The organism is Streptomyces spinosisporus, assembly GCF_022698145.1.
Lineage (GTDB): Bacteria > Actinomycetota > Actinomycetes > Streptomycetales > Streptomycetaceae > Streptomyces > Streptomyces spinosisporus.
In genome coordinates this window covers 55,448-111,572 of sequence record NZ_JALDAX010000015.1, presented here as the reverse complement: position 1 = coordinate 111,572, position 56,125 = coordinate 55,448, and the positions used below count along the sequence as shown (strand labels likewise).

50 protein-coding genes and 7 tRNA genes (2 of these 57 cut by a window edge) are annotated in these 56,125 nt (G+C 71.5%); 16 read left to right on the top strand and 41 right to left on the bottom strand.

Annotated elements, in window-relative coordinates; all coding sequences use genetic code 11:
* Both MQN93_RS32190 and MQN93_RS32185 read left to right on the top strand, forming a co-directional pair.
* On the top strand, positions 1-211 hold the final stretch of the coding sequence (locus MQN93_RS32190; RefSeq protein WP_016434245.1) for a peptidylprolyl isomerase. Its footprint begins 644 nt before the window's first position; 211 of the gene's 855 nt are visible here — the last part of the coding sequence; its start codon lies beyond the left edge, outside the window; the stop codon is at positions 209-211.
* Between the two features lie 135 nt (positions 212-346).
* Positions 347-1,576, top strand: coding sequence for a DUF349 domain-containing protein (locus tag MQN93_RS32185; RefSeq protein WP_016434246.1), 1,230 nt, complete (start codon positions 347-349; stop codon positions 1,574-1,576).
* Positions 1,577-1,642: 66 nt separating this feature from the next.
* Here the strand turns inward: MQN93_RS32185 and MQN93_RS32180 are convergent, their stop codons facing one another.
* From MQN93_RS32180 to pgsA, 15 genes are all read right to left on the bottom strand, one after another.
* Positions 1,643-4,201 (bottom strand): RelA/SpoT family protein, encoded by a 2,559-nt coding sequence (locus tag MQN93_RS32180; RefSeq protein ID WP_016434247.1) that lies wholly within the window; start codon positions 4,199-4,201, stop codon positions 1,643-1,645.
* Between the two features lie 856 nt (positions 4,202-5,057).
* Entirely contained in the window at positions 5,058-5,597 is a 540-nt protein-coding gene (locus MQN93_RS32175; protein WP_242712334.1) for an adenine phosphoribosyltransferase, read from the bottom strand.
* Positions 5,594-6,739: a protein translocase subunit SecF gene (gene secF / locus MQN93_RS32170; protein WP_016434249.1), complete on the bottom strand. Its 1,146-nt coding sequence runs from the start codon at positions 6,737-6,739 to the stop codon at positions 5,594-5,596. Before secF ends, MQN93_RS32175 begins: the two co-directional genes overlap by 4 nt.
* Position 6,740: 1 nt before the next feature.
* Positions 6,741-8,510 (bottom strand): protein translocase subunit SecD, encoded by a 1,770-nt coding sequence (gene secD / locus MQN93_RS32165; RefSeq protein WP_242712333.1) that lies wholly within the window; start codon positions 8,508-8,510, stop codon positions 6,741-6,743.
* Positions 8,511-8,642: 132 nt separating this feature from the next.
* Positions 8,643-9,164: a preprotein translocase subunit YajC gene (gene yajC, locus MQN93_RS32160; protein ID WP_016434251.1), complete on the bottom strand. Its 522-nt coding sequence runs from the start codon at positions 9,162-9,164 to the stop codon at positions 8,643-8,645.
* Between the two features lie 175 nt (positions 9,165-9,339).
* Positions 9,340-10,410, bottom strand: a complete 1,071-nt coding sequence (gene ruvB, locus MQN93_RS32155) for a Holliday junction branch migration DNA helicase RuvB (protein ID WP_242712332.1) — start codon at positions 10,408-10,410, stop codon at positions 9,340-9,342.
* Between the two features lie 30 nt (positions 10,411-10,440).
* Positions 10,441-11,046, bottom strand: a complete 606-nt coding sequence (gene ruvA / locus MQN93_RS32150) for a Holliday junction branch migration protein RuvA (RefSeq protein WP_242712331.1) — start codon at positions 11,044-11,046, stop codon at positions 10,441-10,443.
* Positions 11,043-11,591: a crossover junction endodeoxyribonuclease RuvC gene (ruvC, locus tag MQN93_RS32145; protein ID WP_016434254.1), complete on the bottom strand. Its 549-nt coding sequence runs from the start codon at positions 11,589-11,591 to the stop codon at positions 11,043-11,045. Before ruvC ends, ruvA begins: the two co-directional genes overlap by 4 nt.
* Before the next feature lie 121 nt (positions 11,592-11,712).
* On the bottom strand, positions 11,713-12,465 hold the full coding sequence (locus MQN93_RS32140) for a YebC/PmpR family DNA-binding transcriptional regulator (protein ID WP_016434255.1): 753 nt from the start codon (positions 12,463-12,465) through the stop codon (positions 11,713-11,715).
* Between the two features lie 49 nt (positions 12,466-12,514).
* The gene (gene pdxT / locus MQN93_RS32135; protein WP_242712330.1) at positions 12,515-13,126 is read right to left on the bottom strand and encodes a pyridoxal 5'-phosphate synthase glutaminase subunit PdxT; all 612 of its coding nucleotides are present in this window, start codon (positions 13,124-13,126) and stop codon (positions 12,515-12,517) included.
* Positions 13,127-13,134: 8 nt separating this feature from the next.
* The gene (gene pdxS, locus MQN93_RS32130; RefSeq protein WP_016434257.1) at positions 13,135-14,046 is read right to left on the bottom strand and encodes a pyridoxal 5'-phosphate synthase lyase subunit PdxS; all 912 of its coding nucleotides are present in this window, start codon (positions 14,044-14,046) and stop codon (positions 13,135-13,137) included.
* Between the two features lie 117 nt (positions 14,047-14,163).
* The gene (locus tag MQN93_RS32125) at positions 14,164-14,709 is read right to left on the bottom strand and encodes a LemA family protein (RefSeq protein ID WP_016434258.1); all 546 of its coding nucleotides are present in this window, start codon (positions 14,707-14,709) and stop codon (positions 14,164-14,166) included.
* A 91-nt stretch (positions 14,710-14,800) separates the two neighbouring features.
* Positions 14,801-15,976 carry a glycosyltransferase family 4 protein gene (locus tag MQN93_RS32120; RefSeq protein ID WP_242712329.1) on the bottom strand — a complete coding sequence of 392 codons (1,176 nt, stop codon included), beginning with the start codon at positions 15,974-15,976 and terminating at the stop codon, positions 14,801-14,803.
* Positions 15,973-16,899: a phosphatidylinositol mannoside acyltransferase gene (locus tag MQN93_RS32115; protein ID WP_016434260.1), complete on the bottom strand. Its 927-nt coding sequence runs from the start codon at positions 16,897-16,899 to the stop codon at positions 15,973-15,975. Before MQN93_RS32115 ends, MQN93_RS32120 begins: the two co-directional genes overlap by 4 nt.
* Complete coding sequence (gene pgsA / locus MQN93_RS32110) at positions 16,896-17,576, bottom strand: phosphatidylinositol phosphate synthase (protein ID WP_242712328.1); 681 nt, start codon at positions 17,574-17,576, stop codon at positions 16,896-16,898. The genes MQN93_RS32115 and pgsA overlap by 4 nt, the downstream gene beginning before the upstream one ends.
* 275 nt (positions 17,577-17,851) lie before the next feature.
* Between pgsA and MQN93_RS32105 the strand changes: the two genes are divergently transcribed.
* Together MQN93_RS32105 and MQN93_RS32100 are read left to right on the top strand one after the other, a co-directional pair.
* Positions 17,852-20,050, top strand: coding sequence for an elongation factor G-like protein EF-G2 (locus MQN93_RS32105; RefSeq protein ID WP_242712327.1), 2,199 nt, complete (start codon positions 17,852-17,854; stop codon positions 20,048-20,050).
* Positions 20,051-20,293: 243 nt separating this feature from the next.
* A complete protein-coding gene (locus tag MQN93_RS32100) occupies positions 20,294-21,955 on the top strand; it encodes an AbeC-like domain-containing protein (RefSeq protein ID WP_242712326.1) in 1,662 nt (553 codons plus the stop codon).
* 49 nt (positions 21,956-22,004) lie between these two features.
* Here MQN93_RS32100 and MQN93_RS32095 read toward each other — a convergent pair whose 3' ends face one another.
* Positions 22,005-22,565, bottom strand: coding sequence for an HIT family protein (locus tag MQN93_RS32095; protein ID WP_016434264.1), 561 nt, complete (start codon positions 22,563-22,565; stop codon positions 22,005-22,007).
* A 67-nt stretch (positions 22,566-22,632) separates the two neighbouring features.
* Here MQN93_RS32095 and MQN93_RS32090 point away from each other — a divergent pair, with 67 nt between their 5' ends.
* Positions 22,633-23,271, top strand: a complete 639-nt coding sequence (locus MQN93_RS32090; protein ID WP_242712325.1) for a potassium channel family protein — start codon at positions 22,633-22,635, stop codon at positions 23,269-23,271.
* Between the two features lie 46 nt (positions 23,272-23,317).
* On the opposite strand, the gene thrS is transcribed toward MQN93_RS32090, so the two are convergent.
* The 3 genes from thrS to MQN93_RS32075 all read right to left on the bottom strand — a co-directional run bounded on the left by thrS (position 23,318) and on the right by MQN93_RS32075 (position 27,227).
* On the bottom strand, positions 23,318-25,294 hold the full coding sequence (gene thrS / locus MQN93_RS32085) for a threonine--tRNA ligase (RefSeq protein ID WP_242712324.1): 1,977 nt from the start codon (positions 25,292-25,294) through the stop codon (positions 23,318-23,320).
* 137 nt (positions 25,295-25,431) lie between these two features.
* Entirely contained in the window at positions 25,432-26,664 is a 1,233-nt protein-coding gene (locus tag MQN93_RS32080; RefSeq protein ID WP_242712323.1) for a hypothetical protein, read from the bottom strand.
* A complete protein-coding gene (locus tag MQN93_RS32075) occupies positions 26,661-27,227 on the bottom strand; it encodes a DUF4365 domain-containing protein (protein ID WP_016434268.1) in 567 nt (188 codons plus the stop codon). Before MQN93_RS32075 ends, MQN93_RS32080 begins: the two co-directional genes overlap by 4 nt.
* A gap of 169 nt (positions 27,228-27,396) precedes the next feature.
* Between MQN93_RS32075 and MQN93_RS32070 the strand changes: the two genes are divergently transcribed.
* On the top strand, positions 27,397-28,122 hold the full coding sequence (locus tag MQN93_RS32070) for a 3'-5' exonuclease (protein WP_242712322.1): 726 nt from the start codon (positions 27,397-27,399) through the stop codon (positions 28,120-28,122).
* Positions 28,123-28,175: 53 nt separating this feature from the next.
* Here the strand turns inward: MQN93_RS32070 and MQN93_RS32065 are convergent.
* Together MQN93_RS32065 and MQN93_RS32060 are read right to left on the bottom strand one after the other, a co-directional pair.
* Positions 28,176-28,247, bottom strand: a tRNA-Val gene (locus MQN93_RS32065).
* Positions 28,248-28,286: 39 nt separating this feature from the next.
* The gene (locus MQN93_RS32060; protein ID WP_242712321.1) at positions 28,287-28,733 is read right to left on the bottom strand and encodes an SRPBCC family protein; all 447 of its coding nucleotides are present in this window, start codon (positions 28,731-28,733) and stop codon (positions 28,287-28,289) included.
* A 66-nt stretch (positions 28,734-28,799) separates the two neighbouring features.
* Between MQN93_RS32060 and MQN93_RS32055 the strand changes: the two genes are divergently transcribed.
* Complete coding sequence (locus MQN93_RS32055; protein ID WP_242712320.1) at positions 28,800-31,217, top strand: SCO7613 C-terminal domain-containing membrane protein; 2,418 nt, start codon at positions 28,800-28,802, stop codon at positions 31,215-31,217.
* Between the two features lie 43 nt (positions 31,218-31,260).
* Here the strand turns inward: MQN93_RS32055 and MQN93_RS32050 are convergent, their stop codons facing one another.
* The 7 genes from MQN93_RS32050 to MQN93_RS32020 all read right to left on the bottom strand — a co-directional run bounded on the left by MQN93_RS32050 (position 31,261) and on the right by MQN93_RS32020 (position 38,931).
* Positions 31,261-33,999, bottom strand: a complete 2,739-nt coding sequence (locus tag MQN93_RS32050; protein ID WP_242712319.1) for an exo-rhamnogalacturonan lyase family protein — start codon at positions 33,997-33,999, stop codon at positions 31,261-31,263.
* A 136-nt stretch (positions 34,000-34,135) separates the two neighbouring features.
* Positions 34,136-34,726 carry a hypothetical protein gene (locus MQN93_RS32045; RefSeq protein WP_242712318.1) on the bottom strand — a complete coding sequence of 197 codons (591 nt, stop codon included), beginning with the start codon at positions 34,724-34,726 and terminating at the stop codon, positions 34,136-34,138.
* A 10-nt stretch (positions 34,727-34,736) separates the two neighbouring features.
* On the bottom strand, positions 34,737-35,627 hold the full coding sequence (locus MQN93_RS32040) for a carbohydrate ABC transporter permease (RefSeq protein WP_242712317.1): 891 nt from the start codon (positions 35,625-35,627) through the stop codon (positions 34,737-34,739).
* Entirely contained in the window at positions 35,624-36,589 is a 966-nt protein-coding gene (locus MQN93_RS32035) for a carbohydrate ABC transporter permease (protein ID WP_242712316.1), read from the bottom strand. Before MQN93_RS32035 ends, MQN93_RS32040 begins: the two co-directional genes overlap by 4 nt.
* A 31-nt stretch (positions 36,590-36,620) precedes the next feature.
* The gene (locus MQN93_RS32030) at positions 36,621-37,910 is read right to left on the bottom strand and encodes an ABC transporter substrate-binding protein (protein WP_242712315.1); all 1,290 of its coding nucleotides are present in this window, start codon (positions 37,908-37,910) and stop codon (positions 36,621-36,623) included.
* Between the two features lie 354 nt (positions 37,911-38,264).
* Positions 38,265-38,336: transfer RNA gene (locus tag MQN93_RS32025), tRNA-Val, on the bottom strand.
* A 91-nt stretch (positions 38,337-38,427) separates the two neighbouring features.
* Entirely contained in the window at positions 38,428-38,931 is a 504-nt protein-coding gene (locus MQN93_RS32020; protein WP_016434277.1) for a TIGR02611 family protein, read from the bottom strand.
* 201 nt (positions 38,932-39,132) lie between these two features.
* On the opposite strand from MQN93_RS32020, the gene MQN93_RS32015 reads away from it, so the two are divergent.
* A complete protein-coding gene (locus MQN93_RS32015) occupies positions 39,133-39,546 on the top strand; it encodes an SsgA family sporulation/cell division regulator (RefSeq protein WP_004002642.1) in 414 nt (137 codons plus the stop codon).
* 604 nt (positions 39,547-40,150) lie between these two features.
* Entirely contained in the window at positions 40,151-40,711 is a 561-nt protein-coding gene (locus MQN93_RS32010; protein WP_242712314.1) for a CGNR zinc finger domain-containing protein, read from the top strand.
* Between the two features lie 69 nt (positions 40,712-40,780).
* On the opposite strand, the gene MQN93_RS32005 is transcribed toward MQN93_RS32010, so the two are convergent.
* Positions 40,781-40,933 (bottom strand): hypothetical protein, encoded by a 153-nt coding sequence (locus tag MQN93_RS32005; protein ID WP_164932292.1) that lies wholly within the window; start codon positions 40,931-40,933, stop codon positions 40,781-40,783.
* A gap of 167 nt (positions 40,934-41,100) precedes the next feature.
* Entirely contained in the window at positions 41,101-41,544 is a 444-nt protein-coding gene (locus MQN93_RS32000; protein ID WP_242712415.1) for a hypothetical protein, read from the bottom strand.
* Positions 41,545-41,705: 161 nt separating this feature from the next.
* On the opposite strand from MQN93_RS32000, the gene MQN93_RS31995 reads away from it, so the two are divergent.
* Positions 41,706-42,227: a DsbA family protein gene (locus tag MQN93_RS31995; RefSeq protein WP_242712313.1), complete on the top strand. Its 522-nt coding sequence runs from the start codon at positions 41,706-41,708 to the stop codon at positions 42,225-42,227.
* A 22-nt stretch (positions 42,228-42,249) separates the two neighbouring features.
* On the opposite strand, the gene MQN93_RS31990 is transcribed toward MQN93_RS31995, so the two are convergent.
* The 3 genes from MQN93_RS31990 to MQN93_RS31980 are packed head-to-tail and all read right to left on the bottom strand — an operon-like array spanning position 42,250 to position 45,000.
* Entirely contained in the window at positions 42,250-43,074 is an 825-nt protein-coding gene (locus MQN93_RS31990; RefSeq protein ID WP_242712312.1) for a GNAT family N-acetyltransferase, read from the bottom strand.
* A 52-nt stretch (positions 43,075-43,126) separates the two neighbouring features.
* A complete protein-coding gene (locus MQN93_RS31985; RefSeq protein WP_242712311.1) occupies positions 43,127-43,948 on the bottom strand; it encodes an aminotransferase class IV in 822 nt (273 codons plus the stop codon).
* An 11-nt stretch (positions 43,949-43,959) separates the two neighbouring features.
* The gene (locus MQN93_RS31980) at positions 43,960-45,000 is read right to left on the bottom strand and encodes a chorismate-binding protein (protein WP_242712310.1); all 1,041 of its coding nucleotides are present in this window, start codon (positions 44,998-45,000) and stop codon (positions 43,960-43,962) included.
* Between the two features lie 178 nt (positions 45,001-45,178).
* Here MQN93_RS31980 and MQN93_RS31975 point away from each other — a divergent pair.
* The 5 genes from MQN93_RS31975 to MQN93_RS31955 all read left to right on the top strand — a co-directional run bounded on the left by MQN93_RS31975 (position 45,179) and on the right by MQN93_RS31955 (position 45,638).
* Positions 45,179-45,251: transfer RNA gene (locus tag MQN93_RS31975), tRNA-Gly, on the top strand.
* Between the two features lie 39 nt (positions 45,252-45,290).
* Positions 45,291-45,364 (top strand) — tRNA-Cys (locus MQN93_RS31970).
* A gap of 1 nt (position 45,365) precedes the next feature.
* Positions 45,366-45,437 (top strand) — tRNA-Val (locus MQN93_RS31965).
* 23 nt (positions 45,438-45,460) lie between these two features.
* Positions 45,461-45,532 (top strand) — tRNA-Val (locus tag MQN93_RS31960).
* 34 nt (positions 45,533-45,566) lie between these two features.
* A tRNA-Val gene (locus MQN93_RS31955) sits at positions 45,567-45,638 on the top strand.
* Positions 45,639-45,698: 60 nt separating this feature from the next.
* On the opposite strand, the gene MQN93_RS31950 is transcribed toward MQN93_RS31955, so the two are convergent.
* The 4 genes from MQN93_RS31950 to MQN93_RS31935 form a co-directional block, all read right to left on the bottom strand.
* Entirely contained in the window at positions 45,699-45,995 is a 297-nt protein-coding gene (locus tag MQN93_RS31950) for a TFIIB-type zinc ribbon-containing protein (protein ID WP_016434285.1), read from the bottom strand.
* A gap of 80 nt (positions 45,996-46,075) precedes the next feature.
* Positions 46,076-47,020, bottom strand: a complete 945-nt coding sequence (locus MQN93_RS31945; protein ID WP_242712309.1) for a phosphotransferase family protein — start codon at positions 47,018-47,020, stop codon at positions 46,076-46,078.
* Positions 47,021-47,229: 209 nt separating this feature from the next.
* Positions 47,230-47,424, bottom strand: a complete 195-nt coding sequence (locus MQN93_RS31940) for a hypothetical protein (protein WP_016434287.1) — start codon at positions 47,422-47,424, stop codon at positions 47,230-47,232.
* Between the two features lie 198 nt (positions 47,425-47,622).
* On the bottom strand, positions 47,623-47,898 hold the full coding sequence (locus tag MQN93_RS31935) for a DUF8836 family protein (protein ID WP_016434288.1): 276 nt from the start codon (positions 47,896-47,898) through the stop codon (positions 47,623-47,625).
* Positions 47,899-48,094: 196 nt separating this feature from the next.
* Between MQN93_RS31935 and MQN93_RS31930 the strand changes: the two genes are divergently transcribed.
* A complete protein-coding gene (locus MQN93_RS31930; RefSeq protein WP_242712414.1) occupies positions 48,095-49,468 on the top strand; it encodes a serine/threonine-protein kinase in 1,374 nt (457 codons plus the stop codon).
* A 10-nt stretch (positions 49,469-49,478) separates the two neighbouring features.
* Here the strand turns inward: MQN93_RS31930 and MQN93_RS31925 are convergent, their stop codons facing one another.
* From MQN93_RS31925 to cobT, 4 genes are all read right to left on the bottom strand, one after another.
* On the bottom strand, positions 49,479-49,871 hold the full coding sequence (locus MQN93_RS31925) for an NUDIX domain-containing protein (RefSeq protein WP_016434290.1): 393 nt from the start codon (positions 49,869-49,871) through the stop codon (positions 49,479-49,481).
* A 3-nt stretch (positions 49,872-49,874) separates the two neighbouring features.
* Positions 49,875-50,693, bottom strand: coding sequence for a TrmH family RNA methyltransferase (locus MQN93_RS31920; RefSeq protein WP_016434291.1), 819 nt, complete (start codon positions 50,691-50,693; stop codon positions 49,875-49,877).
* Between the two features lie 98 nt (positions 50,694-50,791).
* Positions 50,792-52,024: a uroporphyrinogen-III C-methyltransferase gene (gene cobA, locus MQN93_RS31915; RefSeq protein ID WP_016434292.1), complete on the bottom strand. Its 1,233-nt coding sequence runs from the start codon at positions 52,022-52,024 to the stop codon at positions 50,792-50,794.
* A gap of 140 nt (positions 52,025-52,164) precedes the next feature.
* On the bottom strand, positions 52,165-56,125 hold the 3' portion of the coding sequence (cobT, locus tag MQN93_RS31910) for a nicotinate-nucleotide--dimethylbenzimidazole phosphoribosyltransferase (protein WP_242712308.1). The gene runs 206 nt beyond the window's last position; only the last 3,961 of its 4,167 coding nucleotides appear in the window; its start codon lies off the right edge, out of view; the stop codon is at positions 52,165-52,167.

Sequence of the window (56,125 nt, the reverse complement as noted above, 5' to 3'; positions counted from 1 at the left end):
CCGCGACACCGGCGGCAGCCAGTTCTTCCTCGTGTACCAGGACAGCCCGCTGCCGCCCGACTACACCCCGTTCGGCACGATCTCCAAGGACGGCATGAAGGTCCTGCAGAAGATCGCGAAGGCAGGAGCGCAGGCCGCGGACCCGACGACCGGCAATACGGCGCCCAACGCGACCGTCGTGATCAACAAGGCGACGGTCACGAAGTCCTGAACGTCAAGTGCGAAATTTCGGTCGCGCGGGATGCGGACAGGCAACCCGCCGGTCGCCTATGTTGGCCGTGACGAAACTGTGGACGATGCCCGGGGGAGCTGAAGCCCCTCACAGGCATCATGTGGAGGAGGCGCTGTGAGCAGCGACCCGTGGGGACGCGTCGACGAGACGGGGACCGTGTACGTGCGTACGGCCGACGGCGAGCAGGTCGTCGGTTCCTGGCAGGCCGGCTCCCCCGAGGAGGCGCTGGCCTACTTCGAGCGCAAGTACGAGGGCCTGGTTGTCGAGATCGGCCTCCTCGAGAAGCGAGTGAAGACCACCGACCTGTCCGCGAAGGACGCACAGACGGCGATCGATCACATCCGCGAGCAGGTCGACGCGCATCATGCGGTCGGCGACCTGGCCGCCCTGCGCACCCGCCTGGACAAGCTGGTCGAGACGGTCGAGGCGCGCCGCGAGGAGCGCAAGCAGCAGCGCGCCAAGCAGTCCGACGAGGCCAGGCACGCCAAGGAGGACCTGGTCAACGAGGCGGAGCAGCTGGCGCAGTCCGACCAGTGGCGGGCGGCCGGCGAGCGGCTGCGCGCACTGGTGGACACCTGGAAGAGCCTGCCGCGCCTGGACCGCAAGTCGGACGACGAGCTGTGGCACCGCTTCTCGCACGCCCGCTCGGCGTTCTCCAAGCGGCGCAAGGCGCACTTCGCGGCGCTGGACGCGCAGCGCGAGGAGGCCCGCAAGATCAAGGAGCGGCTGGTCTCGGAGGCCGAGGCCCTGTCCGGTTCGACGGAGTGGGGTCCCACCGCCGCGCGCTACCGCGAGCTGATGGCGGAGTGGAAGGCCGCGGGCCGCGCCCAGCGCGAGCACGAGGACGATCTGTGGAACCGCTTCCGCGGCGCCCAGGACATCTTCTTCGCGGCCCGCAGCTCGGTCTTCGCGGAGCGTGACGCGGAGCAGTCGGAGAACCTGAAGCTCAAGGAGGAGCTGGCCGGGGAGGCCGAGAAGATCCTCCCGGTGACGGACCTGAAGGCGGCGCGGGCCGCCTTCCGCTCGGTCAACGAGCGCTGGGAGGCCATCGGTCATGTGCCGCGGGACGCCCGTCCCAAGGTCGAGGGCCGGATGCACGCCGTGGAGCGGGCCATCCAGGAGGCCGAGGAGGCCGAGTGGCGCCGGACGAACCCGGAGGCACGCGCGCGTGCCGAGGGTCTGACCGGGCAGCTGCAGGCGGCCGTGGACAAGCTCAAGGGCCAGATCGAGCAGGCGCGCGCCCAGGGCAACAACGCCAAGGCCGACAAGCTGGAGCGTGAGCTGGAGGGCCGCCAGGCCCTGCTGGACCAGGCGCTGAAGGGTCTGCAGGAGTTCGGCGGCTGACACCCGAGTCGTGCAGAAGGGGCCCGTACCGCGAGGTACGGGCCCCTTCTCGTGCGTACGGCTCTGCTACGACCTGCTGCGCGCCGACGTCACGCGGTAGACGTCGTAGACGCCCTCCACGCCCCGGACCGCCTTCAGGACGTGTCCGAGGTGCTTCGGGTCGCCCATCTCGAAGGTGAAGCGGGAGGTGGCGACGCGGTCGCGGGAGGTCTGGACGGCCGCGGAGAGGATGTTGACGTGCTGGTCGGACAGGACGCGGGTGACGTCCGACAGCAGCCGGGAGCGGTCGAGGGCCTCGACCTGGATGGCGACCAGGAAGACCGAGGACTGGGTGGGCGCCCACTCGACGTCGAGGATGCGCTCGGGCTCACGGGAGAGCGACTCCACGTTCACACAGTCGCTGCGGTGAACCGATACGCCGCTGCCGCGCGTGACGAAGCCGATGATGGGGTCGCCCGGGACCGGCGTACAGCAGCGGGCCAGTTTGACCCACACGTCCTCGACGCCCTTGACGATGACGCCCGGGTCGGCGCTGGAGCGGCGCTTGCGGCTGCGGCTGCGGGTCGGCGGGACCGACTCGTCGATCTCCTCGGTGGCCGCCTCCTCGCCGCCGAGCGCCTGCACCAGCTTCTGCACGATGTTCTGCGCCGACACATGGCCCTCGCCGATCGCCGCGTACAGCGCGGAGATGTCGGCGTAGCGCATCTCGTGGGCGAGCGTGACGAGCGAGTCGCCGGTCAGGATGCGCTGGATCGGCAGGTTCTGCTTGCGCATGGCGCGGACGATGGCGTCCTTGCCCTGCTCGATCGCCTCGTCGCGGCGCTCCTTGGAGAACCAGGCTCTGATCTTGTTGCGGGCCCGCGGTGACTTGACGAAGCCGAGCCAGTCGCGGGAGGGGCCCGCGCCGGCCGCCTTGGAGGTGAAGACCTCGACCAGGTCGCCGTTGTCCAGGGTGGATTCGAGCGGTACGAGACGGCCGTTGACCCGTGCTCCTATGGTCCGGTGGCCGACCTCGGTGTGGACCGCGTAGGCGAAGTCGACCGGGGTGGCACCGGCCGGGAGCGCGATGACGTCGCCCTTGGGTGTGAAGACGAAGACCTCGTTGCGCGAGAGGTCGAAGCGCAGGGACTCCAGGAACTCGCCCGGGTCCTCGGTCTCCTTCTGCCAGTCGAGCAGCTGGCGCAGCCACGCCATGTCGTTGAGGTGGTCGTCCTTGCCCTTGCCGGCCTTCGGCACGTCGGTGCGCACCTTGGAGGCGCCGGCGACGGCCTCCTGCTTGTACTTCCAGTGCGCGGCGATGCCGTACTCGGCGCGGCGGTGCATGTCGAAGGTGCGGATCTGCAGCTCGACCGGCTTGCCGTTGGGGCCGATCACCGTGGTGTGCAGCGACTGGTACATGTTGAACTTGGGCATCGCGATGTAGTCCTTGAACCGGCCGGGGACCGGGTTCCATCGCGCGTGCACGGTGCCGAGGGCGGCGTAGCAGTCGCGGACGGTGTCGACGAGGACGCGGATGCCCACCAGGTCGTAGATCTCGGCGAAGTCCCGACCGCGGACGATCATCTTCTGGTAGACGCTGTAGTAGTGCTTGGGCCGGCCGGTGACGGTCGCCTTGATCCGGGCCGCGCGCAGGTCCTGCTGCACCTCGTCGGTCACTATGGCGAGGTACTCGTCGCGCTTGGGCGCCCGCTCGGCGACGAGCCGCACGATCTCGTCGTACATCTTGGGGTAGAGGATCGCGAAGGCGAGGTCCTCCAGCTCCCACTTGATGGTGTTCATGCCCAGGCGGTGGGCGAGCGGCGCGTAGATCTCCAGGGTCTCGCGCGCCTTCTTCTCCTGCTTCTCGCGCTTGAGGTAGCGCATGGTGCGCATGTTGTGCAGGCGGTCGGCAAGCTTGATGACCAGGACGCGGGGGTCCTTGGCCATGGCGACGACCATCTTGCGCACGGTCTCTGCCTGCGCGGCCTCGCCGAACTTGACCTTGTCCAGCTTGGTGACGCCGTCGACGAGCAGGGCGACCGCGTCGCCGAAGTCGCGGCGGAGCTGGTCGAGGCCGTACTCGGTGTCCTCGACGGTGTCGTGCAGCAGGCCCGCCATCAGGGTGGCCGGATCCATGCCCAGCTCGGCGAGGATGGTGGTGACGGCGAGCGGGTGCGTGATGTACGGGTCGCCGCTCTTGCGCTTCTGGCCTCGGTGCCAGCGCTCGGCGACCTGGTAGGCCTTCTCTATCTGGCGCAGGGTCGCCGTCTCGATCTTCGGGTCGTTGCTGCGCACTATCCGCAGCAGGGGCTCGAGGACCGGGTTGTACGGGTTGGAGCGCTGGACGCCGAGACGGGCGAGGCGGGCGCGGACGCGGTTGGAGGAGCCGGAGCGGGCCGGCTGGCCGGTGTTCGGGCGGACCGCGGGCTGCGCGGTGGCGCCGGTGGGCGCGGATGCGGGGCCCTCGGGCGGGGCGGGCTTCGGGCGCGACTGCTCGGCCGACTTGTCGACAGGGGCGGACTGGGTGTGCTCGACCGTCCCGCGGGTGTCGTTCTTCGCGTGCGGCGCGCTCGGCGCGGGCTTGGCCGCGGCCGCCGAGTCCGACTCGGGCTTGGCGGCGGTCAGGTGCTGGGCCTCGTCTGGCAAGAGGACTCCTCGTGCGCGATCCGGGTCCCCCGGTCAGGCTCCGGAGACCCCATGGTAGCGATCCTGGCCCCCAGGATCGCCTTCAGGCCGATGTGAGGCCCGTCCACCGGAGAAACACGAGAGGCTTTCGCGGGATTCCGGGAGGGGGATTTTTGGGGGATTCGGGGGGATGCGGGGGTGTCCGGTGGGTGACGGGGGATGCGGCACGGGGGTGCCGGGGGCGTGCCGGGTGCGGGCGGAGGGGACCGGCCGGGTGCCGACGGTGCGGCGTACCGCCCTCGCGGAGGGGCGTGCCGGGTGCGGGCGAGGGGAGAAGGCTGGGTGCGGGCGGTGAAGCGTGCCGGTGCCTGCGAAGGGGGAACGCCGGTGCCGGTGGGGAGGCGTGCCGCCCTCGCGGAGGGGCGTGCCGGGTGCGGGTGGAGGAGACCGGCCGGGTGCGGGCGGAGGAACCTCGCCGGGGACTGGCCAGGGAAGCGCGCCGGTGCGCGCGGTGAAGCGTGTCGCCCTCGCGGATGGCCGCGCCGGGTGCGAGGGGAGGAGACCGGCCGGGTACCGGCGGAGGAACCTCGCCGGGGACCGGCCAGGGAAGCACGCCGGTGCGAGCAGTGAAGCGTGTCGCCTACGGGCGGAGGAACCGGCCGGGTGCGGGCGGAGGAACCTCGCCGGGGACCGGCCAGGGAAGCGCGCCGGGTGCGGGCGGTGAAGCTTGCCGCCCTCGCGGACGGGCGTGCCGGGTGCGGGCGATGGCGGCTGTCGGCGCGTCCGGCTTGTCGGTGGGCCGGAGGGTGGGTCTCGTAGCACGTGCGAACGGCCGCTCCCGTGGGTCGGGGCGGCCGTTCGCGGAGAGGTGTGGGGGTCAGACCACGAGGAGGGACTCCAGGGGGGCGTCGGCGAGGGTGGGCTGTAGGCGGGTGCGGCCGGACAGGAAGCCCAGTTCCATCAGGACCGCGAGGCCCGCGACCTCGGCGCCCGCGCGGCGGATCAGCTGGATGGAGGCCTCGGCGGTGCCGCCGGTGGCGAGGACGTCGTCGACGATCAGGACGCGGTCGTCGGCGGAGAGGTCCTCGGCGTGCACCTCGATCTCCGCCGAGCCGTACTCCAGCTCGTACGCCTGACCGAGCGTGGCCCCGGGGAGCTTGCCCGCCTTGCGCACGGGGATGAAGCCGAGGCCCGCCCGCACGGCGACCGGGGCGCCGAGGATGAACCCGCGCGCCTCGAGGCCCACGACCTTGGTGGCGCCCGTGCGCTCGGCGACCGCGGCGAGCGCGTCCGTGAGCGCCGTGAAGGCCGCCGGGTCCGCCAGGAGCGGGGTGATGTCCTTGAACATCACCCCCGGCTCCGGGTAGTCGGCCACATCACGGATACGGCTGAGCAGCAGCTCCTCGATGCCGGTCATCGGCGCTTCCCCGAGGGACGCCCACGGCCGCGGTTGCGCGACGAGGGCTGGTTGCGCGCAGTGGTGCGGGACGCGGGCTGATTGCGCGGACCCACCACCGCGGGAGCGGCGTCCTCGGGCTCGTCGTACGACTCGTCCACGGTCTCGGGCTGCACCTGCGTGCCCTGGGCCGCGGCCTGCGCCCGCTTGGCGAGCACGCGCTTCTTCAGCGCCTTCATCTGCGGCTCGCGCTCCTTGAGGTCGGCGACGAGCGGCGTGGCGATGAAGATCGAGGAGTACGCACCGGCCGCGAGGCCGACGAACAGCGACAGCGAGATGTCGTTGAGCATGCCCGCGCCGAGGAAGCCGCCACCGATGAACAGCAGGCCCGCGACCGGCAGCAGCGCCACCACGGTGGTGTTGATGGACCGCACCAGGGTGCTGTTGATCGACCGGTTGGCGATGTCGCTGTAGGTCCACCTGGTCTGCTTGGTGATGTCCTTCGTCTGCTCCTTGAGGCTGTCGAAGACGACGACCGTGTCGTAGAGCGAGTAACCGAGGATCGTCAGCAGACCGATCACCGTGCCCGGCGTGACCTCGAAGCCCACGAGGGCGTAGATGCCGGTGGTGATGGTGATGTCGTGGATCAGCGCGACGAGCGCGGCGAGCGCCATGCGCCACTCGAAGGCGATCGCCAGGTAGATCACCACGAGCACCATGAAGATGCCCAGGCCCTGCCAGGCCTTGTCGGCGATCTGGTCACCCCAGCTCGGGCCGACAAGGTCGGCGTTGATGCTCTCGGAGTCGACCTTCATCTCCTGGGCGAGCTTGTCCTTGATCGCGTCCGACTTGTCGGTGTCGATACCGGCGATCTGGATGCGCAGGCTGCCGTCGCCGAGCTTCTGGACGATCGCGTCGTGACCGGACGCGTCCTCCGCGTACTCCTCGGCGGAGGTGACCGAGGTGGAGACGTGCTTCGGCGTCGTGAAGACGGCACCGCCCTGGAACTCGATGCCCATGTTCAGGCCCCGCACCGCCAGCCCGAGGATGGCCGTGATGGTGATCAGGATCGAGATGCCGTACCAGATCTTGCGGTTGCCGACGAAGTCGTAGCCGACCTCGCCGCGGTGCAGTCGGGCGCCGATGCTGCCGATTTTCGACATCTCACGCCTCCTTCGGGTCGACGGGGGCGTGCGGACGGCGGGTGCGGCGCAACGGTGGCTTGGCGCCCAGGGCCTTCGGATCGAGGCCGGACCACTTGTGACCGCTCGCGAAGAACTTACGGCGGGCGAGGATGGTCATGAGCGGCTTGGTGAACAGGAAGACCACCACGACGTCGAGCACGGTGGTCAGACCGAGCGTGAACGCGAAGCCCTGGACCTTGCCGACGGTGACGATGAACAGCACCGCGGCGGCGAGGAACGACACGAAGTCGGAGACCAGGATGGTGCGCCGGGCGCGCGGCCAGGCCCGCTCGACGGCCGGGCGCAGCGAGCGGCCCTCACGGATCTCGTCCCGGATGCGTTCGAAGAACACGATGAACGAGTCCGCCGTGATACCGATCGCCACGATGGCACCGCAGACGGCCGGCAGGTTCAGCGCGAAGCCGATGGTCGGGCCGAGCAGCGACATGATCACGTACGTAAGGATCGCCGAGACCATCAGCGAGGGGATGGCGATGACCGACAGGCCCCGGTAGAAGACCAGCAGGTACAGGACGACCAGCGCGAGGCCGATCGCGCCCGCGATCAGACCGGCGTGCAGCTGCTCGCCGCCGAGCGCGGCGGTCACCGTGGTGACGCTGTCCTCCTTGAAGGACAGCGGCAGGGCGCCGTAGGACAGCATGTTGGCGAGGCCCTGGGCCTCTTCCTGGGTGAAGCTGCCGGAGATCTCCGCGTTGCCGCCGGTCAGCGCCTGCTTGACGTACGGGTCGGAGACGACCTCGCCGTCGAGGACGATCGCGAACTGGTTCTGCGGGGACTGGTTCTGCGCCAGCTTGCCGGTGATGTCGGCGAACTTCTTGGCACCCTTGCCGGTGAAGTCCATGGTGACGGTCCAGCCGGCCGCGGTCTGCGTGTTGAAGACCGCCTGGGCCTTCTTCACGTCGGTGCCGTCGACCTCGGCGGGGCCGAGGATGTACTTCTGCCACTGCTTCTGCGAGTTCTGGCCGCAGGCGACGGTGGAGTCGGTGGGCTTGGCGCCCTTGCCGGCCGTGGCGCGGACGGACTTCTTGGTGCAGTCCAGGGCGGCGTACTGCGCCTGGAGCTTGCTGGTGCTGTCGTCGGAGCTGCTGCTCGCGGACGGCGAGGCGCTGGAGGAGGCCTTCGAGCTCGCGGAGGCGCTCGGCGTCGCGTCGGCCTTCAGGGCGTCGGTGACGGCGCGGCCCTGCGAGGTGGCGGTGGCCGACGGAGTGGCGGAGGAGGACGAGGTCGACTTGTCGGTCGCCTTGTCCGTGGCCTTGTCGGTGGCCTTGTCCGAGGCGCTGCTGGAGGCGCTCGGCGACGGGGTGGCCGTGGCGGCGCCGCCGGAGACCTCGGTGGCGAGCACCGGGCGGAAGTACAGCTTGGCGGTGGTGCCCACCTGCTGCCGCGCTTCCTTGGAGTTCGTGCCCTTGGGGATGTTGACGATGATGTTCTTGTTGCCCTGGGTCTGAACCTCGGCCTCCGAGACGCCAAGACCATTGACACGGCGGTTCATGATGTCGACCGCGGTGTCCATGTTGGTCTTGTTGATCGCGGACTCCTGGCCCGGCTCGGCGACCGCCCGCAGCGTGATGCTCGTACCGCCGGCCAGGTCGATGCCGAGACGGGGGGTGTTGTGCCCGGAGGCGAACATTCCCCCGGTGAGCGCCACGATGGCGATCAGAATGAAGCCCAACGGGCGCCACGGCTTGCTCTGGGCGCTCCCGCTCCGGCCCCTCTTAGGTGCTGCCACCTTCTCGTACTCCCTCTCGGGCCGCTGCGCACCGGGTCAGGGGCGGGGCGGCCATGACATGGTGTCGGGATCCGCTGCGAGCTGGGCGTGTTCCGGGGCGCGCGGTGCTGGACCGCGCGCCCCGGAGCACTCCTACTTCGCTTCGGAGTCGCCGTCGGTCTTCTTCGGCTCTGCGTCCGACTTTGCCTCGGCGGCCGTCTTGGCCTCGGCGGCCGCGGTGTCGTCGGCCGGCTCCTCGGGCGCGTCCTTCTTGCCGAGGTCGACGGACTTGTCGTCGGAGGCGGCGGCAGCTTCGTCGGCGGAGTCGTCGGTCTCGGTGAGGGAGGAGGCGTCGTCCGGGACCACGTCGGTGTCGGACTTCAGGTCGTGCTCGATGCCGTGCACGATGCGGTTGTACTCGTCGTCCGTGAGCACGGAACCGATGGCGTTCTTCGCGAAGAGGAGCTCGACGCCCGGGCCGGCGTCGAGGAGGACCGTGTCCTCGTTGACCTCCTTGACCGTCGCGTACATGCCCCCGATCGTGCGGATGCCACTGCCGGGCTGCAGCTCGTTGCGCATCTGGGCGGCCTGCGCCTGCTTGCGCTTGGCGGAGCGGGTCATGAGGAACATGGCCCCGATGAGCACGATGAACGGGAGGAGCACGGTGATATTCACGGGACGGATTTTCCTTCGCACGACCGCGATGGGGAGCGGCCTGATGGATGGGGGTATGTATACCGCCGACAACGGCGGCATCGGCGGAGTCTAAGCGAGTCCGCGCGCCTGGAACAACGTTCAGCATGGCACCTGGGTTCCTGGCCCGGCCAATGCCCACGCTGTCACAAAGGCATCACGTCCCGAACAGGTCCTGTTGTCCGTTTCCCGCAGTCGCCGAGCGGGGCGGGGTGAGGCCGAGATGCGTCCATGCGGCGGGAGTGGCGACGCGGCCGCGCGGGGTGCGGGCCAGCAGCCCCTCCCGGACGAGGAAGGGCTCGGCGACCTCCTCGACGGTCTCGCGCTCCTCCCCCACCGCGACGGCGAGCGTGGACAGGCCCACGGGGCCGCCGCCGAACAGCTTGAGCAGGGCCTCGAGGACACCGCGGTCGAGGCGGTCGAGGCCGCGCGCGTCGACCTCGTACACCGCGAGGGCGGCCGCCGCGATCTCCCGGGTGATGAATCCGTCGGCCTTGACCTGGGCGTAGTCGCGCACCCGGCGCAGCAGGCGGTTGGCGATACGGGGTGTGCCGCGGGAGCGGCCGGCGATCTCGGCGGCGCCGTCGGCGTGGATCTCGACGTCGAGCAGGTTCGCGGAGCGGTGGATGACGCGCTCCAGCTCGGCGGGCTCGTAGAACTCCATGTGCGCGGTGAAGCCGAAGCGGTCGCGCAGCGGGGGCGGCAGCAGGCCCGCGCGCGTGGTGGCGCCGACCAGCGTGAACGGGGGCAGTTCCAGCGGGATGGCGGTGGCGCCGGGGCCCTTGCCGACGATGACGTCGACGCGGAAGTCCTCCATCGCCATGTACAGCATCTCCTCGGCGGGCCGGGACATGCGGTGGATCTCGTCGAGGAAGAGGACCTCGCCCTCCTGGAGGGAGGACAGGATCGCGGCCAGATCGCCCGCGTGCTGGATGGCCGGGCCGCTGGTGATGCGGATGGGGGCGCCCATCTCGGCCGCGATGATCATCGACAGGGTGGTCTTGCCGAGGCCGGGGGCGCCGGAGAGCAGCACGTGGTCGGCGGTGGCGCCACGCGCGCGTGCCGCCCGCAGCACCAGGTCGAGCTGCTCGCGGACCTTCTCCTGACCGATGAACTCGCCCAGGTCCTTGGGGCGGAGCGCGGCCTCGACGGCCTGGTCCTCACGGTCGGCGGACGCGCCGACGAGCCGCTCGGGGGCGGTGGCGTCGGTCGGGTCGTCCCAGTTCACGAAGGTCTCCTAGCTGGCGTGGCGCAGGGGTCAGCGGGCGCGGTTGAGGGTCTGCAGGGCCGCCTTCAGGAGCTGGCCGACCTGGGGGGTCCCCCCGGCCGCCTCGGCCTGCGGTGCCACGGCGGAGACGGCCTCGTCGGCCTCCCGGGTGGCGTACCCGAGGCCGATCAGGGCGGCGTGCAGCTGGTCCCGCCAGCCCGAGGTGACCGGGGCGCCGACCGCGGGGGCGCCGATCGGCTCGCCGAGGCGGTCCTTGAGCTCGAGGAGCAGCTTCTGGGCGCCCTTCTTGCCGATGCCGGGGACGGCGGTGAGGGCCTTCTCGTCGCCGGTGGCGACGGCCCGGCGCAGGGCGTCCGGGCTGTGGACGGCCAGCATCGCCTGCGCGAGGCGGGGGCCGACGCCGCTGGCCGTCTGCAGCAGCTCGAAGACCTGGCGCTCGTCGTCGTCCGCGAAGCCGTACAGGGTCAGTGAGTCCTCCCTGACGACCAGGGAGGTGGCCAGCTTGGTCTGCTGGCCCAGGCGCAGCCCGGAGAGCGTGTTGGGGGCGCACTGGACCGCGATGCCGATCCCGCCGACCTCGACCACCGCGGAGTCGGGGGCGAGGGCCGCGACCGGGCCGCTGACGAACGCGATCATGAGCTACGGCCTTTCGACGGTGCTGATGCCCTGGCTGCGTGCAGGGCGACGGCCTGCTGGAGCCGGTTCTGGGCGGGGGCGCGCCAGATGTGGCAGATGGCGAGGGCGAGGGCGTCGGCGGCGTCGGCCGGCTTCGGGGGTGCGTCGAGCCGGAGCAGGCGGGTGACCATGGCGCCGACCTGGGCCTTGTCGGCTCGGCCGCTGCCGGTGACAGCGGCCTTGACCTCGCTCGGGGTGTGCAGGGCGACGGGGATGCCGCGCCGGGCGGCGCACAGGGTGGCAACGGCGCTGGCCTGGGCGGTGCCCATCACCGTGCGGACGTTGTGCTGGCTGAACACCCGCTCCACCGCGACGACTTCGGGGCGGTGCTCGTCCAGCCACTGCTCGATGCCCTGCTCGATGGCGACGAGGCGCAGGCCCAACTCGGCGTCCACGGGCGTGCGTACGACACCGACGTCGACCATGGTGAGCGGCCGGCCCGCGACCCCCTCGACGACGCCCACGCCGCAGCGCGTCAGTCCGGGGTCCACCCCGAGTACCCTCACGCGCTCCTCCCCTCGGTGATCTTTGACTTCACGCCAGGCTATCCGCTGCCACCGACAACAACGGCGGGCCGGTGGGACGTGTCCCATCCGGCCCGCCGGAACCGCTCGACTCGCGGGAGCGCTACGCGTCGACCTTCTCCATGACCTCGTCGCTGACGTCGAAGTTGGCGAAGACGTTCTGCACGTCGTCGCTGTCCTCGAGCGCGTCGATCAGCTTGAAGATCTTCTTGGCGCCCTCCTCGTCCAGCTCGACCTGCATGGTCGGGACGAAGTTGGCCTCGGCGGAGTCGTAGTCGATCCCGGCCTCCTGGAGGGAGGTGCGGACGGCGACCAGGTCGGTGGCCTCGCTGAGCACCTCGAAGGACTCGCCGAGGTCGTTGACCTCCTCGGCGCCCGCGTCCAGGACGGCGCCGAGGACGTCGTCCTCGGTCAGCTCGCCCTTGGGGACGATGACGACGCCCTTGCGGTTGAAGAGGTACGACACTGAGCCCGGGTCGGCCATCGAGCCGCCGTTGCGGGTCATGGCGACGCGGACGTCGGAGGCGGCGCGGTTGCGGTTGTCGGTGAGGCACTCGATCAGCACCGCGACGCCGTTCGGGCCGTAGCCCTCGTACATGATCGTCTCGTAGTCGGCGCCGCCGGCTTCGAGGCCGCCGCCGCGCTTGATCGCGGAGTCGATGTTCTTGTTCGGGACCGACTGCTTCTTGGCCTTCTGGACGGCGTCGTAGAGCGTCGGGTTGCCGTCGAGGTCGACACCGCCCATGCGGGCCGCGACCTCGATGTTCTTGATCAGCTTCGCGAAGAGCTTGCCGCGCTTGGCATCGATCACGGCCTTCTTGTGCTTCGTCGTAGCCCATTTAGAGTGGCCGGACATCTGCCTGTCTCCTTCGCGTAACTCATCAGAACAACCAACGCCTGAGATCCTACAAGGACTCCGCCGCCCGGTTGCCGCGCACCATGTCGACAAAGAGCGCGTGCACGCGGTGGTCGCCGGTCAGTTCCGGGTGGAACGACGTGGCGAGCGCGTTGCCCTGGCGGACCGCGACGATGTGGCCGCCGTGCTCGGCGAGCACCTCGGCCTCGGCGCCCACGGACTCCACCCAGGGGGCGCGGATGAAGACGCCCTCCACGGGAGCGCCCTCGACGCCCTTCACGTCGACCGCCGCCTCGAAGGACTCGTTCTGACGTCCGAAGGCGTTGCGGCGCACGATCATGTCGATGCCGCCGACCGTCTCCTGGCCCGAGCGCGGGTCGAGGATCTTGTCGGCGAGCATGATCATGCCCGCGCAGGTGCCGTACACGGGCATACCGTCGTGCACGCGCGCGCGTAGGGGCTCCATCACGCCGAACAGGACGGCCAGTTTGGAGATCGTGGTGGACTCGCCGCCGGGGATGACGAGGCCGTCGATCCCGGCGAGTTCCTCGGGGCGCCGCACCGCCCTGGCCACGGCGTCGGCCGCGGCCAGGGCGACGAGGTGCTCCCGTACGTCGCCCTGGAGGGCCAGGACGCCTATGACAGGGGCTTGTGTGCTCATCGAGGTGCTTACCAGCCGCGCTCGGCGTAGCGCTCGGTCTCGGGGAGGGTGTCGATGTTGATGCCGACCATGGCCTCGCCGAGGTTGCGGGACGCGTCCGCGATGATCTTGGGGTCGTCGTAGAAGGTGGTGGCCTTCACGATGGCGGCGGCACGCTTGGCCGGGTCGCCGGACTTGAAGATGCCGGAGCCGACGAAGACGCCCTCGGCGCCGAGCTGGCGCATGAGCGCGGCGTCGGCGGGGGTGGCGACGCCGCCGGCGGAGAACAGGACGACCGGGAGCTTGCCCAGCTCGGCGACCTCCTTGACCAGCTCGTACGGGGCGCGCAGCTCCTTGGCGGCGGCGTACAGCTCGTGGTTATCGTAGCCGCGCAGGCGGGCGATCTCGTTCTTGATCTGGCGCAGGTGGCGGACGGCCTCGACGACGTTGCCGGTGCCGGCCTCGCCCTTGGAGCGGATCATGGCGGCGCCCTCGGCGATACGGCGCAGGGCCTCGCCGAGGTTGGTGGCGCCGCAGACGAAGGGGGTGGTGAACGCCCACTTGTCGGAGTGGTTGACCTCGTCGGCGGGGGTGAGGACCTCGGACTCGTCGATGTAGTCGACGCCGAGGGACTGCAGCACCTGGGCCTCGACGAAGTGGCCGATGCGGGACTTGGCCATGACGGGGATGGAGACGGCGTTGATGATGCCGTCGATCATGTCCGGGTCGGACATCCGGGCCACGCCGCCGTCCTTGCGGATGTCGGCCGGGACGCGCTCCAGGGCCATGACGGCGACGGCGCCCGCGTCTTCCGCGATCTTCGCCTGCTCCGGCGTGACGACATCCATGATCACGCCACCCTTGAGCTGCTCGGCCATTCCGCGCTTCACGCGCGCGGTGCCGGTCTCGGGGGCCTGGTTTTCGGAGAGCGTGCTGGACACGGGTGACCTCACTGAGTGAAAGAGGGTTTCTGCAAACACCGAGGAAACGTGAGGGGGGCAGTCCACTGCAAGGGCCAATGGGGAGGCGGTGGATCGTTTTGGGGCCGGCCCCAGCCCCTACGCGGTGGCCCGCTCCGCCAACGCCGACGGAGGCTCGTCGTCCATTTCGAAGGCCATGGGGAAGGGGGCGTGGCCGGCGAGGTGGAACCAGCGGACCTTGCGGTGGCCGCGGAGTCGGCGGGCGGCGCCCACCGCGTCGTTGTGGAAGCGGCGGGCCATCGGGACGCGGCGTACCGCCTCGGTGAGCTCGCGGGCCGCCTCGTCCCCGCCGGGGGCGTCGCGTACCGCGTCCACCTGCTGCGCCTCCGCGAACACGGCCCGCAGGGCCTGGCTCAGCTCGCTCTCCGCGACCTCCCGCTGCTCCTCCTCGGCCTGCCGCGCCCCGTGCGCGGCCTCGTACAGGACGATCGAGGCGGCCGGGTCCAGCACGCCCGAGGTGGCGACCTCCTGCGCCACGGAGGCCCTGCGCAGCAGCTGCGCGTCGAGCGCCGCGCGGGCGGCGTCGATCCTGGCGTGCAGCCGGTCGAGCCGGCCCGCCGTCCAGCTCAGATACAGGCCGATGGCGGCGAGGACGACGAGGGTCCAGATCAGGGTGGGGGTCACGGGCGCACACGTTACCGCTGCACCCGAGCCCGAACGCAGCCCGTCAGCCCCGCGCCAGCTACCGCCGCACCCGAGCCCGGACGCAGCCCACTTAGTCCCGCGCCAACCGCAACCGAGCCCGCAACCCCGGACCCGCGCCCCGGTCGTCGTCCGCGGCTGCCACCGCTGCTGCGCCCGTCGTGACCGTCTCGTACACCGAGAGGATGTCGGCGCCGACGGTCGACCAGTCGAAGCGGCGTACGTGCAGGCTGCCCCGCTCGCGCAGTTCGGCGCGGCGGGTCGGATCCGCCAGCAGGCGGAGTGCGGCCTCGGCCAGCGCGTTCGGGTCCTCGTTGGTGAACAGTTCGCCCGCCGCGCCCTGGTCCAGCACCTGCGCGAAGGCGTCCAGGTCCGAGGCCAGGACCGGTGCTCCCGCCGACATCGCCTCGACCAGGATGATCCCGAAGCTCTCGCCGCCGGTGTTGGGCGCCACGTACAGATCGACGCTGCGCAGGAGACGGGCCTTGTCCTCGTCGCTGATCATGCCGAGGAACTCGACCCGGGGGCGCAGTTCGGCGGGCAGCGACTCGACCGCTTCCTCCTCGTCGCCGCGTCCGGCCACCAGAAGCCGGGTGCCGGGCCGCTCGGCGAGGATCTTCGGCAGGGCCTTCATCAACACCGGCAGTCCCTTGCGGGGCTCGTCGATACGGCCGATGAAGCCGATGGTGTCGCCCTGCCACTCGGGCCTGGGCTCGGCCCGCGCGAAGAAGTCCACGTCGACGCCGTTCGGGATGACCACCGCGTCGCCGCCCAGGTGCTCCACCAGCGTGCGGCGGGCGTACTCGCTCACCGCGATCCGGGCGCTGATTTTCTCCAGGGCAGCCTGGAGGATCGCGTATGCGGCGATCATCGCGCGGGAGCGGGGGTTGGAGGTGTGGAACGTGGCGACGATCGGGCCCTGCGCCGCCCAGCAGGTCAGCAGGCCCAGCGACGGCGAGGTCGGCTCGTGGATGTGGATGACGTCGAACGCGCCGTCGTGCAGCCAGCGGCGCACCCGGGCCGCCGACAGGAAGCCGAAGTTCAGCCGCGCCACCGAGCCGTTGTAGGGCACCGGGACGGCGCGTCCGGCCGAGACGACGTACGGCGGCAGGGGCGTGTCGTCGTCGGCGGGAGCCAGCACGGAGACCTCGTGGCCGAGGCGGATGAAGTACTCGGCGAGGTCGCGGATGTGGAACTGGACGCCGCCCGGCACGTCCCAGGAGTACGGGCAGACGATGCCGATCCTCACGGCCGCTCCCCGGCCGCACCGTCGGCTGGTCGCGGCTCGAGGTCCTTGAGCCACAGGCGCTGCAGCATGTGCCAGTCCTCCGGATGGTCTGCGATCCCCGAGGCGAAGGCATCGGCCAGCGCCTGTGTCATGACAGACGTCTTTTCGGCCCGGCTGCCTGTCTCGGGCACCTCGACCGGGGGATGCACGCGGCCCTGCATCACGGGCGAGTCGTCGTACCAGAGCGTGACCGGCAGGAGCAGCGCGCCGGTCTGCTGGGCGAGCAGCGCCGGCCCGGCCGGCATCCGGGTCGCCTCGCCGAAGAACTGGACCTCGACGCCCGAGGTCGACAGATCGCGCTCGGCGACCAGGCAGACAAGCCCGCCGTCGCGCAGCCGCCGGGCCAGCGTGCCGAAGGCGCTGCCGCCGCTGTGCGGCAGGACCTCCATGCCGAGGCCCTCGCGGTAGGCGACGAAGCGGTCGTAGAGCGTCTCGGGCTTGAGGCGCTCGGCGACCGTGGTGAAGGGCGTCTCCAGCTCGGTGGTGACCCAGGCACCGGCCAGGTCCCAGTTGGCCATGTGGGGCAGCGCCAGAATGACGCCCTTGTCGGAGGCGATGCCGTCGGTGAGGAAGTGGACGTCCTTGGGGTCGAAGCCGCTCTTTATGCGCTCGGCGCTCCAGGCGGGCAGCCGGAAGGACTCCATCCAGTAGCGCAGGTACGAGCGCATGCCCGCGCGCGAGAGCTCGGCGAGCCGCTCGGGGCTCGCGTCGGGCAGCACGCGCGCGTAGTTGCTCTCCAGACGCCGTACACCCTTGCCGCGCCGCTTCCAGGCGAGGTCGGCGATGGTCCGGCCGAGCCGCACGGCGACCGGCTCGGGGAGCTTCTTCACGGTGCCCCAGCCGAGCCCGTACAGCGTGTCCGTCAGCTGGTCGCGAGCGCTCACTTCGCCGCCTCGCTCCCCTGGGAGGCGTTGTGCGGCTCGGCCGCCGCGGCTTCCGCCTCCGCCGACTCGCGGCGCACGGTGACGACCCGCTGGATCAGCGTGACCAGGCTGCCCACGGCGACGATCCACAGGGCGACGGGCAGCAGGTACTGGATGCCCGGCACCCCGAACTTGTGCAGTCCGGCGAACCCGGCCGCGACCAGCGAGATGACCAGGCGCTCGGCGCGCTCGACCAGGCCGTTGACGGCGACCGGCAGACCGATCGACTCCCCGCGGGCCTTGGTGTACGACACCACCTGGCCGCTGGCCAGGCAGAAGATGGAGACCGCGCACAGGACGAGGTCGTCGCCGCCTCCCGCGTACCAGAGGGCGAAGCCGCCGAAGATGGCGCCGTCGGCGACCCGGTCGAGGGTGGAGTCCAGGAAGGCACCCCAGCGGCTGGAGCGGCCCAGCTGGCGGGCCATGTTGCCGTCGACCAGGTCGGAGAAGACGAACAGCGTGATGACGACCGTGCCCCAGAAGAACTCGCCCATGGGGTAGAAGACCAGCGCGCCCGCCATCACGCCGGCGGTACCGATGAGCGTGACCGCGTCCGGGCTGACGCCCCGGCGGATCAGAAACGCGGCGAACGGTGTGAGGACACGCGTGAAGAATGCACGCGCGTACTTGTTCAGCATGGCCTTCCCGACGTTCAGTGTGGCCGGCTCGGCCCCTGCTGGCCACCGGCTGGCCCATCGTAGCCACGCGCGCGCGTGTGCGACGGCCGGGCACCCGGACCCCACTGTCACGGCCTGAAGGCATCCGGGTAACGGCGCGATCGCGTCCGTCGTATGGACGCACCGTGACGGGAGTGGAAAGCTCGAAGAACCGCGGGCGTCATCGGAGCCGCCACCGCACGCGGCCCGGCATGCCCGCGCCCACAGAGACCTCACCGTGCACGGGAGGCAAGGCCATGGGCGACAAGGCAAGCGCACACCCCGGAGCCGCCGGCAGGGCTACAGCGGCCGACCACCCCGCGTCCGTACGGAATGTGGTGCTGGTCGGCCACTCCGGATCGGGCAAGACGACTTTGGTGGAGGCTCTCGCGCTGACCGCGGGGGCAGTGAACCGGGCGGGCCGCGTGGAGGACGGCGGCACCGTTTCCGACTACGACGAGATCGAGCACCGGCAGAACCGCTCGGTGCAGCTCTCCCTGGTACCGGTCGAATGGGACGGCATCAAGGTCAATGTCCTCGACACCCCCGGATACGCCGACTTCGTCGGAGAACTGAGGGCCGGTCTGCGAGCGGCGGACGCGGCCCTTTTCGTCGTCTCGGCCTCGGACGGGGTGGACGGCTCGACGCGCATGGTGTGGGAGGAGTGCGCCGCCGTCGGCATGCCACGGGCGATCGTGATCACGCATCTGGAATCCGCCCGCGCCGACTTCGAGCAGATGACGCAGGTCTGCGCCGAGGCGTTCGGCGGGGACGACCCCGACGCCGTACTCCCGCTGTATCTGCCGCTGCACGGCCCGCAGGGGCCCGACGGGCACGCGCCCGTGACGGGCCTGATCGGGCTGCTGTCGCAGAAGCTGTTCGACTACTCGTCCGGAGAGCGCAAGGAGTCCGAGCCGGGCGAGGACCAGCTGCCGCAGATCGAGGACGCCCGCAACCGGCTGATCGAGGGGATCATCTCGGAGAGCGAGGACGAGACCCTCATGGACCGCTATCTGGGCGGCGAGCAGATCGACTTCAAGACGCTCGTCGAGGACCTGGAGCGGGCCGTCGCGCGCGGGGTCTTCTTCCCCGTCCTGGCCGCCGCCCCCGCGGCCGAGGGCGCCCGCCAGGGGCTGGGCACGATCGAACTGCTCGAGCTCGTCACGGGTGGTTTCCCGACGCCCTTCGAGCACCCCACTCCGGGGGTCACCACCATCGACGGCAAGCCGCGCGAGATCAAGGCCTGCGACACGGACGGCCCGCTGGTCGCCGAGGTCGTCAAGACGTCCTCCGACCCCTATGTCGGGCGGGTCTCGCTGGTCCGTGTCTTCTCCGGCACCCTGCGGCCCGACGAGACCGTGCACGTCTCCGGACACGGCATGGCCGACCGCGGGCACGAGGACCACGACGTCGACGAGCGCATCGGAGCGCTGTCCACCCCCTTCGGCAAGACGCAGCGCCCGGTGACGCACGCGATCGCGGGAGATCTCGTGTGCGTGGCGAAGCTGGGCCGCGCGGAGACCGGCGACACCCTCTCGGCCAAGGACGACCCGCTGCTCATGGAGCCGTGGGAGATGCCCGACCCGCTGCTGCCGCTCGCCATCGAGGCGCACAGCAAGGCGGACGAGGACAAGCTCTCGCAGGGGCTGTCCCGGCTGGTCGCCGAGGATCCGACCATGCGCCTGGAGCAGAACCAGGACACCCACCAGGTGGTGCTGTGGTGCCTGGGCGAGGCGCACGCGGACGTGGCCCTGGAGCGGCTGCGCAGCCGCTACGGCGTCCAGGTCGACGTCGTACCCCACAAGGTGTCCCTGCGGGAGACGTTCGCCGGGAAGTCGGCGGGGCGCGGGCGCCATGTGAAGCAGTCGGGCGGGCACGGCCAGTTCGCGATCTGTGAGATCGAGGTGGAGCCGCTGCCGGGCGGCTCGGGCATCGAGTTCGTGGACAAGGTCGTCGGCGGCGCGGTGCCGCGGCAGTTCATCCCGTCGGTCGAGAAGGGCGTGAAGGCCCAGGCGGCCAAGGGAGTTGCGGCCGGCTACCCGCTGATCGACGTACGGGTGACGCTGCTCGACGGCAAGGCGCACTCCGTGGACTCCTCGGACGCGGCCTTCCAGACGGCCGGGGCGCTGGCGCTGCGGGAGGCGGCGTCCGACGCGAAGATCCATCTGCTGGAGCCGGTGGCCGAGGTGAGCATCCTGGTCGGCGACGACTACGTGGGCGCGGTCATGAGCGATCTGTCCGGGCGGCGCGGCCGGGTGCTGGGCACGGAACAGACCAGCGGCGGGCGGACGTTGGTGCGCGCCGAGGTGCCCGAGATCGAGATCGGGCGCTACGCCGTGGACCTGCGCTCCCTCTCGCACGGCACCGCACGCTTCAACCGCAGCTACGCACGGCACGAGCCGATGCCGGCCCAGATCGCGGAAAGGATTCGTGAAGAGGCGCGCGCCGCTTCGTAGTTGGCGCCGGGCGCGTCCGGGTCGCCGGTGCGGAACGCTCCCCTCCGCGTCGGCGCCCCGGAGGCGAACGGGCAAGAAGAAGGTGCCTTCGGCCGTCCGCCGACGGATGTCGGTGCCCGGGGATACGCTGATGACGTGATCAAGTCGGCGCGGATCCGCCGCCCGGCCTGATCAACAGGTGTGCGGGGCAAGGAAGTCGGGAAGAGCCGCTAAGGGCGGTGCCGGGCGGCGATGGGGGCGGGAATGACCGTTGAGAGCGGCTACGGGGACATCTTCGGACCCCAGGTGCCGCGCACGAGCGACGGGGACCAGACGGCGACGTTCGCGCTGGCCTCGGCGTCCTACCGGGACAACCCGGTCGCGGACATCAAGAAGGCCGACAACGAATGGCATCAGACCACGCTCAAGCCGGGTCGGAAGTGGGGCAGGATATTCCGGCCCAACCTCGGTGAGGCCTACTCCCGGGCGGTGGTCGACCGCATGCTGGGCCCCGGCCGCAAGCCGCTCATCCAGTCCTTCGGCGCCGAGCCGCAGGTCGTCGTCGAGCACGCCCTGGCGGCGAACAACATCCGCAAGGACAGGGACAATTACCTGACCGTCGTCATGGTGCTGTGCGGTCTGCTGTTCCTGCCCGGACTGCTCGTGTGGCTGCTGATCTTCTCGATCCGTACGACTGTGGCCAAGCGCGACGACAAGCGCGCCGGCGCGCTGGCGACGACGCTGCTGGTGGCGGTGGGCGCGCTCGCCGTGATCTTCCTGATCCGGATGCCCTTCACGGGGTTCTGGGCGTGGTACGCGCGTGCGTGCGTCGTGATGCCGGTCATCGGCTGGTTCTGGGCGAAGCAGATCTGCGAGCGCACGGCGAAGGATCTGCGCGGGCGCTGGGACAGTCTGCTCGCCGGCAGCAGCGTCGGCGCGAAGGTGCCCGAGGCGGTGCCGACCAGCCCGGGCGAGACCAAGGCGGACCAGCTGCGCCAGTCGCTGGCCAAGCTCGCCGCCGAGCAGCAGTCCAACTCCGTGTTCTACGCCGGGCCCAAGGGCATCCTCGGCATGGGCACCCGCTGGGGCAGCTGGCAGCTCGCGGAGGATCTGGTGCCGGCCGATCCCTCGCGCGAGATCCACCCGTTCCGCAGCTGGGACGTCATCCGCGCGATCCACGACCAGCTGCGCATGCTGGAGCGGAACACGCTGAACACCGGCGGCTTCCCGAAGCCCTCCATACGGCACTGGATCGTCACGCCGATCGCGGAGAGCGCGAAGGCGGTGTCCCGTCCCGAGGGCACGGACGTGGAGGCGTTCCAGATCAAGACCCACGCGATACAGGACATCTGCAACAAGCAGCAGTTCGGCGCGGGCGACCGGCACTATCTGGGCGTGCAGTGGACGCTGTGGGACGGGCAGTTGATCATCACGATGATGATCACGGTGACCGTGCTGCACGAGACGCTGCGGATCGAGGTGACCGGCCATGCGCTCGGCCCGGTCAACGGCCTGTTCACCGGCAAGCCCGAGGCGCCGACGAAGGAGGTCCAGAAGTCCTTCAAGCCGTGGGAGACCCGCAAGGTGAACCTGCCGCTGGTCAACACCGACGAGGTGGTCCGCCTCGCCGTCCGCGCCCCGATCAGCTGGTATCCCCCGCTGCTGAACTGGCTCGGCGGCACGATAGCCCTGCCCGAGCCGTTCGGCCTGCGGCACGCCTGGGCCGACCAGCCCTGGCGCCACCGCTTCATGGCCGACGACGCCCTGCGGGCCGCCACCCCGGTGCTGCGGGTCGTGCACGCCGCGGCGATACGGGTGCTGGAGGAGAACGGCGTGAACACCGAGAAGTTCGGCACGAGGTCGGCGTTCCTGTCGACAGCGGTGCAGGACGCCTCGCCCAGCAAGGCCGACGTCTACGACGCCTAGGCGCACGTACTCCGGGGGCGAGAGCCCCCGGGGGTCCGCCGTCCCGCCGTCACGCCGTGGGCCAGGCCTCCGCCAGCATCTTCCGGGTGTCCGCCAGCAGCTGCGGCAGCACGCGCGTGTGCCCGACGACCGGCATGAAGTTCGTGTCGCCGCCCCAGCGCGGGACGATGTGCTGGTGCAGATGGGCCGCGATGCCCGCCCCCGCGACGGTGCCCTGGTTCATGCCGATGTTGAAGCCGTGCGCCCCGGAGGCGGTGCGCAGCGCCGTCATCGCCTGCTTGGTCAGGGTGGCGAGCTCGGCGGTCTCCTCGTCGGTGAGGTCCGTGTAGTCGGCGACATGGCGGTAGGGCACGACCATGAGGTGGCCGCCGTTGTACGGGTAGAGGTTGAGCACGGCGTAGACCTGCTCACCACGGCGGACGACCAGGCCGTCCTCGTCGGACTTGGCCGGGATGGAGCAGAAGGGGCAGCCGTCGCCGGCACCGGGGCCGGTCGGCTTGTTCTCGCCCTGGATGTAGGCCATCCGGTGGGGCGTCCACAGACGCTGGAAGGCGTCCTGCGTCCCCACTCCCAACTGCTGCTCCGGCTCACTCGTCATGCAGTGCAGCATATGGCGTCGCCCGTTCGGAGCGTGTCGGCGGGGTTGTGCGAACCGTGCGGCGGGCCAAGCTGGGCCCGTGGACGATGACAGTCGTGTGGCCCGCTGGGAGCAGCGCACGGAAGTGCCGCTCGCGATCGCGTCGATGGTCTACCTCGCCTCGTACGCGGTCCTGGTTCTGGCCCCCGGTCTCCACGACGTCTGGCGCGACCTGGGTCTCGCGCTGCTGCTGACCGCCTGGGCGCTGTTCGGCGTCGACTACGCGGTCCGCTGGAGGCTGAGCGGGCAGCGGCTGCGCTTCGTGCGGACGCATCTGCTGGACACGGTGGTTCTGGTGCTGCCGCTGCTGCGGCCGCTGCGGGTCGTCAGGCTCTACGAGGCCGTGCAGCGCCGCCACGGCAGACCGAAGCTCGCGCTGCACGCGCGCGTGATCGTGTACGCCGGGCTGTCCACCGTGCTGCTGGGCTTCACCGGCGCGCTCGCGGTCTTCCAGCAGGAGCGCGGGGCGCCCGACGCCACGATGCGCACCTTCGGCGACGCGGTCTGGTGGACCTGCGCGACCCTCGCCACCGTCGGCTACGGCGACATCGTCCCGGTGACGCCGCTGGGCCGGCTGATCGCGGTCGGGATGATGGGCATCGGTCTCGCCCTGCTCGGTGCGGTCACCGGCACCTTCGCCTCGTGGCTGCTGCAGAGCTTCTCCCGGGACGACGAGTGAAGGCCCCCGGGGGCTGAGCTCCCGGGGGCCTTCGACGAGCCGTGGATCAGACCTGGGCCCGCTCCTCGACGACCTTCACGATCTTGGCGATGGCCTCGTCGACCGGGATGCCGTTCTCCTGCGAACCGTCGCGGTAGCGGAAGGAGACCGAGCCGTTCGACATGTCCTCGTCGCCCGCGATGACCATGAAGGGCACCTTCTGCTTCTGGGCGTTGCGGATCTTCTTCTGCATGCGGTCCGAGGAGGAGTCCACCTCGACCCGCAGGCCCTGCTTCTTGGCCGCGGCGGCGAACTTCTCCAGGTACTCGACGTGCGCGTCGCCGATCGGGATGCCGACCGCCTGCACCGGCGCCAGCCACGCCGGGAAGGCGCCCGCGTAGTGCTCCAGGAGCACCGCGAAGAACCGCTCGATGGAGCCGAACAGCGCGCGGTGGATCATGACCGGGCGCTGCTTGGAGCCGTCCGGACCGGTGTACTCCAGGTCGAAGCGCTCGGGCAGGTTGAAGTCGAGCTGGATCGTCGACATCTGCCAGGTGCGGCCGATGGCGTCCTTGGTCTGGACGGAGATCTTCGGACCGTAGAAGGCGGCGCCGCCCGGGTCGGGCACCAGGGGCAGACCCTGCTTCTCGGCGACCTGGCGCAGCGTCTCCGTGGCCTCCTCCCAGACCTCGTCGGAGCCGACGAACTTCTCCGGGTCCTTGGTGGACAGCTCCAGGTAGAAGTCGGTCAGGCCGTAGTCGCGCAGCAGGCCGAGGACGAAGGTGAGCGTCTTGTCGAGCTCGTCCGACATCTGCTCGCGGGTGCAGTAGATGTGCGCGTCGTCCTGGGTGAAGCCGCGGGCGCGGGTCAGGCCGTGCACCACGCCGGACTTCTCGTACCGGTACACGGTCCCGAACTCGAAGAGGCGCAGCGGCAGTTCACGGTAGGAGCGGCCGCGCGCGTCGAAGATCAGGTTGTGCATCGGGCAGTTCATGGGCTTGAGGTAGTAGTCCACGCCGTCGTCGAGCTGCATGGGCGGGTACATGCCGTCGGCGTACCAGTCCAGGTGGCCCGAGGTCTCGAAGAGCTTCCCCTTCGTCGCGTGCGGGGTGTAGACGAACTCGTAGCCCTCCTCCTCGTGCCGGCGGCGCGAGTAGTCCTCCATGACCCGGCGGACGATGCCGCCCTTGGGGTGGAAGACGGCGAGGCCGGAGCCGATCTGCTCCGGGACGGAGAACAGGTCGAGCTCGCTGCCCAGCTTGCGGTGGTCGCGCTTCTCGGCCTCGGCGAGGAAGTCGAGGTGGGCCTTCAGCTCGTCCTTGGAGGGCCAGGCGGTGCCGTAGATGCGCTGGAGCATCGGGTTCTTCTCGCTGCCGCGCCAGTAGGCGGCCGCGTTGCGCATCAGCTTGAACGCCGGGATGTTGCGAGTGGTGGGCAGATGGGGACCGCGGCAGAGGTCCTTCCAGCACAGCTCGCCGGTCTTGGCGTCGAGGTTGTCGTAGATCGTCAGCTCACCGGCGCCGACCTCGACGTCCGCGCCGTCGTCGTGCGAGGCCGAGCCCTTGAGGCCGATCAGCTCCAGCTTGTACGGCTCGTCGGCGAGCTCCTCGCGGGCCGCCTCGTCGGTGACCACACGGCGGGAGAACTTCTGGCCCCGCTTCTGGATCTCCTGCATCTTCTTCTCGATGGCCTTGAGATCCTCGGGCGTGAACGGCTTCTCGACGTCGAAGTCGTAGTAGAAGCCGTCCTTGACCGGCGGGCCGATGCCCAGCTTGGCCTCGGGGAACAGCTGCTGCACGGCCTGGGCCATCACATGCGCGGTGGAGTGGCGCAGGATGTTCAGGCCGTCCTCGGAGGTGATCTCGACCGGCTCCACGACCTCGCCCTCGGCCGGCGCGTACGCCAGGTCCTTGAGCTCGCCGCCCACGCGTGCGGCGACGATCGAGCGCTCGCCGGCGAAGAGCTCGGCGGCCGTAGTGCCCGTCGTCACCACGCGCTCTTCCCGCTCGGAATCGCGTTGGATGATCACACGGACGTCTGACACCGGTCTCTCCTGACTGCAGGTGGGGTGCGGCGCCATACCAGGAGCGCGCGCAATAGGGGATCGTACCGACCCCGACCCGCCGACCGCGAAACGGTCACCTCTTGCGAAGATCGCTGCGGGTTCAGTGGCAGTCGTCTTCAGTCGCAGTCGTCCCCGCTGCACGCCTCCTCGAAGAAGTCGAGGTTCTCCTGCAGCGACTTCATCAGCCGGTCCCGCTCGGCCTCCTCCACCTGGACCGGCGCGACCCCGCAGGCCCCGGTCAGCCGCCGGAAGCCGCCCCGGGACTCCAGCTGCCCGTGCAGCCGCACCGGGAGTCCCACGAGGTGGGCGTGCCCGGCGATGCGGTAGTCCTCCTCGTCCAGGGTGATCCGCACCTGCGGGATCTCGGCGCCCGCGATCACCCGCAGCCGTATGCTGCCCTCGCACCGCGGGCCCGGTCTGCGCATCCGCACCACGGTGCCGGTGATCCGGACGGGCACGGGCGGCTCCTCGCGCAGATAGCGCTCTCCCGCCTCGCGCAGCGCGGGCAGGTCGCCCGGTGAGAACTCCACCGGCTCGACACCCGCCGCGCAGTTCTCGGGCACTCCGGCGGACGGTGCCCACTCGACCCCGATCCTGGCTCCCTCGGTGCCGCGCACGAGGGCGATCAGCGCTTCGGTGAGCTCGCGGCTCACGCCCGCCTCGACGGCGCCGTCGAAGGCGTCCATGCCGCCGGTCGCGCGCTGGTAGTCGACGGCCTCGCGGGCGGCGTAGAGCGCCTGGTGGAGCCGTACGGCGAGCGTCCGTCCCGTGTCCAGCGGCACGAAGGCGGTGAGGCGGCCGTCCGCGGCGGCCGGTCCCACGAGGACGTGCTCCAGCAGCGCGGCGGCGGCGCGACGGTGCCGGGCGCCGTAGTAGCCCGCACGCGCGCGCGTGGCGAGCGCCCCGGCGAGCAGCATCTGGCGGGCGGCGGCGCGCAGTTGTGCCTCCACGTTCCATGGCACGGAGTCGGCGGGCCCGCTGGGAGCCTCCCGCCACCAGCGGATCTCGTCGCTGGGCACGGCGAGCCCGATCAGCACCTCGCGCGCGGACGGGGTGCCGCTGCGGGTGAGGGCCTGCAGCGCCTCGCCGAGCAGGTCGTCGCTGTCGGGGAAGGCGCGACTCTCGGGCACGAGCAGGCTGGTCCCGCCGCCTCCGGGGCCGGGCGGCGTCCAGCGGCCGTAGCGTCCGGACGCGCCGCCGCGGCGCCGCCAGCCGTGCCGGTGCAGCAGGGCGCCGAGCACGGCGGGGTCGACCTGGTCGGGCTGGGGCGGACGGTGCCAGGCGGCGGCGATGTCGTCGGGGTGCGGCCGCACCGGCCGGACGGGCTCCTCCAGAAGGCGGTGCGTCATGGTCTGCCTCCCGTCCCGACCCGCGTCATGATCTCGCAGAGCGCTCGGTCGTCGAAGATGCGTGAGGTCGGTATCCGCACGGTGGTGCGGGTACGGCCGGTGATCGGGTGCCCGGCGAGGTTGACCCAGTAGCAGCAGTGCCTCAGATCCAGCCGGTCGTGGCTGGCGCGCAGCCAGTCGTCCTGGGCGCGCGGGACGAGCATCACGACCAGGATCTTGTGCACCGACACGGGGGTGCGCGCGAGCTTGCGCAGATGGTCGTTGTCGAGCGTGAAGGAGAAGAAGCGGCCCGGTGGGTTCGGCGGGACCTGGTACGTGCACTTGAGCTGCACCTTGATGGTGACCTCGTCGTCGACCGTGTGTCCGGGCGAGCCGTGACTGACGTGCCAGTCGATGCCGTTGTCCGGGAATGGTTGCGACAGCGAGCAGCCGGCCGCCGCGGCGACCGCGTGCAGATAGCCCACCTGCAGTGTCTCCATGCAGGCGGTGGTGGCGAGTGTGCCGCGAAGGGGGCCCGTGCGTTCGGGCAGCAGCCCGCCCCGCTCGGGCTGCGCTATCGCCATGACCAAACAGCCTTCCAAGCCAAGTGTTTCCCCGCAGCGGGCCGCTGAACTGCAAAGACCCGCACTCCTGTTGTGTCCTTCCGGCGTACGTCGCAAACAGCCCGGGTATCACCAAACGGGCAGAAGACGGGACGTCAGCTGCCGTGGGTGAACGAGGAGTTGTGCAGACATGACGTGCTGGTACGAAGGGCCCCTCGCGGCCTTCGACACGGAGACCACGGGCGTCGACGTCGAGACCGACCGGATCGTGTCGGCGGCCGTCGTCGTCCAGGACGCCCCGGGCCTGCGGCCCCGGGTGATCCGCTGGCTGGTCAACCCGGGTGTGCCGGTGCCGGAGGCGGCGACGGCGGTGCACGGGCTGACGGACGAGCACCTGGCGCGCAACGGCCGCTGGCCGGCGCCGGTGATGTACGAGATAGCGGAGGAACTGGCCGAACAGGCGGCGATGGCCCGCCCGCTGGTCGTGATGAACGCGCCCTTCGATCTGACGCTGCTGGACCGCGAGTTGCGCCGCCATCGCGCCTCCTCGCTCGACCGCTGGTTCGAGGCGTCGGCGCTGCTCGTCCTCGATCCGCGCGTCCTCGACAAGCACCTCGACCGCTACCGCAAGGGCCGCCGCACCCTGACGGACCTGTGCGCGCACTACGACGTCAGCCTGGAGGGCGCGCACGACGCGGCCGCGGACGCCCTGGCCTCGCTGGATCTCGTACGGGCCATCGGGCGCCGGTTCGCCGCGCGCCTCGAACGCCTCTCCCCCGCCGAACTGCACACCCTGCAGACGACCTGGCACGCCGCCCAGGCACGCGGCCTGCAGGCGTGGTTCACCAAGAGCGGCACCCCGGAGATCGTCCACACGGAGTGGCCGCTACGACCGGACCTGCCGACGGCAGCGTGACAGCGGCGGCATGACAAAGGCCGGTCCGCAGCTGCGGACCGGCCTTCACCCGGTGGGCGATACTGGGTTCGAACCAGTGACCTCTTCGGTGTGAACGAAGCGCTCTCCCACTGAGCTAATCGCCCGGGAACGGACTGAACAATACAGGTCTTCGCGGGCCCGCATCAAACCGCTTCCAGGTGAGCGGCCAGGCCCCTTCGCCCCGCCCGCATCATCAGCCGGTGGTTGGCGCGGAACACCGGCCGTCCCGGCACGGCGAACCGCCTGAGCAGCGGCTTGTGCACGTCGACGACCTGCTCGTAGCGGGCGAGGGTGCCGGTGCCGGCGGCGGTGATCGTCCAGCGCGCCCAGCCGTCGATGTCGCCGGACATGGCGATCTCCAGGACGCCGGCGGCCCGGTCGCGGCGCGTCTCGCGGGCGGTGAAGCGCAGGTCGTACGGCAGGAGGGAGCGGATCCGGATGATGCCGGTGGTGTCGTCGAGCCGGGTCACCTCCCGCACCTGGGGCCACCACCGGGGGTACTCCTCGGCGCGCTCCAGCGCCTCGTAGACGATCGCGGGTGGGGCGGACAGGGTCCAGAGACTGCGGAAGCGGTAGTGCGTCCAGTCCATGCCGGAAGTCTGCCCGTACGCAGGCCGTTTCGCCGGGAACTGAGTACGTTCTGAGTACGCGCACTCATGTCGCGTGACGTGACCCGCACCACACTCCCTGGCATGACGCATGTTCCGCCTCCGGCCGAGGAGTTGCGGCTCCTCGATGCCGAGCTCCGGCAACTGGACGCCCGCCGGGCCCAGTTGCTGCACCGTCGCGCGTGGCTCGTCGCCGCGCTGCAGCCGATCGCGCCTCCCGCTCGGCCCGGCACGGCAGGCACGGCACGACAGGCACCCCTCGGCCCGCCCCGCCCGGAGGCGACCGCACGCGGCGTGCAGAACGTCCTCCTTCTGCTCGGCGGCGTTCTGCTCACCCTCGCGGCAGCGGTGTTCACGCTGGTCAGCTGGGGTCACCTGGGCATCGGCGGACGGGCACTCGTGCTGGCCGCGATCACATCGGCCGCGCTCTTCGCGCCGGTGCCGCTGCTGCGTCGCGGGCTGCGTTCGACGGCCGAGTCGGTGGCGGGCCTGGGGCTGGCGCTGACGGTGCTGGACGCGTACGCGCTGCACCGGGTCGCCGTCACGGAGGCGGACGGCGCGGGATACACGGCGCTCGCCTCGGCGCTGCTGGCGGGGCTGTGGGCGGCGTACGGGCGGCTGCCTCGCGTGGCCGAGCTGCGGCTGCCGTTGCCCGCCGCGCTGGCCGCGGCCCAACTCCCGCTGGTGTTCTGGGCGATCTGGGCGTCCGCGGTTCCTCACGGGGTCACGGCCGCACTGCTCGTGACGGCCGGGCTCGACGCAGTTGTGGCGCTCCGGGTGACCGCCGGGCCCGTACGCGTTCTCGCCGTGATCGGCGCGTACGGCACGGGGTCCTGGGGCGTACTGGCGGCCGGCTGGCTCTCCTGGGGTGCAGCCGGCCCGAGCGCCGCCGCCCGTGCGGCGGCGCTCCTCCTCCTCGCGGCGGCGATGGCGCTGGGCGCCGCATGGCGGCTGCCGAGCCGGGCCGTGGCGACGGGCAACGCCGTCGCCGGCGGTCTGCTCCTGGTCACGGCGTCCGGTGGCGTGCTGCGGGCGTCGCTGCCCGAGGAGTGGACGGTGCCGGCTTGTCTGGCCTGCGGTGTCGCCCTGTCGACGGCCGTACGGATGCGGCTCCCCGAGCCCGTGCGGCGCGGTGTCGTCCAGGCGTCCGGCGCCGTGCAGGCGGCCGCCGTCGCGTGTGCGCTGCCGCTGGTCCTGCTCTCGCTGCTGGGTCCGCTCGGCTGGGCCGTGCAGCCGTGGTCCGGTGCGCCGTCCGACACGCGTGCCGCGGTGAGCGTCCACGTGCCGTGGGCACCGCACACCTGGCAGCTGCTCCTGGGTCCGGTGACCGTCGCGGCCGTACTGGCGCTCCTGGCGCGAGCCGAGACGCGACGGCCGTGGGCCGCGCTCGGTGCGACGTACCTGGCCTGGGCCACTCTCATGGCGTTGCCGGCGGCCTTCGAACTGCCCTATGCGGCAGGCCTGTTGCTGCAGGGGGCGGCCGTCGGCGCGGCCCTCGCTGCGGCGTCCGTCCGCTTCCTGCCCACGACGACCACCGCGCTCGCCCTGGGCGGCTCGCTTCCGCTGGTCTTCCTCTCCCTGCCGTCCCAGACGGCCACTGTCGCGGTGCTGTCCGCGCTGACGGCAGTGTTCGCGGCCGCCTCGACGCGGCCGCACCTCGCGCCCGTCACCGCACCCGCCGCGCTCGTGTACGGCTCCGCGCTCGCGTGCGCCACCGGTGCGGCCGCCGGCTGGTCGCTGCCGCACACGGCGCTGCTGGTCCTCGTGGTTCCGGCGGTCGCCGCCCTGGTCGCCGCTCGCCCGGCGGCGGTGCACGCGCGCGTGCCGGTCGAGATCACGGGAGCCGCCGCCGGGCTGCTCGCCGTCGGCCTCGCGCTCACCGACCCGCCGATGCTCGCCCTGGTGCTGGCCCTGTGCGCGGTGATCGCGGCGGGCACGGCCGTACGCCCCGACCGGCGCTCTGTCGGGTACGCGGCCGCCGCCCTGTTCCTGCTGGCCAGTTGGGTGCGCCTGGCGGCCTGGGACGTCGGTGTCGTCGAGGCGTACACGCTCCCCGCCACGGTCCCGGCGCTGTGCGTCGGCGCGTGGCGCAGGCACCGCGACCCGCAGGCCTCGTCCTGGACGGCGTACGGTCCGGGTCTCGCCGCGACCCTGCTGCCGAGCCTGGCCGCGGCCTGGAACGACGCGCAGTCGACGCGCCCGCTGCTGCTGGCCGCGGCGGCCCTGCTGCTCACCCTGCTGGGCGCCCGGCACCGCCTCCGCGCGCCCCTCGTGCTCGGCGGCTGGGTGCTCGTCCTCGACACGCTGCACGAACTCGCCCCGCCCCTGGTCCGGGTGGCCGGCGCGCTCCCCGGCTGGGTGGTTCCCGCCCTCGCCGGATCCCTGCTGCTCGCGCTCGGCGCGACGTACGAGCAGCGCATCCGGGACGTCCGGCGGGTGCGGGAGGTCCTGGGGAGGATGAGCTAGCCCCTCGCCGGCCGACCGACCACGACGGCATCGGCCGGCCCGCCTACGACGGCATCCTGTCGCCGAGAAGAGCCAGGTTCTCGATGGCGGCGAGGCCGTACAGCGCGGTGTCGTTGGACGACACCCACGCGGCCTCCTCGCCCGCGACGAGGGCGACCGGGCCGCTCAGCTTCTGCGTCGTCCACGGCGAGGACTCCTTGTAGCCGTCGGAGTCGTAGAACTTCGTCCACGCGCGCGTGGCGAGCTTCGCGTCGCCGGTCCGGACGGCGGCGTAGGCGTCGAGGCGCGAGTGGCCCTGGAAGAGCAGCAGGGAACCGAAGTCGGTGCCGTAGCGCGCCGCCTGCTCGGCCTTGGTGGCGTTGAAGTAGCGGCAGTAGTCGAGGTACGCCTCGTTGAACTTCGGCATGTCGACGAGGTCGATGAGCTCGGCGCACAGTTCGCCCAGGCCGAAGACGGCGGACAGGTGGGACACGGAGACCACGGGCTGGTCGGCGGTCGCGAACTCGCCGGTGTCCAGGTCGTAGAGCCCGCTGCCCTGCACGAAGCCGTTGGGCTGGGCGGCGATGCCCTTCATCGTCGACAACACCCGCGCCCTGGCCTTCTCCCACTTGAGCCCCTTGCGCTCCCACTCGGTCAGCCACGCCGACACCAGACCGCTCCAGTCCGTGCCGAACCCGATCGACAGGGCGTGCCGGTCCGGCGTGTAGGGGTCGGTGCGCACCTTGCGCAGCGGGTCGAGGACCAGGAAGGTCTCGTCGGAGTCGACGTTGGCGTGCATGAGGTCGCCGACGCGTTCGTCCGCGGTGAGGAAGTAGTAGTAGCGCCGGTAGGTGGTGTTGGCGATGCGCTGCTGCTTGGCGCTGTCGGCGTAGTGCTGCACGCCGTGCCGGGTACCGAGCCCCGCCCAGTCGCCCAGGTGGTAGACGTCGACCTCGCCGGTGTGCCGGGTGAGCGCCTCGGCGAAGCGGAAGATGTCCGCGCGTCCGGAGCGGAGGTAGGCGAACCAGAGCCAGAGGTCGGGCGAGAGCTCGGAGTTGTCCCAGGCGTAGCCGCCGATGTCGTACCGCCACTGGTGGCGCACGGTGTCGTAGGTGTGCATGAAGTCGCCGTAGTCCCAGAAGCCGTACCAACGGCGTTGCTCCACCTGGCCCTTGTAGTAGGTGAAGAGGAAGTCGAGGTGGTCCTCGATCCTCGCCTTGGCGGGGGTGGAGCGGTCGGGCTCGGAGTACAGGCCCGGCCCGAACACCTTCGCCTTGATGAGCTGCCTCGGCGGGGCGGCGAGCTGCGGCAACACCCGTACGGCCTCGACCTGTTGGGCCAGGGCCTCCGGGGAGGGCGTCGACTCGTTGGCCCAGAAGAGGAGTTCGGAGGTGCGGGCGATGCCGTAGGGGGTGCCGAACTCCGGCTCGTAGTCCTCGTAGGTGATCTCCAGGCCTTCGAGCTGCTTCGTGTACGTGTCCTGGCCCATGCCGTCGTGGTAGAAGCGCAGGTCCATGGGCTGCGCCTCGGGCGACCAGAGCCAGAGGGTGACCTCGGCCGCGTCGGTGTGGGCGTCGCGGATGTCGAGCTGCGCCGGGTACTTCTCCCAGAAGTCGCGCAGTCCGAAGGAGAGTCCGCCGCTCACACCGCCGACGTAGCCGAAGCCGGAGGCCCGTCTGCCGCCGCCCGCGCCGATCCAGCCGTACCCCTTCTCGGTGCGCTTGCGCAGCGTGAAGCCATCGGCGGAGAGCTGGGAGAGGGTGTAGTCGCCCCACTCGGGGATGTACGGGAGGCGGGTGGTGACCCGCTGGTCCCAGGTGGACGGATCGGGCAGCTTCCGGCCCGCGTACTGCGCCGCCTGCACGGCCGCGCCCGGGTCGCGGCGCAGACCGGTGATGCCCTGGACGGCCTCGCGCAGCAGTCCGGTGCCCTCGCCGCCGATCCGGATGTGCCGGTCGTACGGCTCGTCCCGCATCGGCACGGTGAAGCGCACGCCCAGCCCGCGGATGAAGTCACCGCTCGCCCGGCCCGGCTCCTGTGTGCCGTCGTAGGTGATGGTGTGCACCATGCGGAAGGAGTCGGCACCGGCGTAGAAGTACAGCCGGATGGAGAACGGCAGCCAACTCCGGCCGCCCTTGCGGTGCTTGCCGTCGATGCGGACCACCGCGCGCACCGGCCCGTCCTGTTCGACGGTGACGTCCGAGATCGCGCCGTCGAAGCGCTCGGTCCTGACCGTGCCCTGGTCCTCGTCCTCGATCTCGGGCTGGCGGATGAGGACCAGCCGGCCGTTCCTGGCGATCTCGGCCGCACCGCGGGTGACGGACCTGATGAGCGTGGAGCCGTTCTTGCCGATGCTCACGGTGATGACGCCGGTGGAGACGTCGATGGTGCCGCCGCTGCTGTCGACGGTGACCTTGTTGTCGGGGGCGGCGGCGTCACCGGCGGCGAGGGTCAGTTTGCCGGAGCCCGAACTCACCGCGTGGGCCGACCACTTGAGGGAGCCGTCGGGCCAGTACGCGAGCGGCCACGACTGCACCGGCACGGCCCTGCCGTCCGCGTCGGTGAGCGCGAAGGTCTGGTCCGGCCGGTACGCGCCCTTCGGCCACGGCACACCGACGGTGGAGCCCGGCGCGGCACCCAGGCCACCGTCCTCCAGCCAGTCCAGGGTCACGGGATCGGCGCCTGCGGCCTCGGTTCCGGGCGCGGCCTGCGCGTCCTCGGCGCCGAGCGCCCGGCTGAACGGTGCTGCGGCTCCGGCGACGGCGGCCGCCCTGAGAAGGGACCTGCGGGAGATGGGAGACATGAGAGCTCGGCCTTTCCTTTCCGTGAGGCAAGGTCTTTCCGGCGTGTATTGGTCAGGTACATGACAGATACAGACGTGACAGGTACAAGCACAGGCGCGGCGCTCGCGGCGTCCGCCTGGCGCGGGACGGCGCCCGTCAGCGGCGCCGGTGGCGCTCCTCCACGGCGACGGCCGCCGCCGCGACGGCTCCCAGGACGGGAACCGCGAGCGGCGCGACGAGCAGGGCGGAGCAGACGACGAGGCCCACTCCGCCGACCAGCAGGAAGGACCCGGCGGGGTCGAGGACGGTACGCCGGCCTGCCGCGGCGAGCACGTCCCGCCAGCGGGCGCCCGGCTTCCAGAGCGCCGTCGCGCGCAGTCCGGCCACGGCGAGCCCGATCAGCGCGAAGAGTCCGACGGCCCCGACGAGCGGTCCCCCGGGCAGCCCGGCGCGCACCGCCTGGATGTCCACCCAGGCCAGGCCGGCCGCGGCCCATCCGGCGAGCCCGACGGCCCAGCCGCCCCGCACGGCCGAGCGGAAGTCCCCCACGAACTCCCGCCACCCGCCGCCCTCGTGGGCCGTACGGCGGCGCAGATGCCGCGCCCCCGCGGCGAACGCCGCCGGGCCGGTCACCACGCCGAGCGAGGCCACTGCGATCCACACCCCGGTGAGCAGACACTCGGCGAAGACGCCGAACCGCTCCGCGAACACCGACTCCTTGCGTCCCTTCACCCGCGCATCGGCCATGGTGACCGCCTCAGCCCTTCAGTCCGGAGGTCGCCATTCCGTCGATCAGATAGCGCTGGAAGGCGAGGAAGAACAGCAGCACGGGCAGCAGCGCGACCAGGGACATCGCGATGAGCCCGCCGTAGTTGGCGGCGACGCCGTCGGAGTCGCGGAACATCATCATGCCGAGGGAGACGGTGTACTTGCCCGGCTCGTTGAGGTAGATCAACGGGCCCATGAAGTCGTTCCAGGCGTTGATGAAGGTGAAGATGGCGCTGGTGATGAGCGCGGGCCGGCACAGCGGCAGCACGATCGACCAGTAGATCCGGAAGTGCCCGCAGCCGTCGATGCGCGCCGCCTCGTCCAGCTCCCTGGGCAGGTTGCGCATGAACTGCACCATGAGGAAGACGAAGAAGGCCTCGGTGGCCAGGTACTTGCCCAGCAGCAGCGGCACATAGGTGTTGATGAGCTCCAGCTTCTGGAACATCACGTACTGCGGGATCAGCAGCACGTGGTACGGCAGCAGGAGTGTGCCGATCATCAGCGAGAACAGCAGGTTGCGGCCCGTGAAGCGGATCTTGGCGAAGGCGTACGCCGTCAGCGAGCAGGACAGGAGGATGCCGACGACGGCGCCACCCGCGTAGAGCAGGGAGTTCTGGAAGAAGGTCCAGATCGAGATGTCGGCGATGCCGTCCGCGAGACCCCTGAAGTTGTCGAGGATCGGGTGGCCGGGGAACAGCTGCAGGCTGTTGACGATGTCCTTGCTCGGCTTGAACGACGCGCCGATCACCCAGAACACGGGGTAGAGGACGACCGCCAGGATCAGCAGCGAGCCGATGTGCCAGACGAGCGAGCCCGTCCGCCTGCGGCCCGGGACCGGGCGCTCGGTGGTGGTGACCGGTTCGGTGGTGGTCGCGCTCATCGGACGCCCTCCGCGTCGTTCTCGTAGTGCACCCACTTCTTCTGCGACCAGAACAGGACGGCGGTCACCAGGGCCACGGCCAGCAGCAGCATCCAGGCCATCGCGGAGGCGAAGCCCATCTGGGCGTTCTTGAAGCCCTGCTGGTAGAGGTAGCAGGTGTAGACGAGCGTGGCGTCGGCCGGACCGCAGTACGTGTTGGAGACGACATAGGCCGAGCCGAAGATCTGGAACGAGTGGATGGTCTCCAGCAGGACGTTGAAGAACAGCACCGGCGAGATCATCGGCAGCGTGACGCTCCAGAACGTGCGGAAGGCACCGGCGCCGTCCAGCTCGGCGGCCTCGTACAGCTCCTTCGGCACCTGCTTCAGCCCGGCGAGGAAGATGACCATCGGTGCGCCGAACTGCCAGACGGTGAGCGCGACCAGGCAGTAGAGGATCCAGTCGGGGTTGCCGACCCAGCCGCCGACGTGCAGGCCGAAGACCGACATCGTACGGTCGACGACGGCGTCGTCGGAGAAGAGCGAGCGCCAGACGAAGGCGACGGAGACGCTCGCGCCGATGAGCGAGGGGGCGTAGAACGCGGCCCGGTAGAAGGCCTGTCCGCGTCTGCTCTGGGCGAGCAGCAGGGCGACGCCAAGGGCGAGCAGCAGCTTCAGGGGCGTGCCGATGACGACGTACTTGGCCGTCACCTCGACCGACTTCTGCCACCGCGGGTCGTCGAACATCCGGGTGAAATTGTCGAGACCGATCCACTTCGGGGTGTTGAAGAGGTTGTAGTCGGTGAACGCGAAGTAGAGCGAGGCGACCATGGGGCCCGCGGTCAGGAGCAAAAAGCCCGCGATCCACGGGGACATGAAGAGATAGCCGGCCAGGTTCTCCCGGCGGCCCCGCCGTTTGACGGCGGCCAGGGCGGTGGGGCGGGCCCTGCGGGTGGCGGGTGGTGAGTCCTTGACGAGCGTCACGGTGCTTCCCCATCGGTTCCGTCGGGTCCGGTCAGGCCTGGAAGGCGGCCTGTGCCTCGTCGAAGAACTGCTTCACCGCGTCGGAGGTCCTGACCTTGCCGAGGCCCAGGTCGCCGCCGATGCGCAGGAAGGAGGCCTCGATCGTGTCGGCGCCCGAGGGGTGCCGGGTGATCGCTCCGAGGACGCCGGCCTTGGCGGTGTCGGCCTCGTACTGCGCGATCTCCTTGTTCACCGCGTCCGTCGGCTTGAAGGCCTCGTACTGCTCGGAGGAGGCGAGGATGCCGCGGTCGTAGCCCATGATCTTTCCGACCTCGGGGTCGTGGACCATGAAGTCGATGAACTGGGCAACCTCCTTGGGGTGCGAGGTGCGCGCGGAGGCGCTCAGCATCAGGGAGGCGAGGTACTGGCCGGTGTGCTTGCCGTCCATGGTGGGGATCGGCGCGAGCCCGTACTCGCTGTCGCCCTCGGCCGAGTAGCGGACGGTGAAGTTGTCCCAGGTGAATTCCGAGGCGCCGTGCCCGGCGGAGAGCGAGGACTTGGGCCGGTCCTGGGCCACGATCTTGGGGTCGGTGACGAGCCCCGCCTTCACCCGGTTGTAGCCGTCCTGCCACCACTCCGTCAGATCGGCCTTGTCGAAACCGAGTCCGTCCTTGGTGTAGAACGCCTTTCCGTTCTGCCTGAGGTAGAGGTCGTACAGGTACATGATGCTGAAGTAGCCCGTGTCCCCCGGCACCTTGGTCCTGTCGTGGATCGTCTTCAGCGCCTTGAAGTACTCGTCCCAGGTCCAGCCGGTCTCCGGCTCGACGCCCGCCTTCTCGAAGACCTTCTTGTCGATGACCAGCGCCATGGTGTTGGAGCCGACCGGCACGGCGAGCTGCTTGCCGTCCACCTCACCGACCTCGGTGACGCCCGCTCGGAACTTGTCGAGGTGCAGATTGCCCGCTTCGATCTGCGACCGAAGGTCCAGCAGAATGCTTCTCTTGTCGTACTTCCTAAGGAAAGTGACGGCGTTTTGGAAAACGTCCGGCGGATTTCCTCCCGACGCCTGCGTCTGGAACTTCTCCCAGAAAGACACATAGTCCTGGAAGTCCGTCTTCACCTTGATCTTCGGATACTTCTTCTCGAAGAGCGCGATGGTCCGGTTGATCTTCTTGGCCCGCTCGTCAGCCCCCCACCACGAGTAACGGATCGTCACCGTCCCGTCGGCCGATGTGCCGCTGTCGCCCCCGCACCCCGTCGTCGCCGCCAGCCCCAGGGCGGCCGCCGAGGCCCCGGCGGCCTTCAGGATCGTTCGCCTCTCGACATTCCTGCTGGTTCCCACAGTCGGGTCCTCCCCGGCATCGTTGCCACCTGCATGAATCGTTTCAAGTAAGCGCTTGCTGGCACAAGCTACGGAGGACCCAGGGGTGCGTCAACGATTCGGACAGGAATTTCTCGCGGGCCGAGGCGGCGAGGCGACGGCGCACCTGGGGAGAGAGCGTCGAACCATCGGTGTTGCCGCAGGTGAGGCTCAAGGGGCCGACGGGTCGAACGCCAACTGATGGCCCGTACAAGGAAGTTGCCCGGTCGCAGCCCGGCGGAGCGGCCGGCCCGGAAAGGCCGGGCCCGGGCCCGCAGGAGGTGCTTGCGAACGACGACGGCCCGCCTGCTCTCGCAGACGGGCCGTCGGTCCGGGTGGGCGATACTGGGTTCGAACCAGTGACCTCTTCGGTGTGAACGAAGCGCTCTCCCACTGAGCTAATCGCCCGGGCGCAGGAAGAAGATTACCCCATGTCAGGGGGTGCCCGTGACCAGCGCGAACCCGCGTCGAACGGCCACGGCACCCCGCCGGGGACGGATCACTGGTCCTTGATCTTCCACGGCATCACGACGCCGAACTTCCAGAGGTAGATGCCGATCAGGACGCCCACGATCACGAGGCCGATCACCGTGAGCGTGATGTTGCGCCGGCGCACCTTGGGGTCGAGGGCCTTTTGAGCCGCCTCGGTGACCTTGCGCTTCGTCCACCGCAGGACCAGCTGGGCCCAGACGAACTCGGTCGCCCAGATGGCCATGCCGCCGAAGATCACGACCCAGCCGGGCCCGGGCAGCGGCAGCATGACGATGCCGGCGGCCACGACCGCGAGCCCGACGACGAAGACGCCGACCTGCCAGCTCAGATGCAGCGCGCGACGCCTCTTGATGAACGCGGGCGCCCTGGAGCCGAGCCCCTGCTCGCCGTGCGCATCGGCCTCGTTCGCCTTGCTCGCCTCATGCGTGTCCGCCGCGTCCGGCGTCGACTCGTCTGGTGCCACGGCGATCTCGCCCGCCCCGCCCTCGGTACCGCTACTCCCCGTATTCATACGGCCAAACTTTACCTTGCTTTGTGCGGCGGGACCCAGTCACCGGAATGGCCGTACCGCGCGAAGATGCTCTCGGCCGGAAGAGTTACGTAAAGACACGCAAAACACTCAGAGGGGTTTACAACGGCACCGTAGGTGGCATGTCGATTTCGCCGACGTGCGAATCCCCGAGCGCACACTGAGCGAAAGGCCCTGGCGCTTATGAACACCACGGTCAGCTGCGAGCTGCACCTGCGCCTCGTTGTGTCGAGCGAGTCCTCCCTGCCTGTCCCCGCAGGCCTGCGGTACGACACGGCCGACCCCTACGCCGTGCACGCCACCTTCCACACCGGAGCCGAGGAGACCGTCGAGTGGGTGTTCGCCCGCGACCTCCTCGCGGAAGGCCTCCACCGGCCGACCGGCACCGGCGACGTCCGCGTCTGGCCGTCGCGCAGTCACGGTCAGGGGGTCGTGTGCATCGCCCTGAGCTCTCCCGAGGGCGAGGCACTGCTCGAAGCCCCGGCGCGGGCGCTGGAGTCCTTCCTGAAGCGAACAGACGCCGCCGTGCCTCCCGGCACGGAACACCGGCATTTCGATCTGGATCAGGAGCTGTCGCACATCCTGGCGGAGAGCTAGGGCGAGGCACCTCGAAGCCGCCCGGCGCCGTCGACTCGGGGTGACGGCTCGGGCCAGAACAACTGCATACGGTACGCACCAGCGCCGCCACCGCGGCTTCGTCACGGGGCGGCGCAGGTGTGTGCGGGGGTGGCGCCGGGGTGGACGGGACCGCGCCGGGGTGGGCGGGGGCGGTGCCGGGGCGCGTGGGGCGACGCCGGGGTGCCGGGGTGGCGGGGCGGCGTCGGCGTGTGGGGGGGGTCGCGCCGGGTGCTCGGGGGTGGCGCCAGGGCGCGCGGGGCGATGCCGGGGTGGGCGGGGCGGCGCCGAGGTGCCGGGGTGGCGAGGCGGCGCCGGTGTGTGCGGGGGTGGCGCCGGGGTGCCCGGGGTCGTGCCGGGCGCGCGGGGGCCGTGCCGGAGTGAGCGGGGCGCCGCCAGTGTGCGCGGGCCCGCTGCCGACGAGCTCCCGACGGCGGAGTCACTGCGGGCCCTCTGCCGACGAGTTCACGGCGGCGGAGTCGCGGGCCCACCGTGCGGCACGACCGCCCGCAGCATTGTGCCGAGCCACTACCATCGGCCAGCATGAGGCGGGCGCCCGCCCGACCCCCAGGCCAGGGAGCTGAACGTGCTCATCACCCACGACACCCGGTGCGCGCTCGACACGGTGGTGGATCTGGTGAACACCGCGCCGGAGGACAACGCGGCGCCGGACGGGCTGCCGGACGTCGCGGCTCTCGAGGAATTCGTACAGAGCCACGAGATCAGCGACGTCGGGACGCTCTCGGACTTCGATCTGTCGGCCGTGCGGAAGATCCGCGGCCGTTTCGCCTCGGTCTTCGCGGCGCCGGACGCCCGAAGCGCGGCCGGGCAGATCAACGAGCTCGTCGCCGCCGCGGGCACCACCCCGCGGCTCACGGACCACGACGGCTACGACTGGCATGTGCACTACTTCGCGCCCGGTGCCTCCGTCGCCGATCACCTCGCGGCCGACTGCGGGATGGCGCTGGCGTTCTTCGTGGTGGCCGGTGAGCAGGAGCGGCTGCGGCGCTGCGAGGCCCCCGACTGCCGGCGTGCCTTCGTCGATCTCTCCCGCAACCGCTCGCGGCGGTACTGCGACAGCCGCACCTGCGGAAACCGTCTGCATGTGGCGGCGTACCGGGCACGGCGCAAGGAGGCGGCGGGCTGACGCCCGGCCGGCGCGCGTCGGTTGTCGACGTGGTCCCCGGCGGGTGACGCCGAGGACCACGGGTACGGCTCACAGCAACAGCAGGTCGTGCAGCGCAGCCATGAGGAGCAGACACCCGATCACCGCAAGGAAGATCATCAGCGGTGGCTGGGAAAGGGCGAAAAGGCATCCGCGCGGCTCGTCCTTCGGCGGCGCGGCATCGCTCTGTGTCGTGTCCAGCATCTCGCGGCGATGATGACGCAGACTGCAGGTCCGGCGCGATCAACACGCACGGATTGAGCGGCAGTTCTCCGGATTACGCGCAGACCGGTACTGGTCGTGATCGCTTCGCGGCAGAGCGTTGATCCACTGTGTCGTTTCAGTCCGCGGCGGATCTCACCCGGCGACGGTCATATGCCGTGCTTCTTCAGGATGGCCTCGATGTCGCTGAAGTCGTCCGCGGAGTCGGAGCGGGGCGCGCTCGCAGGCTTGCCGGCCGGACGGCTCCCCTGGCCGAGGGAGGGCGCCGAGGCCGTCGGGGCGACCGCTTCGCGCCGCTCGGCGGCCCTGGCCTGCCTGCGCTCCTTGCGGGTGCCGCCACGGCGGCGCTCCACCGCGCGGGTGGTGGAGAACAGCAGCCAGGCGACGCCGAGCACGCCGAAGCCCGCCCAGGCCGTCGGACTGAAGGCGGTGTCCGCCAGCCACTGGACCGTGCCGGTCATCACCAGGCCCAGGGGCACGAGCGAGTACGCGGCGAGACGGGCGGCGGAGAGGAAGCGCTTGCGGTACGCCGTGACCGCCGCGATGCCCAGGCCTGCCGCGGCGACGGCGGAACAGACGGTCTCGGCAATCATCCGGTCCTCCAGGCAGGCTCGGTCGAGCAGGGGCAGTTCGTCCCTTCCATCCTGCACCGCTCTGCCCCCGCGAGGCCATGGTCCGGGCGGACATCAGGGACATCTCCGGGTCGACTCATCCGTAGGTGCCGGTCGCGGGCCCGGGCTGGGAGACTGTGACCATGAACGACTCCTCCCCCGCCGCCCGCACCGTGCCCGTTCTCGAGGTCTGGTGCGAGCTCCAGTGCCCCGACTGCCGCAGCGCCCTGCGGGACCTGCGCGCACTGCGCGACCGTTACGGCGACCGGTTGGAGCTGCGGCTGCGGCACTTCCCCCGGGAGAAGCACCGGCACGCCTTCGCCGCGGCGCAGGCCGCCGAGGAGGCCTTCGAGCAGGGCAAGGGCTGGCCGTACGTCGAGGCCGTGCTGGAGCGGGTCGAGGAGCTGGACCGTGAGGGAGAACCCTTCCTGGTCGAGGTGGCCGGTGAACTCGGTCTCGACGCCGAGGAGTTCGACACCGCGCTGATCGACGGGCGGCACATCCTGATCGTCGACGCCGACCAGGCCGAGGGCAAGGCGATCGGCGTGACCGGTACGCCGACGTACGTCATCGGCGGAGAGCTCCTGGACGGCAGCAAGAGCCAGGAGGGGCTGCGCGAGCGGATCGAGGAGATCGCGGACCGGCTGACGGCCGAGGGGGCCTGAGCCCGGAGCAGGCCCGTGCGTCTCAGAGCAGGTTCTTGTACAGGACGTACCGCGTCGTCTCGTAGCCGAGTGACTCGTACAGCCGCTCGGCCGGGGTGTTGCCCGCGAACACATTGAGCCCGAGGACGCTCCGGCCGGCCTCGATCGCCTGCGTCTCCGCGAGGAGCATGAGCGTACGGCCGTGTCCGCGGCCGCGGTGGGCCGCGTAGGCCTGGACATCGAAGACGTAGGCCTTGTCCTCGGGCAGGGCGATCCAGAGGGTGCCCACCCGGGTTCCCTCGTGTTCGAGCACGCTGAACCGCATGCCCTCGGTGGCGAGGCCCTGCGGCAGGAGCGTCGCGTGGCTCCTGAGGGACATCTCGTGCGCATCGGTCTCGGGGACGCCCCGCTCGATCCACACGCGCGCGTAGGCCTCCTTCTCGGTCGCGAGCCACTCCTCGAACTCGGGCTCGGTCATGGGGCGGCCCGCGCTGCCGGCCGGCAGGGTGGGCGGGGTGTCGCCGAGCTGCTTCTCCATGCCGCGGTTGCGGTGGACGTAGCCGAGCGCACCGGCGAGCCGCAGCGCGGCCCCGGCGTCGCCGGGCACGAGCGCCTCCATCTGCCGGCATCCCCAGCCGCGCGCCACCTCCTCCGCGGCGAGCGCGGCCACCGTGCCCCGGCCCCGGTGGCGGTCCGGTTCGTCGATGCGCAGATCGAGGATGCGGGCCACGGAGTCCGGGAACTGGGGCGCGGTGCCGAGGCGGACGGTGCCGACGGGGCGGCTGTTCACGCACACCTGGTAGCGCCGCGAACGGGTCCCGTCCGCGGCGCGCTGGAGCGGCTCGGTCGGCCGCAGAGTCGTGGTCATCAGGGGAGTTCTACCCGCCGTGCCCCACCGTGTCAGCCTGTTTTCCCGGCGCTCACGGATCTTGGTCGTCCGCCGAGCGCTCGTCGGAGACCCGTACGGCCTTGGCGGTCACCGGGCCGGGCGTGCCCGGCAGTTCGCGCCCGTCGACACGGTGCACGGCCTGGATGTCCCTCAGGGAGGAGGTGAGGAAGACCTCGTCCGCGCGTTCCAGGACGTCCAGCGGCAGGTCGGTCTCCTTCGCGCCGGTCCACTCGACGACCAGCGCGCGCGTGATGCCCGCGAGGCAGCCGGAGGCCACGGGCGGCGTGTGGATCTCGCCGTCGAGGACGACGAAGACGTTGGAGCCGGTGCCCTCGCACAGCTGCCCGGCCGTGTTCGCGAACAGGGCCTCGGACGCGCCCTGTTGGTGGGCGCGGGCGAGTGCGACGACGTTCTCGGCGTACGAGGTCGTCTTCAGGCCGGTCAGGGCGCCGCGTTCGTTGCGGGTCCACGGGACGGTGATCACGGCCGTGGAGTCGGGGCGCCGGGTGGCCTCGCCGAGGGCGACCACGAGCGTCGGACCGTGCTCACCGCGGTCGGAGCCGAGCGGGCCGTGACCGCCGGTGTACGTGATGCGCAGCCGTCCGTACGGCATCGGGTTGGCGTCGAGGACGGCGGCGCACGCGCGCCGCACCTCGTCGAGGTCGGGGTCGGGCAGGCCGAGGCCGCGCGCGGAACGGGTCAGCCGGTCGAGGTGCCTGGTGAGCGCGAACGGCCTGCCGTCCACCGCTTTCACCGTCTCGAAGATGCCGTCGCCCACGGTCAGTCCGTGGTCGAAGACGGAGACGCGGGCGGACTCGATGTCCTGCAGCCCGCCGTCGAGCCAGATCTTCACTGGTGCCCACCTCACAAGTCCGCGCCGCTCACCTCGTACGTCCCCGACGCTACCGCGAGCAGCCGGGACGCCTTCAGCTCGGTCTCGCGCCACTCCGCCTCGGGGTCGGAGCCCCAGGTGATACCGGCGCCTGTGCCGAAGCGCAGAGCGCCCTCCGCGCGGTCGATCCAGAAGGTACGGATGCCGACGGCGAGCTCGGCCGTCCCGCGGTCGGCGTCGACCCAGCCGATGCCCCCGCAGTACGGACCGCGCGGTGCACGCTCCAGCGCGTCGATGATCCGCAGGGCGCTGGACTTGGGAGCACCGGTGACCGAGCCGGGCGGGAAGGCGGCGTCGAGCAGTTCGGGCCAGCCGGCGCCCGCGCGCAGCTCGCCGCGGACCGTGGAGACGAGATGGACGAGCCCGGGGTGCTTCTCCACGGCGCACAGGTCGGGGACGGTGACGCTGCCGGTGGCGCAGACGCGCCCGATGTCGTTGCGGACCAGGTCCACGATCATCACGTTCTCGGCGTAGTCCTTGTCCAGCAGATCCGCCTCGGTGCGGCCCGTGCCCTTGATCGGCCCGGACTCGACGACGCGCCCGGCGCGGCGCAGGAACAGCTCGGGCGAGGCGGTGGCGATCTCGACACCGTGCCCGGGCAGCCGGATCGTTCCTGCGTACGGCGCCGGGTTGCCGCGCGCCAGCAGCGCGGTCAGCGCGTCCACGTCCGCCTCGGGCGGGACGGGTGCGGACAACACTCGGCACAGGTTCGCCTGGTAGACCTCACCGGCCGCGATGAGTTCACGGATGCGCCGCACGCCCGCCGTGTACGCGGCGCGGTCGAGCGAGGACGTCCAGTCACCGGCGGCCGGTCCCCGCCACCGGCCGGGCACCGGCGGAGGCACCCGCTCGTCCCGTACGTCCCGGAAGCGGGCGCATGTCAACCGGCCCTCGAAATCCGCCACGACGGCCCAGAAGCCGGTGGAGTCGAGGGCCGCCGGATCGCCGGTGACGTCGAGGAGCCCGGTGGCGACACGGTCGCCGAAACGGGCCAGAGGTGGCAGGTCGAGCACGCTGTCGAGTCTAGGGCGGGTGTCGTGAAGGTGACCCGGCCGTGTCCCCTCGGCGGCCCCGGCCGCATCACCGAGCAGGTGCAGCGCAGCACGCTGCGCAAACGCGTTTTTGTACTGGCTCCGGAATCCGCTAGAGTTCACCTCGTCGCCGGGACGCGTGAGCGGACCGAAACGACAGGCGGACGTAGCTCAGTTGGTAGAGCGCAACCTTGCCAAGGTTGAGGTCGCGAGTTCGAGCCTCGTCGTCCGCTCGAAGGATCGAGGGGATCTTCCCGACCCCCTGCACTCCTGGTGGAGTGGCCGAGAGGCGAGGCAACGGCCTGCAAAGCCGTCTACACGGGTTCAAATCCCGTCTCCACCTCCAAGGACGATTAGCTCAGCGGGAGAGCGCTTCCCTGACACGGAAGAGGTCACTGGTTCAATCCCAGTATCGTCCACTGAAGCCCCAGGGCTTCCACCCGCGCGATTAGCTCAGCGGGAGAGCGCTTCCCTGACACGGAAGAGGTCACTGGTTCAATCCCAGTATCGCGCACGCAGCACCCACGACCTGCGGTTCGTGGTCCCGAGGACGATTAGCTCAGCGGGAGAGCGCTTCCCTGACACGGAAGAGGTCACTGGTTCAATCCCAGTATCGTCCACACACCGAAGCCCCCGGCCCTGCGGCCGGGGGCTTCGTCGTCCGTCGGTGGCCGTCGGCGTCAGCTGGAGAACAGCATGTGGCCGAAGCTCTTGTGGCGGTGGTGGCCGCCGTGGCCGCCGTAGTGGCCCCCGTGGCCACCGTGCGGGGCGCCCCAGGCGGGCGCGGGCGCGGCCGGGTACGCCTGCGGAGCGCCCGGGGGCGGCGGCGCGGGCTGGCTCCACTGGGACTCCAGACGGGTCAGCGCCTCCAGCTCGCCGTAGTCGAGAAAGATTCCACGACAGCCGCTGCACTGCTCGATCTGAACACCGTTGCGGTTGTACGTGTGCATCGGCGCATGGCACTTCGGACACTGCATGGTCGGCTCAACTCCTCGCCGGTCGGTCCTGCTTCGTGTTTCGCCAGGACAGACTCTGTCCGGCTGCGGTCGGTTGCACCTTACTTCGCACAGCCCGTGCTCAACTCCGGCGGGAGCGAGGTCATTCGGGCACATGCGTCGATCATGGACACCTCGACCTCGTCGAGCGGGCGGCCCTCCACCACGGCCTTGGCGACGGCACGGGCGGCCGTCTGCACCGTGAGGGCGCGGGCCGGGATGTCCAGGGCGGGCCAGGGGTCGCCGTCGGCGGGGACGGCCGGACCGCCGGCCGCGCGGTAGGCGGTGAGGAAGCGGGTCCATTCGTCGGGTGGCAGGAGCCCGCAGGCGTACCAGGCGGCCGGGCGGGCCAGGTCCCAGGACGGGACGCCGGTGCCGAGGTCGTCCACGTCGATCAGCAGCCAGGGGCCGTCGGGGGCGGGGTGGCGGACGAGCTGGCCGAGGTGGAGGTCACCGTGGCAGAGGGTGCTGTCGTCCGGCATGGGGGCCTCGTCCCGCGCCCAGGCGGGCAGGGCGGCCCAGGCCTTGAGGACGGGTGACGTGGCGGGGTGGGTGCGGCCCGTCGCCGTGAGGCGGGTGACGGCCCGGGCCGCCTTGGCCGGACCTCGCATGGGAGGCAAGGGGGTTGGGGCGGGGGTGCGGTGGAGGCGGGCGAGGAGGGTGGCCGCGGCTTCCCAGGGGGCGGCTTCGGGGGTGTCCGGGTCCACGGGGGTGCCGTAGGGCCAGAACGTGACGAGGCGGGCGTGCGGGGTCAGGTCGACGGGGGCCGGGCTGAGCGGGGCGAGGAGGATGCCGGGCAGGCGGGTGGCAGTGGCGAGGCGGGGGACGAGGTCGCCGAGGGGGGTGCCCGGGGCGTGGGCCTTGGCGACGGTGTCCGCGTGACGCACGACGGTGGCGTCGGGACGGTCGGCGAGGGTCGCCGCTGTGCAGGGGCAGGTGTCCGTGCGCGGATGCGCCCTGGCCTTGGCTCTGGCGGTGAGCTCGGAGAGCAGGGGGGTGGTGGTCACGGGGCTCCCTGGGGCGGCGGTTCTGCCACGAGGGTAAGGCGGGGCGGTGCCCGGACGGCGGCTCCGTCGGGGGTACGAGGGCAAAAGCAATGCCGGCGCAGCTCCCCAGCTGCGCCGGCATTTTTGCCGTCCGCCGCACCCCCGTCCCCACGGGGTTTCATGGGTGGATGTCCCCGCCCGGACCGCTCTTCCGGGCCTGGGGTCGCCGCTCAGCGCCCCAGCATCACACCCACGGACGACGCCTGTGTGGCCACTGTCTCCCAGCCGTCGAAGACGAAGAAGAGCAGGGCTGCCAGGGGAAGGGCCATCAGCGTCGCCACCAGGGGGTGGCGGCGGCCCGTGCGGCGGCGGAACGTGTACCGCTCCTGTGTGCGGATCATCGTCCGCGGTGCCGTGTGGGCCATGGTCCCTCTCCCGACCGATCTCAGTTGTCGTGTGCAGCGGCGGGTGTCTGACCTCGGGGGACGAGTGCTGCACCCGCCGCTTGACCTCAAATCTAGGCGTCCGGGGCCAACCGCACGTCATGCCCTCGTACCGATTGGCGGGCCTCCCGGAGGATGAGCATCGCGCCCGTCCGTACTCCCCTGGGTGGAGACGGCGACCTAGGTCTCAGGGTCTTCCCCGAGGGGGCGCCCGGTGTGCCCGGTCTTTTCCGAGCTGTCCTCCCTGGGGATGGGCTGCTCGACCAGGGCCAGGACCCGGTTCGCCATGAAACGCGCCGTGCGGACCACGGAGCCGCTGCGGGTGACTTCGCTCACTTCCACCACGCCCCGGCGCACCGCCGTCTCCACCCTGCGGCCCGCTCTGCTCGCCACCACCTCGTAGGTGCGGGTCGTGTCCCCCGCGTCCACCACTATCTCCACGCGATCACCCTTCACGGGTCCAATCCCCCTTCGTCGGTGGGTGGTTGGGATCACGGGCGGGACAAAGTCCCCCAGTTCAGGCGCTCCCTGACCACTCTTCAAGTTTCGCACCCGGCACTGACAATCCGTCGGGCCGAGAGGGCGCGGCCTCTGCGCGCGGGCGGCCGTGGAAACGTAAGCTGTGCCACGTCACACGGACCGGGCAGCGGGGATGAAGATGGCGATGATGCGCCTGAGGCGCGAGGACCCGCGTGTCGTCGGCTCGTTCAGGCTTCACAGGCGGCTCGGCGCGGGCGGGATGGGCGTCGTGTACCTGGGCTCCGACAAGAAGGGGCAGCGCGTCGCACTGAAGGTCATCCGGCCCGATCTGGCGGAGGACCAGGAGTTTCGGTCGCGGTTCGCGCGTGAGGTCTCGGCGGCGCGGCGGATCAGGGGTGGTTGCACGGCGCGGCTCGTCGCCGCCGATCTCGAGGCGGACCGGCCCTGGTTCGCCACGCAGTACGTGCCCGGGCCCTCGCTGCACGACAAGGTGGCCGACGGGGGGCCGCTCGGCGCGGCCGACGTCGCGGCCGTGGGCGCCGCCCTCTCGGAGGGGCTCGTGGCCGTCCACGAGGCGGGCGTCGTGCACCGGGACCTCAAGCCGTCCAACATCCTGCTGTCCCCGAAGGGGCCGCGGATCATCGACTTCGGCATCGCCTGGGCGACCGGCGCGTCCACGCTGACGCACGTCGGAACTGCCGTGGGCTCCCCCGGCTTCCTCGCGCCGGAGCAGGTGCGCGGGGCCGCCGTCACCCCGGCCACGGACGTGTTCTCGCTCGGGGCGACCCTGGCGTACGCCGCCATGGCCGACTCGCCCTTCGGGCACGGCAGCTCCGAGGTGATGCTGTACCGCGTGGTCCACGAGGAGGCGCAGCTGCACGGCGTTCCGGACGCGCTGGCTCCGCTACTGCGTGCCTGTCTCGCGAAGGACCCCGAGGACCGGCCCAGCACCCTCCAACTGTCGCTGCGGCTCAAGGAGATCGCCGCCCGCGAGACCCAGGGGCCGACCGACGCCCGGCCGCCCGCGCCCCGCGCCGGTGAGGCGGACCGGCCCACCGGGCGGCTCGCCGAGACCTATCCGGAACAGCAGCGCGAGCCCCGCCGTCCGCAGGGTCCCCCGGGAAGTCCCGCGCCTCGGGGTACGTCCACCGGTTCCCGCGGGCCCTCGTCCCAGGTCCGGGGCGGTGCGGCTCCCTCGCGGGGCAACGGCGCCCCCCGTGGCGGTCCCGCGCCCTCGCAGCGCTCCGGATCGCGGCCCACGCCCTCCGCGCGGAACACGGCCCGTCCGGGCACCGGCAACCGGCCCGCCCCGCGCAGTGGTACGGGGCGTCCGGCGCCCAGGATGACGGGGACGGGGCGACGGCCGGCCAATCCGCGGCTGCTGCGCCAGCGGCTGTTCGTGTTCGTCGTCGTGACGCTGCTCGTGGCGCTCGGCATCGCGGCGGCCCAGGGCTGTCAGGGTCCCGCGCGCGGGATCGGGCACGACCGGGGCGTCGTACACGAACAAGGGCTCGCGCAAGGGCAGGAGCAGGCGCAGGGGCTGTAGTCCTGGCTCGTCACAGGTCCGGCAGGATCCGTTCGAAGAACTCGCGGTCGCCCTCGAAGATCGGGTCGAGGGCCAGGAACTCCTGCGGGGTGACCCAGCGCGTCTCGGCGACCTCGACGGGGTCGGGGACCACCGCGCCGTCGGACGCGTCCGCCGTCCACCAGTGCAGGCGGAAGTGTCCGTCGTCGGTCTGCGACTCCCAGACCTTGGCGCCCGGGGAGACCGTGAGCCCCACCTCCTCCATGACCTCGCGGGCCACGGCCTGCTCCTGGGTCTCCCCCGGCTCGATCTTGCCGCTGAGGGGCTGCCAGTAGCCGGGACGGGAGACGGCCGCGCCCCGCCGAATGGCGAGCACCCGGTCACCTCTGCGCAGGACCGCGACGATCGCCTCGCGCCGGATCATCCGCTACGCCTGCGGGCGGCCCGTGGCCACCGCGTAGAAGGCGACCGCGGCCGCCGCGCCGACGTTCAGGGAGTCGACGCCGTGGGACATCGGGATGCGGACCCATTCGTCGGCCGCGACCAGGGCCCGGGTGGACAGGCCGTCGCCCTCGGCGCCGAGCATCAGGGCGACCCGGTCCATCCGGTGCGGGGCGGCCTCGTCGAGGGACTTGGCCTTCTCGTCCGGGGTGAGCGCGAGGAGGGTGAAGCCGGCGTCGCGGACCGACTCCAGGGCCTTGGGCCAGGAGTCGAGGCGGGCGTACGGCACCGAGAAGACCGCGCCCATCGAGACCTTGACGCTGCGGCGGTAGAGCGGGTCGGCGCAGTCCGGGGAGAGCAGGACCGCGTCCATGCCGAGCGCGGCGGCGGAGCGGAAGATCGCACCGATGTTGGTGTGGTCGTTGACCGACTCCATCACGACGACCCGGCGGGCGGTCTGCAGGAGTTCGGCCGCCGTCGGCAGCGGCTTGCGCTGCATGGAGGCGAGCGCGCCGCGGTGCACGTGGTAGCCGGTGACCTGTTCGGCGAGTTCCGGGCTGACCGCGTACACCGGGGCCGGGAGTTCGTCGATGACGTCGCGCATGACGTCGACCCACTTCGCGGACAGCAGCATCGAGCGCATCTCGTACCCGGCGTCCTTGGCCCGTCTGATGACCTTCTCGCCCTCCGCGATGAACAGGCCCTCGGCCGGCTCGCGCTTGCGGCGCAGTTCGACGTCGGTCAGGCCCGTGTAGTCGCCGAGGCGCGGGTCGTCGGGGTCGTCAACGGTGATGAGATCGGCCACAGGGTGATACTGCCTTGTCCTGGGTGCGGTGCCAACGGCTGGGAACGGGTTGGGTTACCCGGGGTTACCCGGGTGCTCGGGATGGCCGGCGGGACGGGTCAGCCCGCCGGACGGGGACCCACGGCGACGACGTCGCCGATGACGATGACGGACGGGGCCTTCACCTCGTGCGTGCGGACGGCCTCCGCCACCGTCGCGAGGGTCGCGTCCACGCGGCGCTGCCCGGCCGTCGTGCCCTCCTGGACCACGGCGACCGGGGTGTCGGCGGGCCTGCCGTGCGCGACGAGCGTCTCGGCGACCTTTCCGATGGTGCCGACGCCCATGAGGATCACCAGCGTGCCGGTCAGTCGGGCGAGGGCCGGCCAGTCGACCAGGGACCGCTCGTCGTCGGGCGCGATGTGCCCGCTGACCACCGTGAACTCATGGGCGACGCCCCGGTGGGTGACCGGGATGCCCGCCGCGCCCGGCACGGAGATCGAGCTGGAGATGCCCGGGACCACCGTGCACGGGATGCCTGCCTCGGCGAGCGCCTGGACCTCCTCCATGCCGCGGCCGTAGACGAAGGGGTCGCCGCCCTTGAGGCGTACCACCGACTTGCCCTGCTTGGCGTGTTCGATCAGCGCGCTGTTGATGGCCTCCTGGGCCATGAAGCGGCCGTACGGCAGCTTCGCCGCGTCGATGACCTCGACGTTCGCGGGCAGTTCGGCGAGCAGGTCGCGGGGGCCCAGGTGGTCGGCGATGACGACGTCGGCCTCGGCGAGCAGGCGGCGGCCGCGGACCGTGATCAGGTCCGGGTCGCCGGGGCCGCCGCCGACGAGGGCGACGCCCGGTGTGCGGGTGCGGTGGTGGGGGGCGACGAGCGTGCCGTCGCGCAGGCCCTCGACGACCGCGTCGCGGATGGCGGCGGTGTGGCGGGGGTCGCGGCCGCGCGCCCTGCTGGTGAGGACGGCGACGGTCACGCCCTCACTGGTGCCGGTGGCCGGGGTCCAGGCCGTGGCCGCGTCGGCGTCGTCGGAGCGTACGCACCAGACGCGGTGCCGCTCGGCCTCCGCGGAGGCGGCGGTGTTGGCCTCGTCGTCGCTGGTGGCGATCAGGGCGTACCAGGCGTCCGCCAGATCACCCTCGGCGTACGGCCGCCGCTGCCAGGAGATCTCGCCCGCGTCCGCCATCGCCTCGACGGACGGGGTCACCTCGGGGGACACCAGGAGGACGTCCGCGCCTGCCGCGATCAGTGCCGGAAGCCGGCGCTGGGCGACCTGGCCGCCGCCGAGGACGACCACTTTGCGGCCGGTGAGGCGGAGGCCCACGGGGTAGGCGGGGTGTTCGGCCATGAGGTGCGGCTCCTCGTCCTGGCTGTGCGATGGGCGCTACGGCGCTGGAGCAGCCCTGACGTGCGGATTTTACGGGGTGGGTTCAGCGTACGGCCGGGGCGGGGTGCACGCACGAGTGCGTTTCCCGCCCCGGTCCGTGGCTACTTCTCGGTGACGCCCGCCGAGTCGAAGGTCGCCACCTCGTGCATGGCCCGTGCCGTGCTCTGCACCAGCGGCAGGGCGAGCAGCGCGCCGGTGCCCTCGCCGAGCCGGAGGTCGAGGTCGACCAGGGGGCGCAGGCCCAGCTTGTTCAGCGCCGCCACATGGCCCGGCTCGGCGCTGCGGTGCCCCGCGATGCAGGCCGCGAGGACCTCCGGGGCGATGGCACGGGCCACCAGGGCGGCGGCGCCCGCGCTGACACCGTCCAGGATCACCGGCGTACGCAGGGAGGCGCCGCCGAGGAGCAGTCCGACCATGGCGGCGTGCTCGAAGCCGCCGACCGCGGCGAGCACGCCGATGGGGTCGGCCGGGTCCGGCTGGTGGAGTTCGACGGCGCGGCGCACGACCTCCGTCTTGCGGGCCAGCGTCTCGTCGTTGATGCCGGTGCCGCGGCCGGTGACCTCGGCCGGGTCGGTGTCCGTGTACACCGAGATCAGGGCCGCGGACGCGGTGGTGTTCGCGATGCCCATCTCGCCGGTGAGCAGCGCCTTGTTGCCGGCCGCCACCAGGTCGCGGGCCGTCTCGATGCCGACCTCGATGGCCTGCTTGGCCTCCTCGCGGGTCATCGCGGGGCCGGTGGTCATGTCGGAGGTGCCCGCGCGGATCTTGCGGGGCAGCAGGCCGGGGGTGGCCGGCAGCTCGGTCGCCACGCCGACGTCCACCACGCAGACCTCGGCGCCCACCTGGCCCGCGAAGGCGTTGCAGACGGCGCCGCCGCCGAGGAAGTTGGCGACCATCTGGGCCGTCACCTCCTGCGGCCAGGGGGTGACGCCCTGGGCGTGCACGCCGTGGTCACCGGCGAAGATCGCGACGGCCGCGGGCTCCGGGATGGGCGGCGGGCACTGGCGCGAGAGGCCGGACAGCTGGGCGGAGATGATCTCCAGCATGCCGAGCGCACCGGCCGGCTTGGTCATCCGCTTCTGCCGCTCCCAGGCCTCGCCGAGCGCCTTGGCGTCCAGCGGGCGGATCTGGGCGACGGTCTCGGCGAGCAGGTCGTGCGGCTCCTCGCCGGGCAGGGCGCGGCGGCCGTACGTCTCCTCGTGGACGACCCAGGACAGCGGGCGGCGCTTGGACCAGCCGGCCTGCATCAGCTCGGGCTCGTCCGGGAACTCGTCGACGTACCCGACGCACAGGTAGGCGATGACCTCCAGGTGCTCGGGCAGGCCCAGCGCGCGGACCATCTCGCGCTCGTCGAAGAAGCTGACCCAGCCGACGCCGAGGCCTTCGGCGCGCGCGGCGAGCCAGAGGTTCTCGACGGCGAGGGCCGCGGAGTACGGCGCCATCTGCGGCTGGGTGTGCCGGCCGAGGGTGTGGCGGCCGCCGCGGGTCGGGTCGGCGGTGACGACGATGTTGACCGGGGTGTCGAGGATGGCCTCGATCTTCAGTTCCTTGAACTGCTTGGCCCGGCCCTTGGGGAGGGACTTGGCGTACGCGTCGCGCTGGCGCATGGCCAGTTCGTGCATGCTGCGCCGGGTGTCGGCGGAGCGGATGACGACGAAGTCCCAGGGCTGCGAGTGGCCGACGGAGGGCGCGGTGTGCGCGGCCTCCAGGACGCGGAGCAGCACCTCGTGCGGGATCGGGTCGCTGCGGAAGCCGTTGCGGATGTCGCGGCGTTCGCGCATGACCTTGAGGACGGCCTCGCGCTCGGCGTCGTCGTAGGCGGGGGCGGCCGGGCCGGTGGGCTGTGCTTCGTCCACGGGGGCCGGGTTCCCCTCCTCCTGGTCCGCGGCCCTGGTGTCCAGGTCCTCCGCGTTCTGTGCGGGTTCGGAGTCGCCCTCCCGCGGGGCGGGGACCGTGGCGATCTGCTCCGGCGCCTGTCCTTCCGCCTCGGGGAGGACGAGGGCGTGCGGCGGCGTCGGGGCGAGATGCGGAGTGGTCGGCACGGAGCCGTCCACGGCGACGAACTGGCCCATCGACTCGTCCGGTTGGGGCTGCGCGTCGACGGCGTCGGCCGGGGTCGCGTCCGACGGGGCGGTGTGGGCCGGGGGTTCGGGAGCTGCCTCGGCGGGGGCCGGCTGGTCCGTCGGGGCGCTGGCGTCCTGGGCCGCGGGTGCGGCCGGGTCCGCCACGGCAGCGGCGAGGGGTTGCACGTCGATACCGGCCGCGGCGGGGGACGGTGCTTCGGGCGTGGCCGGGTCGAGGTGCGGAGCTGGGCTGCTCCGGTCCTGGGACGGCTGCTCGGGAGTCGGCTGTTGCAGCATGGACTCGGGCGCTACGGACGCGTCCGGGCCCGGTGCCGCAGAAGCGTCCGCGTGCTGGGCCGTCGGCTCGGCGGTCTCGGCGTCGCCGGGCTGAGCCGGTTCGGCGGTGAGCGGCTGGGCGGGATCGCTTTGTACGGGTCGGTCCGCCTCGGCCTCGGCGGGGGCGTCCTGGGCGGCAGCGGGTGCCGCCGGTTCGGGAGCCTGCATCGGCTCGGGTGCGGGCGCCTGTGCGAGTGGCGCGGTCTCGGGCGCGACCGCCTCGGGCGCCTGCCCGGTCCCGGGCGTCACCGGCTGCGCGAACTGCGCGCCCTCCGGCGGGGCGGCGACCGGTGTGCCTGCAAAGGGGACGGACCCGGGGGCCTGCGCGCCGTCGGCAGCCGGTGTGCCGCCGTCGACGACCGGCGTCCCGTCGGGAGCCTGCGCCGCCTCCGGAACCCGACCGGCGTCCGGGGCCGCGTGCCCGGCCTCCGGGGCGGGGGCCACGCCAGGAGCCGCAGCGGACTCCGGCATGGGCTCGGACCCGGCACCCGAAGCGGGCACGGCTCCCGCGGCCTGCCCGGCCTCCGGGGTGTTCCCGGCGCCGGGTGCCGGTGCGGGCTCCGAGGCAGCACCGGCCCCGTCGTGCCCGGCCTCCGGAGCGGGCACGGGAACGGCGTGCTCCTGCGCCTCCGAAGCGGTCGCGGGTACAGCGCCCTGCTGCGCGCCCGAGGCGTCGTGAGCGTCGCCCGCCGAGGCGACCGGCGCACCGTTGGCGGGGACCGCACCGGGGCCGACCGGCCCGCTCTCGGGGGCAACGCCGCCCGGAGCAACCGGCCCACCCTCAGCGGCGATCGGGCCCGGAGGAACGGCTCCACCATCGGGGACACCGCCGCCCGAGACGACCGGCTGCCCCTCGGAGGCACCGCCGCCCGAGACAACCGGCTGACCCTCGGAGGCACCACCGCCCGAAACGACCGACTGCCCCTCGGGGACACCACCGCCCGGAGCAACCAGCCCACCCTCAGCGGCGATCAGGCCCGGAGCAACAGCCCCGCCGTCAGCAGAGCCCGAAGCAACCGCCCCGCCCTCAGCAGGTCCCGAAGCAACAGCTCCGCCCTCAGCAGCCCCCGTACCCAACGGCACCTGCCCCTCGCCGCCAACCCCCTCCGGCGCAGCCAAGTGGCCGTTGTCCGCAGGGCTTCCGCCCACGGCGACGTGACCGCCCTCCGCGGCGGCGACCCCCACCGGAACCTGCCCGGACTCGTTGCCGAAGGCCATGGCCTGGGCCGGCTGTGCCCCGTACATGCTCGCGGAGTGCGCCGCGGGCCGTGCGCCGTCGGGGAGTTCGGCGTCGTGGGTCTGCGGTGCCGGAACAACCGTTTCGGCAGCCGGGGCCCCGGCGCTCACCGGCGCCTGCACCGCGGCCTGCGCGTGGGCGCCCCAGGGAGCGGCGCCCTGCGGGGCCGTCTCGCGGAGCTGGGGGGCGTCGAAGTACTCGGGGCCGGTCGTCGGAGGGCCGGACGGGCGCACCGGCGCGCCCGCGGGGCCGCGGTCGGCGAGGGAGCGGACCGGGCTCGCCGACACGTCGGGGATCGGCGGGCCGAGGTGCAGCGGACGGCGCGGCTGGGCCGGCGCGGCGGGCGGCGCGGGGTTGGGCAGACGGACGCCGCCCAGGTCGACCGAGCCGCTGTCACGTCCGCCCGTCTCGTGCGGGCCCGGCTCG

What these genes read in the sequence shown, in the direction of transcription:
- MQN93_RS32140 (WP_016434255.1), bottom strand. Translation starts at nt 12,465, where the DNA reads ATGTCCGGCCACTCTAAATGGGCTACGACGAAGCACAAGAAGGCCGTG.
- MQN93_RS31925 (WP_016434290.1), bottom strand. Translation starts at nt 49,871, where the DNA reads ATGATCCGGCGCGAGGCGATCGTCGCGGTCCTGCGCAGAGGTGACCGG.
- pgsA (WP_242712328.1), bottom strand. Translation starts at nt 17,576, where the DNA reads ATGCTGAACAAGTACGCGCGTGCATTCTTCACGCGTGTCCTCACACCG.
- MQN93_RS32005 (WP_164932292.1), bottom strand. Translation starts at nt 40,933, where the DNA reads ATGCTGGACACGACACAGAGCGATGCCGCGCCGCCGAAGGACGAGCCG.
- MQN93_RS31995 (WP_242712313.1), top strand. Translation starts at nt 41,706, where the DNA reads ATGAACGACTCCTCCCCCGCCGCCCGCACCGTGCCCGTTCTCGAGGTC.
- MQN93_RS32095 (WP_016434264.1), bottom strand. Translation starts at nt 22,565, where the DNA reads ATGCTGCACTGCATGACGAGTGAGCCGGAGCAGCAGTTGGGAGTGGGG.
- MQN93_RS32060 (WP_242712321.1), bottom strand. Translation starts at nt 28,733, where the DNA reads ATGGACTGGACGCACTACCGCTTCCGCAGTCTCTGGACCCTGTCCGCC.
- MQN93_RS31990 (WP_242712312.1), bottom strand. Translation starts at nt 43,074, where the DNA reads ATGACCACGACTCTGCGGCCGACCGAGCCGCTCCAGCGCGCCGCGGAC.
- MQN93_RS32050 (WP_242712319.1), bottom strand. Translation starts at nt 33,999, where the DNA reads ATGTCTCCCATCTCCCGCAGGTCCCTTCTCAGGGCGGCCGCCGTCGCC.
- MQN93_RS32070 (WP_242712322.1), top strand. Translation starts at nt 27,397, where the DNA reads ATGACGTGCTGGTACGAAGGGCCCCTCGCGGCCTTCGACACGGAGACC.
- MQN93_RS32055 (WP_242712320.1), top strand. Translation starts at nt 28,800, where the DNA reads ATGTCGCGTGACGTGACCCGCACCACACTCCCTGGCATGACGCATGTT.
- MQN93_RS31950 (WP_016434285.1), bottom strand. Translation starts at nt 45,995, where the DNA reads ATGCAGTGTCCGAAGTGCCATGCGCCGATGCACACGTACAACCGCAAC.
- pdxT (WP_242712330.1), bottom strand. Translation starts at nt 13,126, where the DNA reads ATGAGCACACAAGCCCCTGTCATAGGCGTCCTGGCCCTCCAGGGCGAC.
- MQN93_RS32040 (WP_242712317.1), bottom strand. Translation starts at nt 35,627, where the DNA reads ATGAGCGCGACCACCACCGAACCGGTCACCACCACCGAGCGCCCGGTC.
- MQN93_RS32075 (WP_016434268.1), bottom strand. Translation starts at nt 27,227, where the DNA reads ATGGCGATAGCGCAGCCCGAGCGGGGCGGGCTGCTGCCCGAACGCACG.
- MQN93_RS31940 (WP_016434287.1), bottom strand. Translation starts at nt 47,424, where the DNA reads ATGGCCCACACGGCACCGCGGACGATGATCCGCACACAGGAGCGGTAC.
- MQN93_RS32020 (WP_016434277.1), bottom strand. Translation starts at nt 38,931, where the DNA reads ATGAATACGGGGAGTAGCGGTACCGAGGGCGGGGCGGGCGAGATCGCC.
- cobA (WP_016434292.1), bottom strand. Translation starts at nt 52,024, where the DNA reads ATGGCCGAACACCCCGCCTACCCCGTGGGCCTCCGCCTCACCGGCCGC.
- MQN93_RS32015 (WP_004002642.1), top strand. Translation starts at nt 39,133, where the DNA reads ATGAACACCACGGTCAGCTGCGAGCTGCACCTGCGCCTCGTTGTGTCG.
- MQN93_RS31930 (WP_242712414.1), top strand. Translation starts at nt 48,095, where the DNA reads ATGAAGATGGCGATGATGCGCCTGAGGCGCGAGGACCCGCGTGTCGTC.
- secF (WP_016434249.1), bottom strand. Translation starts at nt 6,739, where the DNA reads ATGTCGAAAATCGGCAGCATCGGCGCCCGACTGCACCGCGGCGAGGTC.
- MQN93_RS32080 (WP_242712323.1), bottom strand. Translation starts at nt 26,664, where the DNA reads ATGACGCACCGCCTTCTGGAGGAGCCCGTCCGGCCGGTGCGGCCGCAC.
- MQN93_RS32175 (WP_242712334.1), bottom strand. Translation starts at nt 5,597, where the DNA reads ATGACCGGCATCGAGGAGCTGCTGCTCAGCCGTATCCGTGATGTGGCC.
- MQN93_RS32105 (WP_242712327.1), top strand. Translation starts at nt 17,852, where the DNA reads ATGGGCGACAAGGCAAGCGCACACCCCGGAGCCGCCGGCAGGGCTACA.
- ruvA (WP_242712331.1), bottom strand. Translation starts at nt 11,046, where the DNA reads ATGATCGCGTTCGTCAGCGGCCCGGTCGCGGCCCTCGCCCCCGACTCC.
- MQN93_RS32045 (WP_242712318.1), bottom strand. Translation starts at nt 34,726, where the DNA reads ATGGCCGATGCGCGGGTGAAGGGACGCAAGGAGTCGGTGTTCGCGGAG.
- MQN93_RS32100 (WP_242712326.1), top strand. Translation starts at nt 20,294, where the DNA reads ATGACCGTTGAGAGCGGCTACGGGGACATCTTCGGACCCCAGGTGCCG.
- MQN93_RS32000 (WP_242712415.1), bottom strand. Translation starts at nt 41,544, where the DNA reads ATGATTGCCGAGACCGTCTGTTCCGCCGTCGCCGCGGCAGGCCTGGGC.